Here is a 45,220-nt window from a genome sequence, read left to right as displayed (position 1 = left end):
CTCTTTAACATGGAGCAAAAATAACATATTGCTACCTAAGCGCCTATACCTATAACTTTTATATGAAATAAAAGTTTCGGATTTTCTGAGGCGAACGCGTATAACCATATTAGTATGCCTGAAGAATTCCCGTTTAATTTTTTCCTGAACTGCCATCTCCGTTGCTGGTATACATGTGAATATCGCGCTGCGGGAAAGGTATGGAAATTTTATCCTTATCAAACGCTAATTTCACGTTTTCCTGAAGGTCATAGTTGAGTGGCCAGTATTCACCCCGCTCCACCCACACCTTGATCGTGATATTTACGGCACTGTCGCCCAGCTCAGAAACCACGATCACCGGTTCAGGGGCCGTCAATATGCGTTCATCTGCAGTGATAATTTGACGGATCACTTCCTTCGCTTTAGGAATATCATCGCCATATCCGATCCCGAAGGTGAGGTCCAGCCGCCTGTTTGCTTCTACTGAAAAATTGGTGATAACGTCATTGGAAAGCTTTCCATTGGGAACAATGATGGTCCTGTTATCCGGTGATTTCAATATGGTATAAAAGATCAGGATTTCCTGAACTGTCCCGCTTTTGCCAGCACCATCAATAAAATCTCCTACCCGAAAGGGCTTTAACAATAGAATCAGCACACCTCCAGCAAAATTTGCAAGGCTGCCTTGCAAGGCCAGCCCCACGGCCAGGCCTGCGGCACCGATCACAGCAATAAATGAGGTGGTCTCTATACCAATCATAGCGGCAACGGAAATGAAGAGCAGCACCTTTAAACCAACTGATACCAGCGTCAGCAGAAATGGATGCAATGAGATGTCAACATTTCGCTTGTGAAGGACTTTGCCCGTAACTCTTCTGATGCCTTTAATTATCCAGAGGCCCGCCACCAGAACTAAAAGCGCGATAATGATCCTTAAGCCATACACGCGGAGCAGGTCAGCCACCGCAATTAAATTCTTTTCTAAAAATTCCATTTCATATTAATTTAGATTGTGCTGAAAGGTTTGCAAAGGTAAAAAACCATGTTGCTGAGAGCCTGATGCTCGGTTCTCAGATTTTGTTTTTGTTAAGGCATCGTTTTAATATCAAAATGCCATAAAAGATGTTAATTTTGGGACGGGGAGAAAATGGGATTTTGGCACAAACGGGAGTGTTTGTGTCCTTTTTATAACTTAAGTACAGTGCTATGTCTGGAGTTGGTGGACGTTTCTTTTTTGCAGTTTTAGCCGCACTTTATTTGACCCTTCATGCAGCCGTGGTTTCGGCACAGTGTCCGGGATTGGATTTTACGGCTTCGAAGCAGCGCGCCTGTCTGTTCGATGCCATTTATTTCTACCCGGAAAATTTGCCATCCGGAAGTCAGGTGAATTGGGTGATAGACGGAGACACTTCATTAACCGTAGATACTCTGTTCTGGATCTCTAACAAAACCGGCACCTTCGATGTGGAGCTGCTCGTGATGAATGGCAGCCAGACATGCAGCGTCATCAAAGGTAATTTCATTACCATTGGCGCTCCTGCCAGCAATCCACCCATAAATGTTTCCTCTCTCACGGTATGCGATCTGGATGATACCCTTTCCATCAGTAATAATACGCCCATTGCGATGCAGCATTCATGGAGCATTGGCAGCCAATATTATCCTGATACATCAGCTACCATTAATCATGTATTTGGAAAGGAAGGATATTTTCGGATCAATCTAAAGGTGGTAGACAGCAATGGCTGCGAGGCATTGAATTCCCTAGATTCTATACTTGTTGTGAAGGCTCCTGAATTGAATATCCAAGCTTCTCCAACAGCCTTTTGCGCAGGGGATAGCGTTAACTTTAGCTTTACGGCAGCACCTCCACAATCCGTGTCTTCCATTTTATGGACGTTCGATGGAGCCATTCCGGGAACTTCCGCAAATGCTGCTCCGTCCGGTATCGCATATTCTTCTCCGGGCAGTTATGATGTGAAGTTGGAAATCACCACTGCTGTGGGATGCAGCTATCATCTTAAGGAAGATTCATTGATAAATAGCGGAACGAAGCACAGTTTATCGTTACAACTCAGCTCGCACTATGTCTGTACGGAAACCAAATTTACAGCGCAAACGGCCATCAACAGCCTGGATCCGGACAACTTTTCCTGGATATTAGCAGGAGCGACTGTGGATGGTGCATCTGAGGCCGATTCGCAAATTGTGTCTTATGAAGATGCCGGAAAAAAAACGGTACGGCTCAAATATAATGATAACGGCTGCATCTCGGATGCTGTGGATACCGTGCAGGTAGTTAATCTTGCGCCCAATTTCACGGCCGACAAAACCTGTGGATGCAAAGTGCCGCTGAATGTGAATTTCAACTCTGGAAATACAAGTTATTCCGGGCCGGGCACGCCCTCTTATGCATGGACTTTTTATAATGGCTCCGGCAGTGCAGCAGGTTCCTCAAATCAGCGCAATCCTTCCTTCAATTACACCCAGTCAGGAAAGCATGATGTGGAACTCACTGTAAGTGATGGAAATGGTTGTGTGAAATCAAACAAGAAAAAAGGTTTTATCCGGTTGGAGCCTTTGAAGGCCACTGTTGCAGCCTCTCCAAAAATTGTTTGCCCCGGTCAGCAAGTCGTTTTTTCTACGAAAACAGATTCTACCTGCCAGGATGGCCTCACCGTCTATTCCTGGAGATTTTATGATTTGGATGGCGTTACCCTGCTCAGCACTTCAAGTGCCGCGAGGCCTTCGCTTTCTTATTCTTCTGTGGGTGATTATGATGTCAGCCTGGCTATCACCAATCAGGATGGATGCAGCGATTCAGTAAAAGTACACTCCGTGGTTACGGTTGACCATCTTCAGGTAAACTTTGAAGCAGATGATACCGTGCTCTGCAACGGAAGAAATACCCGCATCAGGATCATCAACACGACTGGGATATCGGCTTCTGTCAATTGGACCATCACCGAAACGGCCACAGGTAATGTGCTGCTGAATACGACAGCAGCTTCTCCCAAAGTCACATTCCCGGATCCGGGAATTTATTCTGTCAAACTTATAGCCCAGGCAGGTGGCGCGTGTGCTGACACGGTGATCCGGAATAGTTATATCCAGGTAAATGGCATCAGCACAAACATCACCGCCAATGACACAGGTGGCTGTCCGCCCTTCAGCACTGCACTACAAGGCAACGTCACCAACCATAATATTTCCGGAGATGCAGGAAATGTAACCGTCAACTGGATCCGGCCTTCCAATAATTCACCGCTTACCTATAGCAGCTCCACCGCAGAAAATACCACCGTGAATATAGCTTCCAAAGGCTGCTATGATGTGGAACTGAAAGTAACCAATGCTGGCGGTTGCAGCTTTACCGACTTCCGGAAAGACTTTTTATGCGCAGGCGTAGTAGCAGATTTTGATGCTCCGGTGCGCGGATGTTTGCATGAAAAAGTGGCGCTCTCAAATACTTCTTCCGTAAATGCCAAATCATATAAATGGTTCAGTTCGCGATCGCAGGGCTACTTCCTGCCTTCTGACACGGCTTCAGATCCGGAATTTTATGCGACCGATGATGGCACTTTTCAGATATCGCTCATTGCCACGGATACCTTTGGTTGCGCAGATACAACAACCAAAGGGATAGATATAGATCACTTTGCCGCAGATTTTTCAACGCCTGATACGGCAGGGCAGTGCTCTCCTGCATTCATTGATTTTGAAATTTCGGCCCTGAATGCTGACAGTTTTTTCTGGGATTTTGGAGATGGACAAAGGCTGGTGTCTATTCAGAAAATAGCAAGCAACCTTTATGACCTGCAAAATGCCGATTCGCTGAATAATTTTTATGATGTTACCCTGATAGCTAAAAGCATCAACGGCTGCTATGATACAATGGTAAAACCGCAGTTCGTCAATATTATCGGACCATTTTTGAAATTCACTTATCTCAACAACACAGGTTGTGAACCTCTGGAAGTGCAGTTTGTGGATGCTAATGAAAGCGTACTAAGTTTTCTCTTTGACTATGGTGACAATTCTCCGCTCAGCAGCAATAGGGTTTCGGGCCATACTTATATGGCACGTCCTAATGACACCCTCACCATTTACCGGCCTACGGTTATTGCCACGGATAATAAAGGATGTATCCGGCAATTCACACCGGATGACAGCATCGTAGTATATAAGGAGCCGGTTGCAGCGTTCCGGATATCTGACACGCAGGGATGTGAGCCTTTCCAAATTCAGTTTACCAGTACATCTTCGTTTGCATCCAAATTTTACTGGGATTTTAACAATGATGGAATTACAGATGATACCACTGAAAACCCTGAATATTCATTTGATGCAGGAGTCTATTCCGTAAAACTGGTGGCAGAGAGTCCTTACGGTTGCTTGGATACGATGCTCATTCCGCAATTGATTACCGTATATGAAAATCCGGAAGCGAAAATGGATTTTGATACCACCGTGGTTTGCTTCCTGGCAGAAGTATACTTTTATGATCTTTCCTCCGGACCGGCTCCCCTGATAAAGCGGTGGTGGGACTTTGGAGATACCAGCCGCACCGCTGATACATCTTCGCAAACGAATCCATTCTATGTGTACCAGTCACCCGGTTTTTATTCCACTTCGTTAATTGTGGAAGATATCAACGGCTGCCGGGATACGCAGATATTTAATTATGTGGAAGTGGTAGACACAGCACCTCTGGCATATAGCGGGTTAAAATTCGTAACGGTAAATGCGGACAATGAGGTAGAACTGGAATGGAACAATGACAATATCCGTGGCTTTAAGCATTACCTGGTCCACCGGCAGGAACCAACGGGATTTGTGATTTTTGATACAATTCAGCAGGAAACAATAACACAGCTAACCGACACAGTACCACAGCCGCAGGACGGAAGTCAATGTTACGATCTTCAGGTGCAGATAAACTGCCTCACAAAATCGTTGCTGGACCAGGAGCATTGCACGATCTGGCTTCAAACCCGGAAAGGTGCAGAACGGGAAATAATCCTGGATTGGACTCCTTACCAGGGCTGGACGCAGGTGCTGGAGTATGACATATTCCGGTCAGACGGAGCTGAGTTCGCCCAGATCGCAACGGTGGATCCCACGCAGTTGAGCTACACAGATACCGGCCTTTGCAATCTCGAATATTGCTATTATGTGGTAGCCCGGAATCCACAGGGTTACGAATCGCGCAGCAACCGCAGTTGCACTATCCCTGATTACCTGATGCACACCACACCGCTGCTGCTTTACAGAACTACTGTGCATAATGATGAAAATACGCTAACGCAGTGGGAGCGGGGAGAAGATGCGAACCTGCAACGTTATGTTATTGATCGCTATGCTCCGCAGGCAGGCTGGGAGCAGGAATATGCCACCACCACCGATACCTTTTTTATGGATGAACAGGCACTGGTACACGAGGAGCCTTATCTCTACAAAGTATTTATGGAGCACGTTTGCCATGAGAAAAGTCCCGAAAGCAATCCCGGAACTTCCATATTTTTAAAGCTGCAGGTGATCAGTGACAGGTTCTTTCTGAACTGGCAGGCCTATCGCGATTTTAAACATGGGGTGAATCGCTATCTCGTCCAAAAACAGCAGGACGATGGAAGTTTCCGGCTTATTGCCAGCCTCCCCGCATCTGATACCTCCTATTCCAGTACAGACGTGGAAATGTTTGCCACCGAAAGCTGTTTTCGCATTATCGCCATAGAAAATGTGACGGATCAACCAAGCATTTCCAATATAGCCTGCAATATGTTGCCGTCCAGATTGCACATTCCAACGGCATTCAGTCCTAATGGAGACGATAAGAATGAAACGTTCCGAGTTGCCGGCATTTTCCTCCAGGAAGCCACAGGAGCTACTGACCCGGATGTATTTCATTTCACCATTTACAACCGCTGGGGAGAAGAACTTTGGTACACCCGCAACATCCGGGAAGGGTGGGATGGAACTGTTGATGGCATCCTCCAGCCGGAAGGAGTGTATGTTTTTGTTGTGCGGGCCACCGGCCTTGATCAGCAACGCTATTATGAGAAAGGCACAGTGACGCTGATCAGGTGAGAGCGTGCGTAAGTCGGACTGCATTCCATTCCCCTCAGCCTACACCGGATCCACATCAATTATCACGTGTAGTTTCGAAAACTTTTTTTCGTTTTTGAAAGCATCCGTTTCATGGATAATGGTTTCCTTGGCTTTGGCCACCGAAGTTGACTTTGGGAATTTGAGCAGAATGTTCATCTGATATTTATTCCGGATGCGCGCAACTGGCGGAAATTCCGGACCCAGCACCTCGTGGGCAAAGTGCTTTCGCAGCCGCCTGGCCAATTCCTCCGATCCTGTCTTTACAATCTCAATGTCGGTTTCTTTCACCACAATCTTAATCAGCCGGAAGTATGGCGGATAGTGATACATATTTCGCTCCGCTGCCTGTTGCTGATAAAACCCTTCAAAATCATTTTTTATTAAATATTGAAAAATAGGGTGCTCCGTTTGAAAAGTTTGGACCACCACCTTTCCGCGTTTTTTGCGCCTGCCGGCCCGGCCGCTTACCTGTGCCATAAGCTGGAAGCTGCGCTCATAAGCCCGGAAGTCGGGGTAGCTCAGCATCTGGTCGGCACTCATTATTCCTACCAGCCGCACGTTCTTAAAGTCCAGCCCCTTCGTTACCATCTGCGTTCCCACAAGAATGTCGGCATCTCCGCTTTCAAACCGTGAAATGATCCTGTGCAGTGCATTTTTCCTGCGCGTGGTGTCCTGATCCATGCGCAGGATGCGGGCATCCGGAAAATAGATTTCCAGTTCATCCTCAAGCTTTTCGGTGCCAAAACCTTTCATCATGATGGATGGATTACCACATGCTTTGCACTTTACCGGCACCGGCTGGTAATGGCCGCAATAGTGGCAGCGCAACTGCTTTATCGCTTTGTGATAGGTGAGGCTGATGTCGCAGTTCCGGCATTGCGGCACCCATCCACAAGTCTGGCATTCGAGATAGGGAGAATATCCGCGCCTGTTCTGAAACAGGATCACCTGCTCTTTCTGCTCCAGCACCGTTCGCATTTCGCGCAGCAGCAGCGAACTGAAATGGCTTTTCATCGTGCCCCGCTGTTTTTCCTGCTTCAGATCGGCCAGCACAATTTCCGGTGCTTCAATGGCCGTGAACCGTGCATTAATTTCAGAGAAGCCATACTTCTTCATCTTAACGTTATGGTAGCTCTCGAAGGAAGGAGTGGCCGTGCCCAGCAGACATTTCGCCTGATGAAGCGAAGCCAGATAAATAGCCGAATCGCGGGCATGATAGCGGGGAGAAGGCTCGTGCTGCTTATAGGTATTTTCATGCTCCTCGTCCACCACCACGATTCCTAAGTTAGAGAAAGGCAGAAAAAGTGCTGAGCGCACTCCCAGCACTACATCATATTCCTTCTTCAGCAATTTCATCCAGATCTCTACGCGCTCATTATCACTGAATTTAGAATGATAAATGCCAATGCGTTTTCCAAAAAAAGATTTTAAACGCGTGATCAACTGCGTGGTGAGCGCAATTTCAGGAACAATATACATGGCCTGCTTTCCCTGTGCTATTGCTTCGCGGATGAGTTTTACGTAAATGTGCGTTTTTCCGCTGCCGGTTACTCCCTTCAGCAGCACCACCTGTTTTTCCCTGTATGCTGCTTTGATCTCCAAAAGTGAAGTTTCCTGGAAAGGAGCCAGTTCCAGATGGTGTTGCTCCACATCCACATCCAGTACCCTTCCTACCTGATGCGGATATACCTCAAGAATACCTTTACCTGATAAAGCATTAAGAGTTGAGGAAGTGGTATTTGAATTTTTCAAAAGCACCTTCTGCTCCACATGTTTTTTCTTCTGTTTCAGCACCAGGAAATTCATGAATACTTCCAGTTGTTTAGGCGCTTTTTCTAGCTCTGCAAATACCTTTTTCTGTTTTTCCGCTGCTTCCAGACCCGGAGCAAGCCTTACGCAGGAAACTGTCTTTGGCTTATACGTCCTGATCAATTGTTCCTTAATCTGAACCACCCCTTCATCCAGCAATCGCTTGATGATGTGCATTACGCTTTTCTGATCCAGGATCTCCGATATTTGGCTGATGGTCAGTTCCTTTTCTTTTTCCAGCGCCTCGGCTACGAAATATTCCTTGTCCGGCAATTCTGCGTAATCACCCTCATAAGTTTCATCCGGAATAATGCGCGTTTCACTGGCCAGCTTCATATTGGCAGGAAGCGCTGCCGACATGATCTCTCCGGCTGTAGTGCAATAATAGGAGGCCATCCATTGCCAGAATGCGATCTGCCGGTCGTTCACTATGGGTGAGTTATCCAATATGGTAATTAGATATTTGGCCGTATAATCCACAGGCGGAATCTGGTGTATCGCCACGATGAGGCCTGTAAACAGCTTTTTCTTTCCGAACTGCACGACCACCCGTCTGCCAGGTGATAGCTGGTTGTTCATTTCGTACGGAACCCGGTAGGTGAAAGTCTTGCGCAGGGCAAAGGGTAACAGTACATTAACGAAGAAAGTGTTTCTGTCATCCTGCTCAGGATCCTGTAGTTGTAACTGCGATTGTCGGCTTGGTGGCATCGGCTCAAAATTAATCATTGCATTTTCATACTTTTGGCTCCGGCATTCAACTGGCCGAATTCATGCGTAGACGGGCAAACAACTGAAGGCAACCATTGGCAAATAGCCATTCTTTTCCAAACTTTGCAGTTCTCTATTACCATGCAAGTGCAAAATCCAAAATAAATGACGACAAGGATTAAATTCAATAATTCAAAACAGAAGGATTTCTACGCCACCCTGAAAACGCGGGTAGATGACTATTTCACCGCTTCAGGCAAATCAAAGAATGCCAATGGCCACATGATCTTTAAGACCATTTTTATTCTCTCGGTTACAGTAGGTTCATATTTACTGTTAATCCTGGCCAATTACAGCCTGCCGGTGATGTTTCTTCTTTGGTCGGTGCTGGGGATTTTTACTGCTTTTATTGGCCTGAACATTTGCCATGATGCAATCCACGGTGCCTACTCAAAAAACGAAAAGGTGAATAAATATCTGGGGCTGCTGTTTAACCTGATCGGTGCTAATGCCTATAACTGGAATATTATGCACAACGTAGTGCATCACTCTTTCACTAATATCGAAGGACATGATGAAGACATTCAGTCAGTTCCGATCTTGCGCATGTCCCCCCATCAGGAACTCTGGAAAATACACAGATATCAGCACATCTATGTTTTTGCCCTTTATGCGCTGGCCTCTCTTTCCTGGGTATTCTCAAAGGATTATGTCAAATTTTTTAAGGCTAAGATCGGCAACTATGATAACCGCCACCGGCCCCGCAAGGAGTACTATAATTTGTTTGGTTTCAAGCTTCTTTATTATGCCCTGTATATCGCAGTGCCCCTGTTGGTGATAGATTTTGCGTGGTGGCAGATTTTGCTCGGTTTTTTGGTAATGCATGTTTTTGAAGGATTAACTCTGGCTATCGTGTTTGCATTGGCCCATGTGGTGGAAGGAACAGACTTCCCCCTTCCGGATGAAAAAGGGCGAATAGAGAATTCCTGGGCGGTGCATCAGATGTATACCACGGCAAATTTTGCCAACAACAGTTTTTTAGCCACCTTCTTCTGTGGTGGATTGAATTTCCAGATAGAGCATCACCTGTTTCCCCGGATTTGTCACGTCCATTACAAAGATCTTTCTCGGATCGTGGAAAACACAGCGAAGGAATTTGGCCTGCCTTACATTCACAATCCTTCCTTTTTAGGCGCTATTGGCTCCCATACCCGCTTTCTGCGTGAGTTGGGCAGGAAAGAGCATCTTGTCGCGCCACAGGTGGAAACACGCCTGAGCGCCTGAAGTAACGTTCTTCCGGAGTCATAATTTTCATTCGCAGGATGTGCGGGGTTTTGTAGCTTTGAAAGATTCAATAACATACCGCTATGAAATATTCACTGCTGCTTTCCCTGTTTTTTGTTTTGATGATTTCCAGGGCCAATTCCCAATCCAATATTTTTACGACCAACCCTGTTGCAGAGCAGGTAATGCTTGGCAACTATGATCCGGCACACTATGCCTCCTCCCATGCCATCACCGATCCTGACCTGATCTCGGAAGCGCTGAACCGGGAAATATCTCCGGATTCTCTGAAAAGATATCTGGAGGTTCTCGTAAGTTTTGACACCCGCCATTCGGCCTCTGATACCCTTTCGGATGTAGAGGGAATAGGCGCTGCCCGCAGATGGGTATTGTCGAAATTTAATGGGTTCCGGAGCCAAAATGAAAATCGGCTGGTGACCTCATTCCTTCAGTTTGATATTGACATCTGCGGAGTAGGCCAGCATAAAAATGTGCTTTCGATATTACCGGGAACGGATCCTGCAGCACCGCTTATCCTGATAGAAGGGCACATAGACAGCCGCTGCGAAGAACGATGCGATACTTCATGCTTTGCGGGTGGTGCAGAAGATAATGGCAGTGGGACTGCCCTGGTAATGGAACTAGCGCGCGTGATGGGAAAATTCACCTTCCGGAATACCATCGTTTTTATGGCTACTACTGGCGAGGAGCAGGGCTTGATCGGTGCGCAGGCCTTTCTGAATTACGTGCTAGAAAAACAGATAGCGCTGAAAGCAGTGCTGAATAATGACGTAATAGGAGGGATTCTCTGTGGAGAAACGGCTTCGCCACCCGGCTGCCCCGGACCTGGAAATGTAGATAGTACGCATGTCCGGATCTTTTCTCATGGCGGGTATAATTCAGATGACAAAGGACTAGCGCGTTTTGTAAAGCTGGAATATCAGGAGCAACTGAAACCGTTGGTGGATGTACCGATGGAAATTCAAATTATGAGTCCGGTGGATCGAACAGGCAGGGGAGGAGATCATATTCCGTTCAGCAACAGCAATATTGCGGCAGTGAGATTTACGGCCGCAAATGAGCATGGCGATGCCAGTGCCGACTCGGCTTACCATGACCGGCAACACAGTACCCGTGACGTTCTGGGCGTGGATACCGACATGGATGGAATACTTGATAGCTTTTACGTGAGTTTCCGGTATCTCGCTAGAAATGCGACAATCAATGGTGTGGCGGCAGCCATGATCGCCATGGGTCCGGAAACACCGGATTTTGACCTGACCAATGCAAGTGAAAATGTTCTGACCATTAAAATAACGAAACAGAAACAATATGCTCAATACCGCGTGGGTGTCAGATCTGAAACGAATGACTGGGACAGCGTTTACACAATGAACGGGCTTGAAGAGACCATCCCTATGGCGTATCCTGCAGATAAATATTTTGTAAGCGTTGCCTCTATAGATGATAAAGGGGTAGAGAGCCTGTTTTCAGGTGAGCGTTTTACCATCGGCAACAATATAGGCGAAAATCCGGAAAAGCCACAACAGGAGATTGAGTTGTTGCAAAACCGGCCAAATCCTTTTGACGAATCCACTTACATTACGGTACTGGTAAACAGACCGGTGCAATATAATGACGCCCATGTACAGATCACCGATCAAAATGGCCGGGTATTAAAACGGATTTCATTGGAACTGCATGAAGGAATGAATGAAGTGCAGTACCGGCATGGAGACGGGATTCAGGGCAGCTACCTGTACTCGCTCGTTGTAGATGGAAAAGTGCGGCAAACCAAGAAAATGGTATTTACCACCTATTAATGTGAATGCGCTTCCCCGCAGTGCTCCTCCCTCATTAGGCAGTCTTCCTCAGGAAATTCCACTTCAAGGGTGAGATGATCAATTTTTAATTGGGTCATCGCCTCGCGCGTTTTTTCTTTGATCCGAAATACATCTTCCTTGCTCGTTCCATCCGCTACCACAATATGGCTTGTGAGAATATGGTGTTCTCCATCCATTGTCCAGATATGCGTGTGGTGCGTGGAAATTACCTTCGGAATACTATTAATTATGTTTTCAATCTGCCGGATATCCAAATGCTCAGGCACACCCTGAAGAAATATTTTTAAAGTATGCCGGAGATTGCGGACCACGTTGTACAGGATAAACAGCGTAATGCCAATAGAGAGTAGGGCGTCCAGTACAAAAGCTTTCCAGAAAAGAAGGACAATACTGACAACCAGGACGGCCATCCAGCCCATCACATCTTCGAGCAGATGAAGGGCTGCTGCTTTCATATTTAAGCTACTGGTTTTCCTGAGTTTCAGAAAAGCAAATCCATTGACAGCAATGCCAATAAGAGCGAGAATTATCATGCCCTCCACCTTAGTAGGCTGTGGATTAAAAATGCGGGGAACGGCATGCCAGAGTACGATGCCCGCACCCACCAATAGCAAGATGCTGTTGAGGAGTGCTCCTAAAAGAGAGAATCTTCTATAACCGAAGGAGTATTTGCTGTCCCCCCCCTTTTTGGATTTACGTTCCAGAAAGTAGGAAATACCCAAGGCTATGCTGTCTCCAAGATCGTGGAGTGCATCGGAGAGAATAGCGATGCTGTTGGTATAAAGGCCGCCCGCAATTTCAAGGATTGTAAAGCCCAGGTTCAGAAAAAAGGCCAGACGAAGGTTTTTCTCCGGCTGCGGGTGGGAATGATGGTGCCCCATAAAGATACGCTTAGAGGCTTCAAATTTAAAGGAAATAGGGCGTAGAAGGACGGAATGGCCTTCAGATGAGGAGAGGAGAATTTATAGAGGGATTAAAATATCAAAAAGCACCCGGCCCAAAGGCCGGGCACTTTTTGAACCAGCAAACCCCTCAATCCCCCTCAAGGGTAACTTTAGTACTAACCTTATAAAAGGTGACTTTATCGTCAGCGGCATTGGCTTGTGAATCTGTGATGTAGACCGAGCGAATGGTGCGGCCTGTTTTGCCGGCTTCCACTATCGCCTTGTTAGTGGCATCATCAAAACTCTTGGTTGATTCAGCCTGAAATTCTACAACTTTTAAGATTGCCATTTGCCCGAATTATTTTATCGTTAGTTAAAATACCTTTTTACTATCTCAAACCTTCATAAAGTATTTCGATTCAAAACTAAACTATCTTTGAAATAGAACCAAATTTCTTGTAAGATTTTTTATAAAATTTATTGTTTCCCTTACTCTCATCTGTGTTGCAAGATGATTTGGTGCAAATCTTACCACTATCTTAAAGATAAGAAACTTCCTGAGTACCTGTTGCTCCCTGCCTTTACATAGATTTTGATCGCATTATGGACAATTATCAGTACATTTATGTTCATTTGTAATACTTTGCGATTTCAGGTATCAATAAAGGTTAATTGGCTACCAATACTGTATTGTAAATATATTTTAATAAATAGTCTTTATGGTATTCTGGTATTTCCACTGATGTGAATCTTATTTTACAGAGATTTGTTTACGGGAAGTGACTTACTTAATATGTTCCTTCCTTTGTACGTAAAGGCGGTCCAATCAAATTTTTAACATGCGGAGAATATACTTCCTCTCACTATTAATTCTCACATTATGTGGCTGGCAGACTCCTGTCCGGGCGGATCATATCATGGGTTCGGATATCACATATAAGTGTGTTGGCAATGATAGCTTTCTGGTTACCATCACCATGTACCGCGATTGCAATGGCTGCGAAGTTCCTCCTTGTCAGATCCCAAATCTTCAGATCACTTCGCCATGCGGTACGAAGTCGGTATCCACCACGCTGACTGTGGGCGCTGACATTACACCGGTTTGCAAAAGCAGTTGTACACGGTGTACCAATTCCAGTTGCAGTTTTCCTTATGGAATTCAGGTATATCTTTTTACTACTATTGTCCACCTGCCGGATACCTGTTGCAACTATACGCTCTCATGGTCCTCCTGCTGCCGGAATCTTACCATTACCACGGGGCTTGCCAACGGCAGCTTTTATGTAAATGCCAATCTGAATAAATGCGCACAACCCTGCAACAGTTCGCCCCGGTTTACCAATCCTCCGCTGGCCGTCCTCTGTGCCGGTCAGTGTTTTATTTACAACCAGGGTGTAGTGGATGATGATGGCGATTCACTGGTATATTCGTTTGCTCCACCTCTCCTCAACAATGGTTCGGCCGGCAATTATACATCCCCATATTCCTACGATAAACCTATATATTTTCTGGGATTTCCCAATGCGAGCCTTCCGTTTAACCCACCCCAATGCAGGGGATTTCACCTCGATTCAGCAACAGGCGACCTGATGTTCAAACCCATGGTGGCACAGCAAACGGTTTTTGCCATGAAGGTGGAAGAATACCGGAATGGTGTGAAAATCGGTGAAACAAGGCGGGATATTCAGATTATTGTTTTGAATTGCCCGGCCAACAATGCTCCGGTAGTTTCAGGCATGGATAATAAACCTGTTTTCAATGTTGAGGTATGTGCAGGCAGCCAGCTTTGCTTTACAGTTCATTCGGATGATCAGGATAATACTGATACCGTTAGCATGTCATGGAACGGTGGTATTCCCGGTGCCACATTTACCACTTCGGGCGGGCGACTCCCGACAGGGACTTTCTGCTGGACGCCCAAAGAGTCGGATGCCAGTTCGGTTCCATACTTCTTTACCGTACAGGTTCAGGATGATGCCTGCCCGGTGAGAGCCACAACTATTCGTTCCTACAGAATTCTAGTGAAACCCCTTCCGAAAGCTACGGATACGATAACCGCAAACGGCTGTGGTAATTATTCGTTTTCTGCCAGCACTACGCCTCTTTCAGCTTTGGTTGAATGGAGAGGCGTGGGGGGAATGTACGCTGATCGAAAATCCTTCAACCATCAGTTCCAACAATATGGAAAGCTGCCTTATTCCCTGACGATAACCGCTATTGGCTGTAACAGGACCTATCATGACACACTGGATGTTCCCGAATTTACCACGCTTGACCTCGGCCCGGACACTGTACTTTGTGAAAAAGAAATTATCCAGATCAATCCTGTGATCCAGCCCGGGGAGGCTGACAGCTTTTTATGGAGCAATGGCGCCACTACCGGCAGCATTGCATTCCAGCTTATAAAAGACACTATGTTTACCCTAAGCATTAAGGACACTATAGGTTGCTATAATCAGGACTCTGTTGTTTTTAAGGCCAAACTCATCCCGGATGTAGATGCAGGACCTGATCAGCGGATATGTGGTGGAGATAGTTTCCTGATTAAGCCGGTACTTAACCTCAGGGACACACTGGACAGTCTGCTGACCTATCGCTGGACCAATTTGAGTGCAAATACTTTGGTGGATACAGTGTTGAACATCAGCCTGACTGACTCAGGGATTTATGAGCTGAAAGTGAGCGATTCAATAGGATGCTCAAATACTGATACGATCAGGTTTATTGTAAATCCGGAAGTGAACGCCATTGCCACACCTACTGAAATTTGTATAGGAGATACGGCTACGCTCTCTGTCAATGAACTTAATTATCAATATTTCTGGTATAAGATCGGTAGCCCGGATGTACTTGTAGGAAAGGATCGTGAGACGCAGGTTAATCCTTTGATTACCACCACCTATCGCGTGTTGGTTCGCCAGAATATTGGGGGCGTCATCTGTGAAAGCATGGATACAGTGACAGTGAAGGTACACAACCTGCCTGCCATTTCGTTCGGAACTCCCCCCTCCAGATGCGTGAATGGTTCAACGATTCCCCTTTCTTCACTTGCCAGTCCTGTTCCCGGAATCTGGAGCGGCACCGGAGTAATGGGAACATCCTATAGTCCCTCGGTTGCAGGACCGGGAACACATTGGCTTGTGTACCAATACACAGCACCTTCCACCGGCTGTACCAATTATGATTCTGTCCAAATCACTGTGCATCCGCTTCCGGAAATTAACTTACCCCTTGATTATACTTTGTGTACACATGATCTGCCGTCAATCCTCGCGGCCCAACCGGCCGGTGGCACCTGGAGCGGAAATGGTGTATTGGTTAATGGAATTCAATATCAGTTCGATCCTGCAGTTGCAGGTCCGGGAACACATCAACTCATCTATACGCTGAATGACCTGAACAACTGTACAAACAAGGATACCTTGTACATCACAGTGTATCAGAGTCCTGACCCAAAAATCAACAAACCGGCTGACGTGTGCATAGGAGCACCTGCCATTCCGCTTTCAGCAACACCCTCGGGGGGAATCTTCAGTGGCCTGCATGTTTCGGGTCAGAATTTTATACCGGCAGTTGCGGGAACCTTTGTCATTAAATATGAATTCCAGGGTGCAGGCGGATGTGTGGTCATTGATTCCACCACAATCACCGTGAATCCTTTGCCGCAGGTAACAGTTTCGGCTGCAATATCGAAGGTCTGTGTAAATGGTGATCCGGTAGTTCTGAACGGGGCGTCTTCTTCTCCCGGAAACGGTACATGGACCGGCCCCGGAGTCAGCGGATCACAATTCGATCCCGGAATAGCCGGAGCCGGGAATTTTTATCTCAATTATATTTTTACCGATAATTATGGATGTATAAATGAGGATTCCGTAAATCTCAATGTGCAGGAACTTCCTGTAGTCAATATATCCGGTACACCTGTGCTTTGCAAGGATGCAGAATTTAAGCTGAATGCCAGTTATACCGGGGCGGCCGGCATTTCCTGGATTACACTTGGAGATGGCGTTTTTAGCGATATGAATGGTTTAGAGACCGGGTATACTCCTGGTACGAATGATCAAAACATGGGTTATTTCGATATTAAGCTGAGTAGTCTGTCGGTTGCGAACAACGTGTGTGAAACGGTTTTTGACTCCGCGCGCGTGGAAATGCATCCTACGCCTAAACCGGATTTTATTGCTGATACCCTCCGTGGCTGCAGTCCGCTTACCGTGAAATTTTCGGATAGAACCACCATAGCCGAAGGATCAATTGCTGCATACGCCTGGGAGTTTGGTGACGGAAATTCTGATTCTTCACAATCTCCGATGCATACGTTTGAAGAAGCCGGACTGTATGACGTAAAGCTTTGGGTACAAAGTGATAAATCCTGTAAGAATGAAGTTACTATGCATCAATATATTGAGGTATTGCTTGTGCCGGATGCGGCCTTCAGTATTACGCCAGAAATAACCACGATTGATTTGCCGGAATTTTCATTTAATGATAAAAGCAGTAAAACCATCAATGCATCATATAAATGGTTTTTTGATGATTTTACGAAGGCTGATGGAGGAACCTCGCAGGAACAGCACCCGGTTTATGCCTATAGTGATACCGGACAGTACCACGTCCGGATGATCGTAACCAATGACAACGGATGTTCGGATACGGCACAACAGACCGCAGTTGTATTACCGGAAGTGCTGGTATTTGTGCCCAATGTTTTTTCACCCAATCTCTCGGGGCCTTCAGCGAATGAAACATTCCGGATCCGGGTTTTTGGCATTGAATCTTTTGTTTTGCAGGTTTACAACCGCTGGGGAGAATTGCTTTATGAAACCAATGATCCCGACAATGGCTGGAACGGCACTTACAGCGGAGAGCCGGTTGGAGAGGACGTTTATCTCTACGTGGTGAAGGTGACGGATGCATTTCATAATAATTACAGTTATACCGGGACTGTGACGCTTTTACGCTAAAACTTTAGCCGGCCTGAGCGGTGCGGGGGCCGAGTTCCACTACTTTCAACTCCGCGACCTTGCCCTGTAAAAGTTCCATCAAAACCAGCGTTCTGACTTTATGGAAACCGCTTCTTCCTGCTGCTCCGGGATTAATATGGAGCAGCCTGCGTTTTTTATCCGGCACAATCTTCAGAATATGCGAGTGCCCGCTAATGAATAAATCAGGCGGATCAGTATTCAATTCATGCAGCAGTTTAGAATTGTAGCGGCCCGGATACCCTCCGATGTGCGTCATCCAAACACTCATTCCTTCGCGCATCATCCGCTCATGCTCAGGGTGCTTTTTGCGTATATCCTGTCCGTCAATATTGCCAAATACGCCCACTACCGGGGCCAGTTTCTCAAGCCGGTCGCTCACTGCCACTGAACCGAAATCTCCGGCATGCCAGATTTCATCACACCCTGAAAGATGGTGCAGGATCCGCTCATCAAGATAGCTGTGCGTGTCGCTTATTATTCCGATTTTCATGATTGATTTAGTCACCTTATATAATTGACGAAGAAAGCAATTTTCCCGCAGCCATATCTTTGCATCCTATGCTCTTGTCTCTTTTCCGGGATCTGGTTGCGGCCATTTCGGAAGTTACCCTTATAGAATGGGTTGCTTTTATTTCCCTCACAGCTTATGTGTTTCTTGCCACCCGGCAGGTAGCGCTTGCCTGGCCGATCAGCATGATTGGCGTATCTGCTTATTTTATACTTGCTTATCGCGCACAGCTTTACGCTGAAATGCCTTTACAGGTATTCTACTTTTCCATCAGCATGTATGGATGGTATTTATGGAAATATGGCGGGGTAAAAAATACCGCATTGCCTGTCACTTTTCTCACGAATAAAATGCGCTGGCTGCTTTTGGGAATTGGTACGGCAGCAACTATTGGCGTGGGATATCTGCTCGATCATCTGCGGATTGTCTTTAACTTTTTTGGATGGGATCCGCAACATTTTATTCCAACGGATGTACCGTACTGGGACGCGGGGACAACCGTTTTCAGCATTATCGGTACCTGGCTGCAGGCACAAAAGAAAATTGAGAACTGGATTGTTTGGCTGGCCGTAGACCTGGTGTATGTGGGGCTGTTTTACTACAAAGGCTATTTGTTGCTATGCCTGCTCAATGTGCTTTATCTTGGGTTCGCTACTTATGGATTCAAAGCCTGGCGGAATTCCATGGAAAAGAATTAGGATAAAAATTAAAATTGAATACAAAAGTCTTAAATGCGCAAGAATACCTTATTCACGCACGCCTAGTTCCCCGGCAATTTTTTCGACTTCCTTCTTCTCCATTTTGCCCTCAGCGGCCAGGCCTGATAGTGCGGCTACCATAATGTGTTTCGCATCCACCCGGAAGAAGTTGCGGAGGGCTGAAATGGTATCACTGCGCCCAAAGCCATCCGTGCCCAATGCAATAAACCGAAGTGGAAAATGATGCGCAACACTTTGCGGCAGCGCCTTCAGATAATCTGTAGCCGCTACGATCACGCCCTCTTCTCCATCAAAGCATTCGTGGATGTAGCTTTTTCCGGCCCCCTTTTTTCCGGAAAATAATGTTGAATCTTCCTGTGCTCGTGCATCGTCATACAACGCTTTCCAACTTGTTACGCTCCAGATGTCGGCCGCTACATCATAATGTTCTTCCAGCTTTTCGGCTGCTGTTATGGTTTCCGGTAAAATGGCTCCGCTGCCAAGCAGGTGGACTTTCCGGCCATTGCTACGGCTGGATTTCCGGAACCGGTACATTCCGCGAAGAATACCATCCCGGCTACCTTCCGGCATTTGTGGCTGGCGGTAAGCTTCGTTCATCACCGTAAGGTAGTACATGATGTCTTCCTGTTCTGAATACATTCTCCGGATCCCATCCTGCACTATAACTGTGAGTTCATAAGCAAATGCAGGATCATAGGCCATCAGTCCGGGAACCGACAGAGCGTACACATGGCTTTGTCCATCCAGGTGTTGCAGGCCCTCGCCAGCCAGGGTGGTGCGGCCGGAAATGCCGCCCACCAGAAATCCTCTTGAACGGGCATCGGCTGCTGCCCAGATCAGGTCGCCAATCCGTTGAAAGCCGAACATGGAATAAAACACGAAAAAAGGGATCATATTAATTCCGTGGTTAGAATAAGCGGTGGCTGCTGCGATAAATGTGCTCATGGCTCCGGCTTCTGTAATGCCTTCTTCAATCAGAACACCCTCCTTTGATTCATTGTAAAACAAGAGGTTATCTTTATCTACCGGATCATATTGCTGTCCTTGCGAAGCGTAAATGCCTGCCGTCCGGAAGAGCGAATCCATCCCGAAAGTGCGCGATTCATCGGGTACAATAGGAACAATGGCATCTTTGGTGGCTTCATCGCTGAGCAGTTTCTGCAGCAACTGCACGATGACTTTGGTGGTAGGAATTTCTGAATCTCCGCTTCCTTTATAAAATTCTTCAAATAATTCAGTTGCCGGGGGCCTGAATTCCGGACCCCTGGGATTTCTTTCCGGAAGAAATCCGCCAAGAGATTTTCGCTGCGACAGAAGGTATCGTCCTTCCTCACTGTTTTTATCAGGACGGATCAGGGGAATTTCGGTAAGATTCTCATCCGCCACGTCTATGTGGAAAAAATCCCTGAAATCTCTTAATTGGGAATCATCCATCATCGTGGTTTTGTGGCTGATGTTGCTGGCCTCGCCTGCTGATGCACCCTGGCCAAATCCTTTTACCGTTTGCGCCAGCACGACCACGGGTTGCCCGGTATGCTCCACCGCCCGTTTAAAGGCGTTGAATACCTTTTCAGGATCATGCCCGCCCCAATGCAGGGCATCGAGTTCCTCATCACTCGTGTCAGCAACCAGGGCTTTCAGCTTTTCATTTTTAGAAAAAAAATGTTCCCGCATGTACTTGCCGCCAGCGAAGGCAAAGTGCTGCAACTGGCCGTCAACCAAGTCTGCCAGCGCTTCCCGGAGTGCTCCATCTGTATCTTTTGCAAAAAGCTTGTCCCAGGCACTGCTCCATAATACTTTGATAACCTGCCATCCTGCCCCGCGAAACAGGCTTTCCAGTTCCTGGATTACCTTTCCATTGCCACGCACCGGTCCATCCAGGCGCTGGAGGTTGCAGTTGATGACAAAAATCAGGTTGTCCAGTTTTTCACGGGCAGCTAAAGTCAGCGCCCCGGTAGATTCAGGTTCATCCATTTCGCCATCACCCAAAAATACCCATACGTTGCACCCGCTCGTATCCTTGATTTTCCGGTGATGAAGATACCGGTTGAACCGTGCCTGGTAAATGGCTTCTATCGCCCCCAGGCCCATGGAAACAGTGGGAAAGCGCCAGTATTCCGGCATCAACATCGGATGCGGATAGGAGGGCAGCCCACCTTCGGGTTTCAGCTCCCGCCTGAAATTGTCCATATCCTTTTCGCTGAGCCTGCCTTCCATAAAGGAACGGGCATATATTCCGGGAGCAGCATGGCCCTGGAAATATACCATGTCAGCTTCTGTTCCGCCTTTAAAGAAATGATGAAAGCCCGTCTCGAAACAGGTGGCAAAAGATGCGTATGTGGAAATGTGGCCACCAATTCCCTCCGCCTGGCGATTGGCCCGCACCACCATCGCCATAGCGTTCCAGCGCACCAGGCCAAGCAGCTTTTGTTCGATTTTGAGATTTCCGGGATAAGCAACCTCTTCGCTGGGCGGAATGGTATTGACGTAGGGCGTGGTAATCAGCGCCTGCGATGCCGGGGCTTTGTCTGCAATATTTTGCAGCAGCGTAAGGAGTTCCTGTGCTCTTTCCCTGCCTTCATGCTCTGTTACCCATTTCAGCGATTGAATCCACTCCTGGTTCTCAATTTCTCTTTTATCCGTCATGATTATTGCGATCCATTCAATTCTCAAAGACCGGAAGAAGCAGAAAGGTTTTTTTAATCTTAAATCTCCTGCACAGGACGGGAGGTGGAATCCTGAAGGATTCCATTATCCTGCAACAGGTGCCGGTATCTGGAACGGGCCAAATAGTTATTATCAGTTGGAAATGAAATGCTATTCTGTAAAATAAGCAATGTAAATCTATTCGTCTGCCTTTTGATGAGTGCATCCCGCCTACCTGAAGGTGGAAGTGGAGTATGGTGGACCACAAGGGCCTTAGTATTCTCCGATAGGGTACGGATAACCGGCAAACACAACTAATTTGAGTGTAAATGACCCTGGAAATAAATATTCCTCAGAAATACAAAATCATCTACGGCTGCTACTTCTGATCAGGCTTTTTGCCTTTATCAGCACCTTTGGCGATGGAGTCACGCATATCTGAATCCGACTCAATGTTTCTCATTCGGTAATAATCCATGATGCCGAGCTGGCCTTTTCTGAAAGCCTCAGCCATTGCCTGCGGTATTTCAGCTTCTGCCTCAATTACCTTCACACGGGCTTGTTGCGACTTGGCGCGTTGTTCCTGCTCTTCGGCTACTGCCATGGCCCTGCGTTCTTCCGCTTTGGCCTGCGCAATATTTTTGTCTGCATTCGCCTGGTCCATTTGCAGTTCGGCTCCAATATTCTTTCCCACATCCACATCGGCAATATCTATGGAAAGGATCTCAAAAGCGGTTCCCGCATCAAGCCCTTTGGAAAGCACCACTTTGGATATGCTGTCAGGATTTTCGAGCACGGCTTTATGGTTGGTAGCCGATCCGATGGAAGTTACAATACCTTCACCCACACGGGCCAGGATGGTTTCTTCGCCAGCACCCCCCACCAACTGTTTGATATTGGCCCGGACCGTAACGCGGGCTTTTGCAATAAGCTGAATCCCGTCTTTCGCTACTGCGGCAACGGGAGGCGTATTGATCACGCGCGGATTTACGGATAGCTGTACCGCCTCGAATACGTCCCGCCCGGCCAGGTCTATCGCTGCCGCGGATTGAAAATCCAGTGGGATATTCGCTTTGTCGGCTGAGATCAATGCACGGATCACATTGTTCACATGACCCCCGGCCAGAAAGTGTGTCTCAAGATCGTTGGCAGTCATGTTCAGTCCGGCTTTATTGGAAGTGATCAGCGCGTTGACAATAATGGAAGGCGGTACCTTCCGGATGCGCATAAAGATCAGGTCCTTGATGCTGATCTGAACTCCGGAGAAAACTGCAGTGATCCACAGATTAATGGGGACGAAGTAAAAAAAGAGGAGAATCCCGACCAATACGGCCACGGCAATGATCAGGACGGTTACTACTTGGCTCATGCAAAAGGTTGTTTAAAACTGAAGGCCAAAATTAGACAATCTAAACCACTGCGCTCAGGTTATACGAAATTGATTTTGGATAGCCGTATTTAAAACCCTGCATTTTGAAGCATATCTTTCATATCCTCCTCAATCGTGGTTTTCGGATGCTCCACAATTCGTCCAGCTTCCCGGCCCTTATAATAGATAATAAAAGTAGGCACATACTCCACGCGGTTTTGGGCAGTGATTTCGCCAATGCCCTGCTTTTTTTTGTCCAGGGCATACATGGTAATTCCCTGCGAAGGAACATCGGCCTTGTCAAGTACCTTGATAAAACGGGGAAGTTGCTGATGGGTATCCTCGCACCAGGTGCCCATAAATATATCCACGCTGATGTTTTTATTGCGAACAAGCAACCATTCGATGGTCAGTGAATCGGGGGAATAGCTTTTATATTCTTCGCGAAACCAACTGTGCCGGTTGCTGTTGGCCAGCTCGGCTACGGTGATCTTACCAACCGGTACATCATTCTGCTGCTTCCCTTTTTTGGAACAGGAAGCGAAGACCAATGAAAAGCCGAGAAAGAGGAGAACCGGAAAAATAATGAGTCGCATAATCAGGGATGGTTAAAAATTTTTAAGTCAAAATGGAAAGCCTTTAAAATTCAGGCAGTAGTTATGGCAAAACTAAAAATCTAACGGGAATGAAAGTTTTACAGGAAAGAAGATTTCTGTTCACACCCATTATAAACCGAAAACCATTTATTGAAACATATTTTAAATCGCCAAGAAAATCCAGCTCTGGAAACCGGCATCAACGAAGGCTTCACCATAACTTGCAACGCCAATGGCACAAGAGAATTTCCTGAGCAAGAAGATCGGTTTTTTAAAAGGCGTAGGCCCCGCAAAAGAAGCCCTCCTTCAAAAAGAACTGAAGATTTTCACTTTCGGAGACCTGTTGCTGCATTTTCCATTCCGCTACATAGACCGGACGCAGGTCTACAAAATATCAGATCTTAATACGGATCTCCCTTTTATCCAGCTATCCGGGATAGTGAAGAACATCCGGATACAGGGACAGAAACGCGGTATGCGCCTTACGGCCAAGCTGGAAGATAGCAGCGGAACCATCGAACTCGTCTGGTTTCAGAAAATCAGGTGGGTACAGGAATACCTGAAAGAGGGGCAGCGATATTTGGTTTTTGGCAGGCCATCACAGTTCAACAACCGGTGGAATATTGTCCACCCGGAGATGGACCTGCTCTCCGAACCAAAACCGCAGCCGGGAAAATCGCTGAACCTGCAGCCGGTATACAATACGACAGAAAAATTACGCGCGAGAGGCCTCGACAGCAAAGGCCTGGAAAAACTTCAGAAGACCCTGGTGGCGGATGCCATTCCTTATATACAGGAAAACCTGCCCTCAGCCATGCTGGAAAAGTACAAGCTTATGCCCCGGCAGGAAGCCTTCCGGCAAATCCATTTCCCTGAAGATGCGGATAAAATGGAGCGGTCGCGCAGCCGCCTCAAGTTTGAAGAACTTTTCTACGTACAGCTACAGTTGCTCAGGAGCAAGCAGTTGCGCCAGCAAAATTTCCCCGGCCAAATACTGAAAAAGGTGGGCAGCTACTTTTCCCGGTTTTACGAGGAGTTGTTGCCGTTTCAGCTCACCGGAGCACAAAAACGGGTGCTCAAAGAAATACGGGCCGATGTAAAAAGCGGGCGCCAAATGAACCGCCTGCTGCAGGGCGATGTGGGAAGCGGAAAAACCATTGTCGCCTTTATGTCTATGTTAATAGCTATTGACAATTGTAAACAGGCCGCATTAATTGCCCCTACTGAAATTCTTGCATCACAGCATTACAACACCCTCACAGCGATGTCCACAGGCCTGAACCTCACCATCAAACTGCTTACCGGCTCCACGCCAGCGGCTGAACGAAAAGAACTGCACAAGGCCCTTCAGGCCGGAGAAGTAAACGTGCTTGCCGGCACGCACGCCCTGCTACAGGAAACGGTGCGGTTTAAAGATCTGGCATTGGTGGTGATTGATGAGCAGCATCGGTTTGGTGTAGCCCAGCGGGCAGCTATGTGGACGAAAAATGAGGTTCCGCCCCACGTTTTGGTAATGACCGCTACGCCCATTCCGCGAACCCTGGCTATGACATTTTATGGTGATCTGGACACCTCGGTGATTGATGAACTGCCACCAGGCAGGAAGGAAATTATTACCCGTCATATTACGGAGGGAAAACGACTCCGGTTATTAAATTTCCTGAAACAAAAAATAAAGGAAGGACGCCAGGTTTACATTGTTTATCCCCTGATTGAGGAATCAGAGAAAATGGACTATGCCAACCTGATGGACGGGTATGAAATGATTATCCGCGAATTTCCCCGACCTGAATATCAGGTGAGCATCGTACACGGACGGCAGAAATCAGCGGAAAAGGAGTTTGAAATGCAGCGGTTTAAAAAGGGGGAAACGCAGATAATGGTAGCCACCACCGTAATTGAAGTAGGCGTGGACGTACCCAACGCTACAGTGATGGTGATAGAAAATGCAGAACGGTTTGGCCTCTCACAGTTGCACCAGCTCAGGGGGCGGGTGGGGCGTGGAGCAGAGCAGTCATACTGTTTTCTGGCTTCGGGCTATAAACTGAGCCGGGAATCCCGCCTGCGCCTTGATACCATGGTTCGCACCAATAACGGTTTCGAGATCGCAGAAACCGATTTACAATTGCGCGGCCCGGGCGATATGGCCGGTACGAAGCAAAGCGGAATGATGGATTTTCGGGTAGCGGACCTGGCGAAAGATCAGAAGATACTCCAGTTGGCCCGGCACACGGCTCTGCAGATTATGGAAACCGATCCGGCACTGGAAGCCCCGGCTCATCAGGTTCTGCACAGGTATCTGAAACGTCAGGAAAAAGACCAGTTTAACTGGAGTCTCATATCGTAAACATAAGTTAATCACCATAATTGATTATTTACATTTAAAAAAACAGATGTATAATTGTAAACTAAGGTAAATCATTATCTGTGCGGCAATATCAGATAGCAGGATCGCTATTTTCGCAGCCTTTTTTTAAATATTCCATAAAGATGTTATGGCGAAGGAGCGCACCCGCAAAGGACTATTGCTCATCATATTTATCACAGTTTTCCTCAACTTGCTGGGTGTAGGGATCGTCATTCCTGTGCTTGCCCCACTCTTTCTCAGCAAAGCCGAACCTTTTCTTCCCCTCCACTACAGCTTTGGAGACCGCACGCTACTTCTGGGTATTTTGGTTGCTTCTTATCCCATTGCCCAGTTTTTTGGAGCCCCTTTGCTCGGAGCTTTATCAGACCATCATGGCAGGAAAAGAATCCTCCTCCTGGCGCTGGTTGGCAGCATGGCCGGATATGCCCTGTTCGCCATCGGCATTCATCAGCAAAATTTGTGGATGCTGTTTGTGGGCCGCATCATAGATGGTATCACAGGAGGGAATATTGCCGTCATCAACAGCGCCATTGCCGATATTAGTGATAACAAAAGTAAATCGCGCAACTTTGGGCTGGTGGGAATGGCTTTTGGGATGGGATTTATTATTGGGCCTTTTCTGGGTGGTGTCCTCTCTGACCCTTTGATCGTGTGGTGGTTCAATTTTGCCACGCCTTTCTGGTTTGCTACCGCTTTGCTGGCTGCCAACTGCCTGCTAGTGGTGTGGCTCTTTCCGGAAACACTAAAAGAACCCGTAAAGAAACGGCTGAGAATTTTTATGGGGATCCGAAACCTGAGAAATGCATTGCAGCTTGTGGGAGTGCAAAAGCTGCTCTGGATCGTATTCCTGGCTACGTTTGGTTTTACCTTTTTCACGCAGTTTTTCCAGGTGTTCCTCTTCGAGAAATTTTCCTACCGGCAATCCGATATCGGGGAGCTTTTCGCCTACATAGGTATTTGGATCGCCCTCACGCAGGGGGGTGTGTTGCGGCTGGTTTCCAAATTCTTCAAACCGGTTCACATCCTCAGGGTCAGCACCCTGGGACTCAGCATTGTGTTTATCTTGCTGCTTTTGCCGTCAAATGATAAGCTGCTGTATTTCATCCTGCCCTTTATGTCGCTGTTTCAGGGAATGAACCAGCCGAACCTGCTGGCAATGATCTCTAATCGCATACCACCCGGGAAACAAGGGGAGATCATGGGGGTGAACCAAAGCCTTCAATCCGTGGCCCTAGCCATCCCTCCAATTATCGGGGGGCTTATTGTTTCCCTGAACATCAACCTGCCGATCATTATGGCGAGTTTTTGCCTGTTCGTAGCATGGCTGGTGCTGCTGAAAGTTGATTCTGCGAATGAGCGATAAAAGGGATCTGTTTCCGGAATTGTTCCTTCAGGCAGCGCCCGGTTTGACAGAAAATGTTAATACTTCCGAATAACACTCGGTGACGAATCTTCAAAAATGAGGTTAGCGGGAAATTCTGACGGATGGGGACATCCGGACTACCAGATAATAGCTGCCAAACAATACAGTGCTGAAGGCCAGATCAGAAATAAGCGTGGTACGGAAAAACGGAAGGGCCGCAGCATAGCAATTGAGGAGGCCGTTCAGATCTTTGGTGTAAATCGGCAGATAGAGCCAGGCACTCAGATTGGTTATCACAAAAAAGATGACAGATGCGAGCACCGCACCCGTGCCTACCTGAAAGGGATTGAATGGCTTGGTAAGAAGCCGGCCGGCAAAAAATATGATGGCATAACTGGTATAAACAACCCCCATTCCTGCATAAAATCCTGAACCGGGATTATCTATTTCCATCAGGGCATCACTGGCAAATACAGCGGCAACAGGGATTAGAAAGGCAAAACGGCTGGAACGGATAAAGGCTCCGGCAAACAAGGCAACAGCTCCCATCAACGCAAAATTGGGCATGTGTGGGAGAAGGCGGCTGATCACCGCTATGAGGGCCGCGATGATGATCAGGATATAGGTAAGGTAGTTTTGAAAACGCATCAGGGTTCTTTTTATATTTTAAGAACGGCAAAGTTAAATGATGAAGCAAAGCAAACAAACCCTCTTGAGAAATGAGATTGAAATTCCCCGACCCCATCCTACGTATACGTATTAAAAAAATATTCTATTATTAATAATTAAAATCTGTTTTTCAGCTATTTGAAATGCCTATAGAATTTAATCTGTTTAATACGTATTTAAACGTACTATAGATGAATATCCGGGATTCAGTTTGAAATGACCGGGCAGAACGGGTAGGGTAAGGGGAGGCCCCAAAACATATAGATAGAAAGCATTTAACATGAAATACTAAGTTTGCATTTCTAAATTAACAATATGGAACAATTGCCTGAAATCAACGAACGGATACGGCAGATCATGGAACAGAAAAAGCTCTCGCCTTCCTCATTTGCCGATGCAGTGGATGTAAGCCGCCCCGTCATTTCCCATATCCTTTCCGGCCGGAATAAGCCGGGACTTGACCTGCTGCAAAAGGTAGTAGAGATATTTACGGATGTAAATCCAAGGTGGTTGCTTACCGGAAAGGGAACAAAGGCCCAGGAACATCCTCCCGCACCTGAAAAGCCTGCACAGCGCCCGGCAAACCATGCTGCCCGAGAAGAAGATGCAGCGCCATATTTTACCGGAGCTCCCTCAGGGGAGGGTGAATCTGCGCCAAAATATGCTCCGCAAGAGCCGGTCAAACCAGTCTCCCCTCAGACCCATGCAGAAAACCGGTCTGCTTCCACCCCGGAACAAATTATCCTTTTGTTTCCGGACGGGTCGTTCCGTATGTTTCACACGTAAATCATTTTTTTTTGTGAAACAGGTTAATTTAATTCATCTTATACCTTACTTGTTACAGGCTACAGAAAGTGTGTATCTTGTGAATAAGAGTCTGATCTGATGTCGATTTATCAACAAAAGATTAAACCTTTTTCGCAATCTTACAGATGTAATGTTTTAGCAGGATAATTGGAAACATTCAGAAATCTCAATCATTCTGGCCCGGAATTGCGAAACGATATAAATTAGGTAGCTATCTTGGCTGCAATACATTTATTGACCGACAGATTGTGACAATTTTATTAATAGAGGATAACGTAGCCGATGCCAGGCTCATAGAGGAATATTTGCGCAAACAGGATTTCGGGGAGCTGCAATTTTTTCATGCTCAGGAAATGAAAACTGGGGCACAGATATATAAAGATATGGAGATAGAGATCGTGCTGCTGGATCTTTCCCTGCCTGATTCTTTCGGAGACCAGACGTACAAGGTGGCATTGCACCAGTTTAGCGATACTCCACTGGTAATACTTTCCGGGCTGGACGACCGGGAAACTGCAGTAAAAGCCATTAAAGAAGGCGCGCAGGATTTTCTAGTGAAGGGAGAATTTAACAGCACCCTGATGATCAAGACTATCCGGTATGCCATAGAACGCCACCGCATGAAGCAGGACATGCTTCGCACGCTTGACGAACTGAAACTGGCCAATCTTAATCTTGAGCAGTTTGCGTATGTAGCCTCTCACGACCTGAAAAGCCCGGCCAACAACCTGATGAGCTTGCTTAAAATGTGGGATGAAGATTTTACAGATCTTGATCATAATAAGAAAATATTCTCAATGATATCGGCATCTGTAAAGCAACTGAAGAAAACACTGGATGCCCTTATAGACGTAATCACCATTCAGAAAAGCATTGGGCAAAGGAAGACGGAGGTGCAGGTAAAGAAGGTATTTGAAGAGGTGCAGGATAGTATCAATGAATTGATCCTGGAGTCAGGGGCCCGGATACAAACCGATTTTTCAAAGGCACCAGCCGTGAATTATTCGTTGCCACACTTTAAGAGCATAATGCAGAACCTGATCAGCAACGCCATAAAATACCGGCATCCTGACCGCCAGGTAAAAATTGATATTTCAACAGCGCCTGAAGGATCGTACATTGTCCTGAAAGTGCAGGACAACGGGCTGGGAATGGATATCGAAGCGAATAAGGGAAGACTCTTTGGACTGTTCACCCGGCTTCATGACCATGTGGAAGGGTCAGGCGTGGGCCTTTATACGGTGAACAGCATAGTGGAATCTTATGGCGGCAAGATTGAGGTAGACAGCAAGGTAGGAGAGGGAACCCGGTTCAAAATTTACATGACGAAATAAAACCTAAATGGTTGATGGCTATGATACCGGCTATCAAGGACGGCTCAACTCGCTACGGTTCTTCTTCCTGTTTTCCAGAATTTCTCCAATAACTTCTATATCAACGCGCTTGGCAATGATCTCTTTCTTTTCATCCACCACCATTATTACGGGCGTGGAGGAAACATCATATTTCTGCCGGAAGCGACTGGCATTGGTCGTATCCTGAACATTAATAAATTCACGCATTCCCTCCTTCTCACGAAGGTATTTTTTGAAGCCGTGGCTTTCCCACTCTGTATTTACGGCATAAACCTCCACGCCATCAGCCTTATATTTGTCATGTAACTCTATGAGTTTGGGAATCTGTTTTTTACAATGCCCGCAGGTGGAATCCCAGAAGAAAAGAATGGTGTATTTGGCATCAAGCCGATGCATACTGTGCCTTTTGCGTAAGGTATCTTCCAGATTCAGTTCAGGCGCCTTTTTCCCTATTAAGGTGGGATTTAACATTTTTCCTTTCTCGCATATTTTTACAATTGTTACTGTATCCATCCAGCTTTTGTCATACGCTTCGTTGCACCAGTAATTAACGGCCAAGTGAGAAAAGACATTTTCTGCGATCATGAGCTTTGAGCGCTCATAATAATTGGTAAACCAAAAGAGGTTGAATTTGAACTGCTCCGGGGAATTCCGGGTGTTTTGTAGAATGAAATCCAGTGCCTGAATAATTGAATCCGGATGTTGCATGACGATCTTCGTCACATATTTTTCCATGCGGGGCTGATATACAGGCGTCCGCACCAATCCGTCATCCGTAAAATCAAAATTATCAAAGTAGTGGGCCTTGAAATAGTAATACTCCCAGGTAGAATCTATCTTTCCTTCTGCATCCTTTGGCGGTTCCGGTATTTCAGGTTCACGCATGGCTTTGAAAACTTTGGTAACGAAGGCCTCAGGATATTCAGAGATGACGTCCTTTTTATAGTCTATAATACTGTTCTCAAGTTCTTTGACCTGCGTGCTGATCCGGGCTTTTTCTTCTTCTGACGCTGTTTCCTTCCGGGCTGTGAGGTCCTGGATTTTTCCTGCTTGCTTGTCCACAAACTGGAGGTACTCGTAAAACAAAGCTGTTTCCGGTGATCCGGTTACCTTCAGGTCGCTAATTAAATTTTCTAAAGTCGTTTCTATTTTAATGTCAGGATTCTCCGGTACGATCTCAAAATACTGCTGGCCAGGCAGGATGATCATATAGATACCTCCCGGCAGGTTCTCTTTTCCCTGAAATACAAACTGGCCTTTACCATCAATGCGGGCCGTATCCTGCGCGTATTTTTTATCTCCGTAGTAATAGGCCAGGTAGGCAATGGAATCCTTCAGCCCCTTTACTTTTACATCTATGGTATAGCCTTCTTTATCCTGCGCCCCGATAGAACAGGCAAATAAAGCGGTGCTTATGAACAGGAGCGTTATAAATTTCATCATTTCTTCTTTGGTTTTAATAATCAGCGGGTGCTTTTGCAAAATTGATACTTTTTTAAGAACAGGTTGTTTCCATGCTTTTTTGGATCTGCATCGCAGCGGCATATTATTTGGCGGATGGGCAATTATTGTTCAATTACCAACATTATACTTCGTCTGTGCTCTTGCAGGGAAGTCCGTTAGCAGATGTAAAGACAAACTAATTTGGCACGAATATTAAACCTTTTTCTGCCGGTTAGGGTCCACACTTCAATACCAAATTAAGCTTTACTTAAATGAAACAACAGATGAAAAACAGGAAAATTTTTATAGGATGTGTTCTGGGTATAATGATGTTCTCGTACAATATTTCTGCCCAGGAAAGAAATGCCCCGGTAGCAGAAGAGCAAAGTAATAAAATGACCGAAAAAATGGTACAGACACTGGAGTTGGATGAAGCCCAGGAACAGAAAGTCAGCATCATCAACGGGAATATGACAGCAGGGATTGCAAAAGTGAAAGAACAGAATTCTGAAGACCGCGAAAAGGCCAGAGCTGAAGTCAGCGCTATATGGGATGATCATGACCGGCAAATGAAAGAAGTACTGAGCGCAGAGCAGTACCGGAAGTATCAGGAACTGAAAGCTGAGCGCAGACAAAATATGAGGAAAAAAAGAGGTAAGATATTGGGTACACCACCCCAGGATTAGTTTTCATGGTTGAGTTTAGTTTTTTAAGTGGTTGATGATTCTTGTGACGAAAAGGCTCCTGCCGATTGCCGGCAGGAGCCTTTTCATTATTAATATTAATCATTATACAGTTGCAATCAATGCAGCGCTGGCCGTACCGGCAGTTTCGCCAGGATCAGTGCTTCCTGCTCCATCAGCCATTCCAGCCGCTGATATACATTTTCTTCAGAAAAATAACGAAGGGCCATTCGCACGAACATATTGCCATGCCGGGCTTCTGATGTCCACAGCATTTTATAGAAACGCGCCAGGGAGGCATCCTGTATCGCCTCGCTGATCAACCTGAATCGCTCTGTACCCCGGCATTCGAGGACGGAAGCCAGGAGTAGCCGGTCCAGGAATCTTTCTTCGCGGCCGCTATGGCACAGATCCACCAGCGTTTTTGCGTATAAGTCCTGCGGAATTTGGTGAGAAAGCCGGATACTCCGCTGCTCCATGACGGAATACACCTGGCGGAAATGATCCAGTTCTTCTAAGGCCGTATCTATCAGCTCCGGGATGATCTCGCTTCGGTCAGGATATTTTGCCACAAAGCTCAGCGCCATGGCCGAAGCTTTTCGCTCGCAGTCGGCATGATCCTGCAGGAAGGAGGGAAAATCAGCCAGCACGGCCTTCAACCACTCTGGTGAAGATGGGCTTCTGAGTTCGATGGAATATTTCATTGCAATACATTAATTTAAAAGAATACAAAGAAAACGGCTGATCAAGGAGAAAGAAGAACAAGCCACCGGCATTCGGACCAGATGGGTGTCGGGTATTTTACGATTTCTGAACATTTGTCAAAGAAAATTCCATCTCTGCAACCGGCAAAATTATTTAAAACAGTGAGCCTGTATTAAATGTCTGTACATCTTTATATTTGTAAACGATGCGTCTCGAAGAAGAAATTAAGCAAAAAGAATTTAAGAACCCGTACCAAAAGCTGATTGTAAATATTCTCTTTACAAGTGGCTGGCTCAGTTCCCGGCACAGTAAAGTGCTGAAGCCTTATGGTATTTCAGCGCAGCAGTATAATGTCCTGCGCATCCTAAGGGGCCAGCATTCCAGGCCCGTTTCCATTAATCTTCTGGTAGAAAGAATGCTGGATAAAATGAGCAATGCTTCCCGGCTGGTGGAGAAACTGCGCCAAAAACAACTGGTAGAAAGGCATGAATGCCCCAATGACCGCAGGCAGGTAGATGTTTTTATCACCCCAAAAGGCTTGGAACTGCTGGATGAACTGGATGGCAAGCTCGAATTTCTGGAAACCAATTTTCAAACTCTGACAGAAGAGGAGGTAAACCTGCTCAACGAATTGCTCGACAAATTGCGGAGCTGAGTTTCTGCCCTCTTGCCGTTGTGTGTTTTTCCCAGCAAGCAATCGGCCTCTGCCTTTTTGTCCTGTAAAAAAATGAGGCACAGATACTGACAAATGGGTAGCGCCATCCAGCGAAAACAATTAAATCGCAAATAAATTTCTTTATAAAAAGAAAAGATTACTTTTGCGGCCAAATTGGGGAAAGGCTATTAAAATAAGAATTTTTTTCCAAAAACAAAATAAAGTAAAAACAAATTTAATCATGTCAAATTCAAACGCTGAGAAGAAGAATTTTTTTGAAACCTGGTTCGAAACACAGAAAAATGTGATGGAGAACTGGTACAACACTACTGAGGAAATGAAGCAAAAAACTGCTGAATCCGCAAAGGAAACACAGGAAACAAGTGCTGACTACCTGAAAAACTGGTATGAATCTCAAATGGCTTTTTTCCGCAATAACGACAGCAAAGAAACAAGCAACGAGAATCCATTCGCACCGGTTAATCCAATCGGTTTCTTCAACAACTGGATGAAGCAGCAAACCAAGATGGCGGAAGAATGGCGTGGTATGATGGGCACTGCCAATCCCATGATGAGCAGCTTCACACCCGGAATGGAGGGCATGAATGATATGCAAAAGAACTGGAAGGAAATGATGCAGAAGTGGAATGATGAAATAAGCAATCGCTTTGGTATAAAGGCAGGAATGAACCCGGTGATGGGCATGAATGACTTTACGAATGGGTTTGCTAAATTCATGGAACTATGGATGCCGGTATTTAATGCTATGCAAAGCAAAACCTTCACTCCGGAAATGTGGAAACAATATTTTGAGCCTGCCCGCCACAAAGATCTGATGGACAAGATGTTCAATTTTGACATGGATGGCATGAAGCCCATGTTGCAGAACTATTTCAATATGCTGAATAATCACCTTCGCCAATCCACAGGGGCGGGAAGCGATAAGTTCCGGGAGATGGCCAGCCAGATGGAGCAATTCTTTCCGCACAATGAAAACTCACCGTTCGTGCAGTATATGGGCTTGTACAACCAAATGATGAATAACTTCACCGGTGCGGAATCTCCGTTCATCAAAATGATGACACCGGGCGCAAAACGTGAACAGATCATTGCATTCAATGAAATGGGCAACGATATTTCGCAATACATTATGAAGCGCTCAGAAATGCAGTACATGATGTACATGACAGGACTGAAAGCTGTGGAAGCATTTTCTGAAGCTATTTATAATAAAATGGAAAAAGGTGTGGAAATAGACAGCTTTATGAAGTTTTATAATGAATGGCTGGGAATGAATGATAAAGTTTTTCTTGAACTTTTTTCGTCTGATGAATATTCCAGGATCCAGAATGAACTGACTGAAGTATCATTGAAACTGAAAACAGGAACTGACAAGATGATGGAAGGCATGTTCAGTAATTTCCCTTTGGTTCCCCGGTCAGAAATGGACCATTTGTACAAAACCATTTATGATCTGAAAAAGAAGGTTCGCAATATGGAAAAGGAATTTGCCACCGCTCAGAAATCGCAGCCTGCTGCTGAGAAAACCGCCACAGGAAATACAAAGGCTGAAGCAAGCAAAGCCTCATCAGCATCAGAGAGCAAAGCCTCATCAGCATCAGAGAGCAAATCGGCCAATAGTGCCTCAGCCGCGAAGAAGGATACGAAATCTGCCAAGTAAATCAGGCACAAAAAATAGCTGAAATATGAAACTGAATGTGCCCGATTTAATGAACGAGTTTACGGAGACCAGCCATCAGATAATGAAAGGCATGGAGACGCTCCGCAACATTGCTGAAGTAAAAGTGGCTACTTCTCCGAAAACCCTGGTTTGGCAAGAAGATCTGGTAAAGGTGTATCGCTACGACAGGGAAACACCTGCCACCTGCGAAATTCCTGTGCTTATTTCTTTCGCCATGCTGAACCGGCATGATGTGCTGGATCTTCAGCCTGACCGCAGCCTGGTGCAGCGACTCCTGGAGCAGGGGCTTGATATTTATATCATGGACTGGGGTTATCCCACCCGTGAGGACATGTACCTTACCATGGACGATTACATTAACGGTTTCTTAAATGATGCTGTTGATTTTGTCAGGGAAAGCCATAAGGTGCAGAAGATTCATAAGATCGGCATTTGCCAGGGTGGAACCTTCAGCACCATTTACGCAGCCCTTCATCCTGAAAAAATCCAGACACTGACAACACTGGTGGCACCTTTCGATTTTTCAACCAACGACAGCATCCTGTTTAAATGGACGAAAAACCTGAACGTGGATGCGATGGTGGATTCTCTGGGTATGATCCCGGCTGACATGCTGAACAATGCTTTCGGAATGCTGAAACCTACCATGGACATCAGCAAATACACCGGCATTTTCAGCAGCATCCATGATGAAGATAAGCTCATGAATTTTCTGCGCATGGAGCATTGGAAATCTGATTGCCCTGACCTAGCAGGGGAGTGGTACCGCCAGTATATCAAGGATCTTTTCCAGGATAATAAGCTTATAAAGGGCGAACTGGAAATTGGAGGCCACAAGGTGGATTTAAAGAATATTGATATGCCCGTGCTTACTATTTATGCTACGGAAGACAATATCATCCCACCCGATGCAACAAAGCCTATTAATGAGGCAATCAGCAGCAAGGATAAGGAATTGTACCAATTTGTGGGCGGCCACATTGGAGTTTTTGTGGGCGGACGTTCACAGAAGGAACTCGGACCAGCCATTGGAAAATGGATTCAGAAACGGTCATAGGTTTCTTTCTTGATATTTATATAAATCCTCACCTGGTTATTAAACGGGTGGGGATTTTTTTTGCCTTTCGGGGTAATAAGAAATTGCCATTTTGGCAGATTGATCCGGCAATGATAGATAATTCAGGATTGCAGGATAAAGAAAATATTTTATTCCTTAACAGGAAAGTAATATTTAATATCAAGACCAAAATAATGACCACTGAATGGGTCGCTGACTTCTGAGGTTTCCAGATCTTTTTCATACCGGAAGAAAAAGCGCGACATCGGTGTGATCATCCGGTGATACAACAGCCCACCATAAAAGTACCCGCTTTTTTCGGTGCGCCACTCAAATCCCAGGTTTGCCAGCAATGATGGCAGCACATAAAATTTACGTGCTGCGTAAAAACGGAAATTCTCCGTTTGCAATGTAATATCGCTGGGAAAGAAATCTGCAGAAAAACCTGCTGAGGTGGAAAGGTAGGTTTCTCGGCCCAATTGGGTGAAAAGCAGAGCTGTCAGCGGAATTTCATAACTGACGATGCGGAAGGATGAATCTAACGAGAAGTTGGTTCTTGATGCATTAAAATTATAATTACGGGTAGAAGAAAGAATACCCGTTTGTAACGCCCAGCGCTCTCCGAAATGCTGTCTTATCAGCATTCCCAGGGAATATCCACCCCTGGGCGATACTTCCACATTCATGTCATCATTTGTAATGAATATATCGGGACTGTAAATTAACTCAGCCGGAACGATCGGGTTAAATTGCAATCCCACGGTTACCGGGTTTTGTGCAAGACCGGGCGTTATGTTCAGCCAAAATGCCAGAAAGGAAAAACTGATTTTAAGAGGGAGCCTGCAGATTTTGTACATATTCCGGAGCGGAGGCAAAAATTATATCCTTTTCTAAAAGCGGGTCTGGAATTATTAATAACCGGACAAAGAAAGCGGTTGTTCCCTAAAAGTATTCAGGACCGCTGCGGCTTTCTTCGCGGCTTGCCTTGCCCCGGGCTTTTTCTACCACCTCCCGGTTTCCGGGAGTGCGGTTTATATTCGGGGCCTACACCCATATCTCCCGGCAATGGCAGTTTCCTTATTTCGTTGCCAATAAGTTCCTCTATTTGTCGGAACCGCGTCTGTTCCTTTGGATTGTCATTAATAAAGGTAAGCGCCACACCTGTAGCTTTGGCTCTTGCCGTGCGCCCCACCCGGTGAATGTAATCCTCGGCATCCATGGGTACGTCAAAATTGATGATCAGCTCAATGTTCTCAATGTCAATGCCCCGTGAAAGCACATCAGTCGCTACTAGTATATTTAATTTACCACCACGAAATTGTTGTAACACCTTTTCCCGCTCGGCCTGCTCCAGGTCACTGGAAATGGAGGCGGCATTCAGCCCGTGGCGTTTCAACTCGCGGCCCATGCGGTTCACCATTACTTTCGTGGCCGAAAAGATGATTACTTTCTCCACTGACTTTCCTTCCAGCAGATTTCTGATCAGCCTTACTTTTTGTTCATCATACGCCAGGTAAGCTGCTTGCAGAATTCCTTCTGCCGGCTTTGACATGGCGATGTTGATCTCTACGGGCTGCTTGAGGATCTTCTGGCTCAGCGTCCTGATCTTGCCAGGCATAGTGGCCGAAAAGAGAAGGGTTTGCCGCTCCTTGGGAAGATGGCTCAGAATGCGCATGATGTCATCATGGAATCCCATATCCAGCATCCGGTCGGCTTCGTCAAGGATAAGGTGTTCAAGTTCGCTGAAGTCTGCATATCCCATATTAAGGTGAGAAATCAGCTTGCCCGGTGTTGCAATAATAATATCAGCTCCTTTGGTAAGGGCTTTTTTCTGCTGGATAAAATCCTTCCCGTCTCCTCCTCCATAGACAGGGTAGGATGATACCGGTACAAAATACGCAAATCCCTCAAGCTGGCGGTCAATCTGCAATGCCAGTTCTCTTGTGGGAGCAATTACCAATGTATTGATCTTCCGGTTTTTGCCGTGTGCAATCTTGTGCAGGATCGGGAGGAGATAAGCGGCAGTTTTTCCTGTACCTGTCTGTGCGCAGGCTATCAGGTCTTTGTTTTCTAATATAGTGGGTATTGCAAGTTCCTGAACGGGTGTAGCCTCAGTAAAACCCATCGAACTCAGACCATCAAGCAGGTCCTCATCCAGGTCAAATTCGTTGAAATTCAAGTATACAGATTTCTATTGTTAAAAATTTGTCGCAAGTTAATTCTTCTGCAAGGATAACGATGAGTATAAAATGGGATTCCGGCAAGTTCCGGAATGCAGTTAATACCAGGGCAATGGTAAAAGCCGCATAGCTCAAATTTTATAGAACAATTTCAGTCTCTGATTTCTTTATGATAAGGATTTCTGAAAGGAAGCAGTTTTTTATTGCATTCCTTTATATCTTTGTACTTAATTAATCAAATCATAAAAAAAATTAAAATTATGAACAAGTTGAACCTGAAAAGCTTAATGTTAATTCTGGTGTTCGGTTTTGGATTTGCCCTGACTGGATGCGAAAACGACCCATGTGAAGATGTAGTTTGCCAGAATGGTGGATTGGCCACTGAAGTAGGAGATGATGATTGCGAATGTGACTGCGCTGCCGGTTATGAAGGCGAAGAATGTGCTACTGTGAGTGCTGACAAATTCGTTGGTATGTTTGAGGGCAGTGATGATTGTACAGGAGCGTCTTATCCTGTGGAAATCACCAAGAGCGGAACAGATGAGACTATCATCCGTATTGAGAACCTGGGAGAGTTTACTTGTCCCAATGATTATAATGTTGAGGCGAGCGTAGATGGCAATACTTTGACGATTGCTGAACAGACTTTCTGCACGAACATTTACACTCTGAGTGGTTCCGGTTCAATTGAAGGAAATACCCTTACCATTGAATACACGGTTTCATATGATGACGGAGGCACAATAGTTACAGAAACCTGTGAGGTAATAATGCTCCGGCAATAGAGAGCGAATGTTTCAGAAGCAGGACGAATTAGCCTGACCAGAACATACCTTTACTTATAAAAATGCCATTGAACCCGTTAAAGGTCTCAATGGCTTTTTTATTTTTGCTCCCATAGTTATTTTGCCCGGCCTGCCTTCAAATAATAATCTGGCCCATTTAAACCTGTTTATTAATGCTTCTTTTCTCTTCCTCATTTTACCTCTCCAAACTTAGTGTGTAAAAAGTGCTCCTCCTTTTACTTCCTTAAAAAATACCGGAATGAAGGAGACTATGAATTCGTCCCACATCCGTGATTTCCGCTTTCCGCGTCCGAACAAAAGTAGGGGAGCCGCAGGTTTGTTTAGTTTTTTGAAATCCAGCCCAATTTTCCGTCCAACAAGTTGAACCTGAAAAGCTTAATGTTGATTCTGGTTTTCGGTTTGGATTACAGTTTCTTATGAGGCTGCAGGTAATGTCATTACCGCAACTTGTCAAGCAGTAATGCTTCGTAAATAGAATGTTAAAAAAGCAAGGATACATCGCCTGATTAGAATATTTCATCAGCTTTTAAAGCTCCCATGGCATTTTTATTTGTACTCTTTAAATACTCACCATTAATCATTAATTTTAGATGCTACCAATAGCTTCGGAATATGCCTATATTCAAAGAATGGAATTACGTTTTGATTTTAAACTTCAGCTATTAAGAAGCCCGCTTCATGGATCAAAAAAAAGGGATGTCGTGTTGAGGACATCCCTTTTTTAATAGGATCTTGTAGTAAGACCCGATAGTTACAATCGGATGGATTAGTTTCCTTCGTTCTTAGGATTTTTTCTTCCTGGTTTTACTGGCTCGTCAGATTTCCTTCCTGGTTTCACGGTTTCCTCGCTTTTTCTGCCTGGTTCAGTAGTCGGTGTTGTCGGCTCTTCGGTTTGATTCCCGGGAGGAGAAGACGGAGTTCCTGTGCTGGCTTCTGGTTCCAGAGCCAGAATAGAATCGGCTCTGTGGTTAGCCACATCCATTACGCGCTGCTGACATTCCCTCTCCATTTCTTCACGAAGTTCTGCGATCTTTTCCTGAACCGCCATGTCAATTTTCTCCTGATCGGTCATCTCGTCTTTTTCCACATCGGCATCCTCATCTGCAGTCATGTCATCACCATCCTGATCCGTTGTCATGCCATCATTATCCAGCATGTCATCGGCAGATTCGTCATCCGCATCCATTTTAGCCTGAACGATGCTATCCACTTTAGGCTGAACCCGCATTTCCATCTCGTCAGAACACTGCCGGATCATATTTTCCCGGATCAGCGTTGCCTCGGCTTCATACGTAGAGTCGATAATGGCATTTCTTTCGGCATCCGTCATTCCCTTGTCGTTATCGCAAGAACTCAGGACAAATGATGTAGCGCAAAAAGCGCAGAAGATTAAAAACAGATTTTTCATGATTTTAGGCTTTGAATCTTTTAGGTGTAAAAATTAAAATTGTTCGCGTCAAAGATATGCTAAATTTTATTTTACAATTTTCAGCTTACTTTTAGTTATACAAAAAATAATGTTTTGAACCATTTAAACTACCTTTAAGATGCCTGGTAACGTGATAGTTAATAAACCCAAACTAGGGGTTAAGTCTTTTATGAACATCAGGATGCTTCTCTAATTTTCATTTAAGACTAAGATGTCCGTATTATATCGGACTACCGGATAATATAGGATACGAAGAAGCCCCTGCGTTTGCTAGGCAAGGCGCTACCGGCCCTGCCAGGGTTTTACCTGGAAATGCTAACGGTGTCCAAAAGGACGGTAAACCGGGAAATCTATAGCGTGATCTTAAAAACCAGGTAGACCCCAGGACTATTAAATTCTTTGGCTTCAACCAAGTAATTTTCGCTTTGTCCAGATTATATGCTGGTTTATTCATTAAGTCCTTAGCCATTTTTTCCGATTCCACTTTTGCTTTTTCTTCAGTCATTATTCTGAATATTAATTTTTCACATTTCCCCCACAATCTCAACTGTTCTCATACTCACCGTGCAATCTTTCTTCAACAGCTATTATATCTCAAAGATATAATCCTGAAAGTGGTCCCATCCGGCCGAACCGTCTTTTTATTGGGAAGCTCAAATTCCAGCTCCGGGATAAGTATCAGCCCTTTGCTGTCTCTTTACCTGTTCAGCAGGTTATTAAAGGCCCACGAGTGGCGGATTCATTTCGTGATCCGCCATATTGGATTATGTTCTGACTCAATGAAACCTTCATTGCTCATGCTACATCAGCACGAACAATCTGCATAGAAATACCCATAATGCGACAGCGGAAATTTGAGGTTCTCTCCTTTTTTTTATACTTCTGCAATCCCTAAAGGAATTTTCACAACCTCAGAATTTTATGCACTGGCTGGACATCACCATTTTTTTCGTATACATCATCACCATGCTTGGGGTGGGGCTCTACTTCATGCACAAGAACAAAAGCGGGGATGATTACTATGTGGGCGGGCGCAATATGGGCAGCCTGCATATCGGCCTTTCGGTGGTGGCCACGGATGTAGGTGGCGGATTTTCTATTGGACTGGGCGGTTTGGGTTTTGTCATGGGCCTGTCCGGAGCGTGGATGCTTTTTACAGGACTGATTGGGGCATGGCTGGCAGCAGTGCTGCTCATTCCCAAAGTAAAAGGCAACGAAGCATTTGGCCGGTTTCTCACGTTTCCGCAAATCTTCAATCATTATTATGGGGCGAATGTGGCGCTCGTAGCCGGCATTATTTCCGCGATCGGCTACATGGGCTTCACGAGTTCACAGATCCTGGCGGGAGCAAAGTTGGCCAATGGCGCTTTTGCGGCTGTAGACCTGGACACGGCCCTCATTGCCATGGGGCTGATCGTAGTTATATATACCGTATTGGGCGGCCTGAAGGCTGTGATCTATACCGATACAGTGCAATGGATCATCCTGATGGCCGGTTTGATTTTCATCGCTTTGCCTGTAGCCTACACTACCGTAGGCGGCTGGGAAGCTGTGCAGCAAACCGTACAACCGGAAATGCTGACGCTCACCAATATTTCCTGGCAGGAATTGGTGAATTGGGCGGTGACGATCATTCCCATCTGGTTCGTTGGCATGACGCTCTACCAACGCATTTATGCCTGCCGTGATGAAAAAACTGCCAGGCGCGCCTGGTATCTTGCCGGGTTGTTTGAGTGGCCGGTTATGGCTTTTATGGGCGTGGCGCTAGGACTGCTGGCGCGCGTGGCCGCAGACCAGGGAATGTTCGACTACCTGGGCAGCGCCAATGTTTCTGCCACCGATCCTGAAACGGGCCTGCCTATGCTGTTGCGAACGGTACTTCCCGTTGGCCTTATGGGTTTGGTGATGTCAGCCTATTTCTCGGCCATTCTCAGCACGGCCGATAGCTGCCTGATGGCGGCTTCAGGAAATTTCGTTTCGGATATTGTGGGGCGCTTCCGTAAATTCTCTACCGATCACAAAGATTTCGTGGGAATATCGCAAATCGCCACCTTGGTGATTGGTGCAATTTCGCTTCTCCTCGCCTCAGTAATGACACAGGTGCTGGACCTGATGCTGCTTTCTTACGCCTTTATGGTTTCCGGGCTGCTGGTGCCGCTGCTCGGAGCACTCTTCTGGCGACAAACTAGTCCGGTAGCTGCAATGGCCGCCATGATTCTTGGTGGTTTCACAACCATTTCCCTGCAATGGTTTGATCAGCTTTGGCTGAGTCTGGATGCCAATATTTTTGGGATCGCTGTTTCTGCAATCGTGTTTATAGTTGCTAATTCGTTCTTTCCCGGACCGGAGGCGAGAGGAGAGAAGAATGTATCAGAGAAAATATTCTGGATGCAGAATTGAAGAGGAAGTAAAGCTTGTAATACCAGCCGCATTCCACCCCTTAAAATGTCGCTTTGCTACCTTCTGCTTCGGTATTTGATATTCTACATTTGTTCAGGAAAATTAAAATCGAGACTTATGAAAGATCAGCAAATAACGCCTTGTCTTTGGTTCGACAGCAATGGCAAAGAGGCCGCAGAATTCTACTGTGCCATTTTCAGCAATGCCAGGATTACCACCGATACACCCATGGTAGTGATGTTTGAAGTGGCCGGAGAGCAGGTGATGTGTCTGAATGGCGGATCTAAGTTCCGTCCAAACCCTTCAATTTCGTTGTTCTATATCTCGGAAAGCAAAGAGGAAATCCAGAAAATATGGGAGGCTCTATCCAAAGGTGGCAATGTGCTGATGCCGCTGGATGCATATCCGTGGAGCGATCAATACGGCTGGTTACAGGATAAGTACGGTGTTTCGTGGCAACTTTCTTCAGGTAAGCTGGAAGATGTGGGGCAGCACATTACGCCCTGCCTGCTCTTTACGGGAGAGCAACTTGGCCGTGCAGAAGAGGCGCTCAATCATTATACGTACATCTTTAATAATTCCAAAGTTGATGGCATCATGCGGTACGATGCCAACAGCGCCCCTGATAAGGAAGGCACTGTGATGCACGCGCAATTCGGACTGAACGGCTATAAACTAATGGTGATGGACAGCGCTCAGGATCACAGGTACGAATTCGATGAAGGCGTTTCCCTGATGATTGAATGCAAAAACCAGGAGGAAATTGACCACTACTGGAATCGGCTCACAGAGGGCGGAGCCGAAAGCATGTGCGGCTGGCTGGAGGATAAGTTTGGCGTTTCCTGGCAGGTTGTACCTGAAAATTTAGGCGAGCTTATGGGTTCTGGTGATCCTGAAAAGTCAGAAAGAGTGATGAATGAAATCCTGAAGATGAAGAAAATTGATGTTGCCACGCTGGAGCGGGCTTAATGAAGTTTGGTTTGAAATAAGCGTAATGAAACTTGAACAACAATTTATAGCAACACTGCAGAAAAGCCCGGCAAAAGGGGGACACACATACGTGATGTGGCCGGAAGCTGCTGCATTTTTCGGCACTAAAGGCCTGGTGAAAGTGAAAGGAACAATAGACGGCCACCCGTTCCAGAGTGCTTTCATGGCGCTCGGGAATGGCAATCATAAATTACCGGTGAAGCAGGAAATCCGACAAGCTATTGGCAAAGAAGCCGGTGATGAGATCACAGTAAATCTTGAAGAACGGTTGAATTGAAATTAGCACAATGGGGTTGGGGAAAAAACCAGGACAACTCATAACTAATCAAAAAAAGGGAAACCCAAACCGGATTTCCCTTTTTTTAATACATTAAAATCTAAAATATGAACGCTTAATAGCGATAATGCTCGCTCTTATAAGGTCCATTCTTATCCACGCCAATGTATGCGGCCTGGTCAGCCGAAAGTTCTTCCAGTTCCACACCGATCTTTTGCAGGTGCAGGCGGGCAACTTTTTCATCAAGATGTTTTGGAAGTACGTAAACCTTGTTTTCGTATTTGTCCGTATTGTTCCAAAGTTCTATTTGCGCCAGCGTTTGGTTCGTAAAGCTGTTGCTCATTACGAATGAAGGGTGGCCCATAGCGCAGCCCAGGTTCACGAGGCGGCCTTCAGCCAGCACAATAATGTCTTTGCCGTCAATAGTATATTTATCTACCTGCGGCTTGATGGTGTCTTTTGTAGCACCATGCTTTTTGTTCAGCCATGCCATATCAATTTCATTGTCGAAGTGGCCGATGTTGCACACAATGGCTTTGTCCTTCATGGCCTCGAAATGGGGGCCTGCTATGATGTCCTTGTTGCCAGTGGCCGTAACGATAATGTCGGCTTCCTTCACGGCATCAATCATCTTCTTCACTTCGAAACCTTCCATCGCTGCCTGGAGCGCACAGATCGGGTCAATCTCGGTGATGATGACGCGAGCGCCAGCGCCACGCAGCGATTCTGCTGAACCTTTGCCCACATCTCCAAATCCGGCTACTACGGCCACTTTACCGGCCATCATAATATCCGTGGCCCTGCGAATGGCGTCTACACAGCTTTCACGGCAACCGTACTTGTTGTCGAATTTGCTTTTGGTAACGGAGTCGTTCACATTGATGGCAGG

At 46.1% G+C, this 45,220-nt stretch carries 33 protein-coding genes (1 of these 33 running past the window's edge); 17 read left to right on the top strand and 16 right to left on the bottom strand.

The features are described from left to right. Positions 1–133: 133 nt before the first annotated feature. Entirely contained in the window at positions 134–976 is an 843-nt protein-coding gene (locus tag WD077_11980; GenBank protein MEX0967951.1) for a mechanosensitive ion channel domain-containing protein, read from the bottom strand. Between the two features lie 212 nt (positions 977–1,188). Between WD077_11980 and WD077_11975 the strand changes: the two genes are divergently transcribed. Continuing rightward, positions 1,189–6,069 carry a PKD domain-containing protein gene (locus WD077_11975; protein MEX0967950.1) on the top strand — a complete coding sequence of 1,627 codons (4,881 nt, stop codon included), beginning with the start codon at positions 1,189–1,191 and terminating at the stop codon, positions 6,067–6,069. 39 nt (positions 6,070–6,108) lie between these two features. Here the strand turns inward: WD077_11975 and priA are convergent, their stop codons facing one another. Next, on the bottom strand, positions 6,109–8,607 hold the full coding sequence (priA, locus tag WD077_11970) for a primosomal protein N' (protein ID MEX0967949.1): 2,499 nt from the start codon (positions 8,605–8,607) through the stop codon (positions 6,109–6,111). Between the two features lie 165 nt (positions 8,608–8,772). Between priA and WD077_11965 the strand changes: the two genes are divergently transcribed. Together WD077_11965 and WD077_11960 are read left to right on the top strand one after the other, a co-directional pair. Further along, a complete protein-coding gene (locus tag WD077_11965) occupies positions 8,773–9,891 on the top strand; it encodes an acyl-CoA desaturase (GenBank protein MEX0967948.1) in 1,119 nt (372 codons plus the stop codon). 83 nt (positions 9,892–9,974) lie between these two features. Then, a complete protein-coding gene (locus WD077_11960; protein ID MEX0967947.1) occupies positions 9,975–11,714 on the top strand; it encodes a M28 family peptidase in 1,740 nt (579 codons plus the stop codon). Here the strand turns inward: WD077_11960 and WD077_11955 are convergent. Together WD077_11955 and WD077_11950 are read right to left on the bottom strand one after the other, a co-directional pair. Continuing rightward, positions 11,711–12,616: a cation diffusion facilitator family transporter gene (locus tag WD077_11955; protein MEX0967946.1), complete on the bottom strand. Its 906-nt coding sequence runs from the start codon at positions 12,614–12,616 to the stop codon at positions 11,711–11,713. The genes WD077_11960 and WD077_11955 overlap by 4 nt on opposite strands. A gap of 151 nt (positions 12,617–12,767) precedes the next feature. Then, on the bottom strand, positions 12,768–12,968 hold the full coding sequence (locus tag WD077_11950; protein ID MEX0967945.1) for a dodecin family protein: 201 nt from the start codon (positions 12,966–12,968) through the stop codon (positions 12,768–12,770). A 490-nt stretch (positions 12,969–13,458) separates the two neighbouring features. On the opposite strand from WD077_11950, the gene WD077_11945 reads away from it, so the two are divergent. Continuing rightward, positions 13,459–17,583 carry a PKD domain-containing protein gene (locus tag WD077_11945; protein ID MEX0967944.1) on the top strand — a complete coding sequence of 1,375 codons (4,125 nt, stop codon included), beginning with the start codon at positions 13,459–13,461 and terminating at the stop codon, positions 17,581–17,583. Between the two features lie 4 nt (positions 17,584–17,587). On the opposite strand, the gene WD077_11940 is transcribed toward WD077_11945, so the two are convergent. Beyond that, positions 17,588–18,094 (bottom strand): metallophosphoesterase family protein, encoded by a 507-nt coding sequence (locus WD077_11940; protein ID MEX0967943.1) that lies wholly within the window; start codon positions 18,092–18,094, stop codon positions 17,588–17,590. A gap of 68 nt (positions 18,095–18,162) precedes the next feature. Between WD077_11940 and pnuC the strand changes: the two genes are divergently transcribed. Continuing rightward, positions 18,163–18,810, top strand: coding sequence for a nicotinamide riboside transporter PnuC (gene pnuC / locus WD077_11935; protein ID MEX0967942.1), 648 nt, complete (start codon positions 18,163–18,165; stop codon positions 18,808–18,810). Between the two features lie 48 nt (positions 18,811–18,858). Here the strand turns inward: pnuC and aceE are convergent, their stop codons facing one another. From aceE to WD077_11920, 3 genes are all read right to left on the bottom strand, one after another. Continuing rightward, on the bottom strand, positions 18,859–21,477 hold the full coding sequence (aceE, locus tag WD077_11930; protein ID MEX0967941.1) for a pyruvate dehydrogenase (acetyl-transferring), homodimeric type: 2,619 nt from the start codon (positions 21,475–21,477) through the stop codon (positions 18,859–18,861). Between the two features lie 379 nt (positions 21,478–21,856). Next, positions 21,857–22,846: a flotillin-like protein FloA gene (gene floA, locus WD077_11925; protein ID MEX0967940.1), complete on the bottom strand. Its 990-nt coding sequence runs from the start codon at positions 22,844–22,846 to the stop codon at positions 21,857–21,859. 89 nt (positions 22,847–22,935) lie between these two features. After that, a complete protein-coding gene (locus WD077_11920) occupies positions 22,936–23,442 on the bottom strand; it encodes a thioredoxin family protein (GenBank protein ID MEX0967939.1) in 507 nt (168 codons plus the stop codon). A 232-nt stretch (positions 23,443–23,674) separates the two neighbouring features. Between WD077_11920 and recG the strand changes: the two genes are divergently transcribed. After that, entirely contained in the window at positions 23,675–25,789 is a 2,115-nt protein-coding gene (gene recG, locus WD077_11915; protein MEX0967938.1) for an ATP-dependent DNA helicase RecG, read from the top strand. A 148-nt stretch (positions 25,790–25,937) separates the two neighbouring features. Beyond that, positions 25,938–27,173, top strand: a complete 1,236-nt coding sequence (locus WD077_11910; protein ID MEX0967937.1) for an MFS transporter — start codon at positions 25,938–25,940, stop codon at positions 27,171–27,173. A 102-nt stretch (positions 27,174–27,275) separates the two neighbouring features. Here WD077_11910 and WD077_11905 read toward each other — a convergent pair whose 3' ends face one another. After that, on the bottom strand, positions 27,276–27,821 hold the full coding sequence (locus WD077_11905) for a DUF6580 family putative transport protein (GenBank protein ID MEX0967936.1): 546 nt from the start codon (positions 27,819–27,821) through the stop codon (positions 27,276–27,278). 336 nt (positions 27,822–28,157) lie between these two features. Here WD077_11905 and WD077_11900 point away from each other — a divergent pair, with 336 nt between their 5' ends. Beyond that, positions 28,158–28,628, top strand: a complete 471-nt coding sequence (locus WD077_11900; protein ID MEX0967935.1) for a helix-turn-helix transcriptional regulator — start codon at positions 28,158–28,160, stop codon at positions 28,626–28,628. 269 nt (positions 28,629–28,897) lie between these two features. Then, positions 28,898–29,983 (top strand): hybrid sensor histidine kinase/response regulator, encoded by a 1,086-nt coding sequence (locus tag WD077_11895; protein ID MEX0967934.1) that lies wholly within the window; start codon positions 28,898–28,900, stop codon positions 29,981–29,983. A 33-nt stretch (positions 29,984–30,016) separates the two neighbouring features. On the opposite strand, the gene WD077_11890 is transcribed toward WD077_11895, so the two are convergent. Beyond that, positions 30,017–31,447, bottom strand: coding sequence for a redoxin domain-containing protein (locus WD077_11890; GenBank protein MEX0967933.1), 1,431 nt, complete (start codon positions 31,445–31,447; stop codon positions 30,017–30,019). Between the two features lie 284 nt (positions 31,448–31,731). Here WD077_11890 and WD077_11885 point away from each other — a divergent pair, with 284 nt between their 5' ends. After that, positions 31,732–32,133 (top strand): hypothetical protein, encoded by a 402-nt coding sequence (locus WD077_11885; GenBank protein MEX0967932.1) that lies wholly within the window; start codon positions 31,732–31,734, stop codon positions 32,131–32,133. 116 nt (positions 32,134–32,249) lie between these two features. Here the strand turns inward: WD077_11885 and WD077_11880 are convergent, their stop codons facing one another. Continuing rightward, positions 32,250–32,834, bottom strand: coding sequence for a tRNA-(ms[2]io[6]A)-hydroxylase (locus tag WD077_11880; GenBank protein ID MEX0967931.1), 585 nt, complete (start codon positions 32,832–32,834; stop codon positions 32,250–32,252). 206 nt (positions 32,835–33,040) lie between these two features. Between WD077_11880 and WD077_11875 the strand changes: the two genes are divergently transcribed. The 3 genes from WD077_11875 to phaC all read left to right on the top strand — a co-directional run bounded on the left by WD077_11875 (position 33,041) and on the right by phaC (position 36,249). Beyond that, positions 33,041–33,490 (top strand): MarR family transcriptional regulator, encoded by a 450-nt coding sequence (locus WD077_11875; GenBank protein ID MEX0967930.1) that lies wholly within the window; start codon positions 33,041–33,043, stop codon positions 33,488–33,490. Between the two features lie 241 nt (positions 33,491–33,731). Further along, the gene (locus WD077_11870; protein MEX0967929.1) at positions 33,732–35,171 is read left to right on the top strand and encodes a poly(R)-hydroxyalkanoic acid synthase subunit PhaE; all 1,440 of its coding nucleotides are present in this window, start codon (positions 33,732–33,734) and stop codon (positions 35,169–35,171) included. Positions 35,172–35,196: 25 nt separating this feature from the next. Further along, positions 35,197–36,249: a class III poly(R)-hydroxyalkanoic acid synthase subunit PhaC gene (gene phaC / locus WD077_11865; protein MEX0967928.1), complete on the top strand. Its 1,053-nt coding sequence runs from the start codon at positions 35,197–35,199 to the stop codon at positions 36,247–36,249. Between the two features lie 149 nt (positions 36,250–36,398). Here the strand turns inward: phaC and WD077_11860 are convergent, their stop codons facing one another. Then, on the bottom strand, positions 36,399–37,106 hold the full coding sequence (locus WD077_11860; GenBank protein ID MEX0967927.1) for an outer membrane beta-barrel protein: 708 nt from the start codon (positions 37,104–37,106) through the stop codon (positions 36,399–36,401). A gap of 95 nt (positions 37,107–37,201) precedes the next feature. Next, entirely contained in the window at positions 37,202–38,428 is a 1,227-nt protein-coding gene (locus WD077_11855; GenBank protein ID MEX0967926.1) for a DEAD/DEAH box helicase, read from the bottom strand. A 261-nt stretch (positions 38,429–38,689) separates the two neighbouring features. Here WD077_11855 and WD077_11850 point away from each other — a divergent pair, with 261 nt between their 5' ends. Continuing rightward, positions 38,690–39,214 (top strand): hypothetical protein, encoded by a 525-nt coding sequence (locus WD077_11850; GenBank protein ID MEX0967925.1) that lies wholly within the window; start codon positions 38,690–38,692, stop codon positions 39,212–39,214. Positions 39,215–40,001: 787 nt separating this feature from the next. Here WD077_11850 and WD077_11845 read toward each other — a convergent pair. Both WD077_11845 and WD077_11840 read right to left on the bottom strand, forming a co-directional pair. Then, complete coding sequence (locus WD077_11845; GenBank protein ID MEX0967924.1) at positions 40,002–40,643, bottom strand: hypothetical protein; 642 nt, start codon at positions 40,641–40,643, stop codon at positions 40,002–40,004. A 241-nt stretch (positions 40,644–40,884) separates the two neighbouring features. Beyond that, positions 40,885–41,169, bottom strand: a complete 285-nt coding sequence (locus WD077_11840) for a hypothetical protein (GenBank protein MEX0967923.1) — start codon at positions 41,167–41,169, stop codon at positions 40,885–40,887. A 416-nt stretch (positions 41,170–41,585) separates the two neighbouring features. Between WD077_11840 and WD077_11835 the strand changes: the two genes are divergently transcribed. From WD077_11835 to WD077_11825, 3 genes are all read left to right on the top strand, one after another. Then, on the top strand, positions 41,586–43,064 hold the full coding sequence (locus tag WD077_11835; protein MEX0967922.1) for a sodium:solute symporter family protein: 1,479 nt from the start codon (positions 41,586–41,588) through the stop codon (positions 43,062–43,064). 117 nt (positions 43,065–43,181) lie between these two features. Then, on the top strand, positions 43,182–44,033 hold the full coding sequence (locus WD077_11830; GenBank protein MEX0967921.1) for a VOC family protein: 852 nt from the start codon (positions 43,182–43,184) through the stop codon (positions 44,031–44,033). A 25-nt stretch (positions 44,034–44,058) separates the two neighbouring features. Next, the gene (locus tag WD077_11825) at positions 44,059–44,331 is read left to right on the top strand and encodes a DUF1905 domain-containing protein (GenBank protein ID MEX0967920.1); all 273 of its coding nucleotides are present in this window, start codon (positions 44,059–44,061) and stop codon (positions 44,329–44,331) included. Positions 44,332–44,446: 115 nt separating this feature from the next. On the opposite strand, the gene ahcY is transcribed toward WD077_11825, so the two are convergent. After that, positions 44,447–45,220, bottom strand: the 3' portion of a protein-coding gene (gene ahcY / locus WD077_11820) for an adenosylhomocysteinase (protein ID MEX0967919.1). The gene runs 543 nt beyond the window's last position; only the last 774 of its 1,317 coding nucleotides appear in the window; the start codon falls outside the window, past its right edge; it ends in the stop codon at positions 44,447–44,449.

This window comes from Bacteroidia bacterium (assembly GCA_040880525.1).
In the GTDB taxonomy this organism is placed as follows: Bacteria; Bacteroidota; Bacteroidia; order CAILMK01; family JBBDIG01; genus JBBDIG01.
The sequence above is the reverse complement of the archived record's forward strand: the minus strand, read 5'-3'. Positions and strand labels throughout refer to the sequence as shown.

Excerpts from the sequence above, each read along its gene's own strand:
- WD077_11980 (MEX0967951.1), bottom strand. The coding sequence starts at position 976 with ATGGAATTTTTAGAAAAGAATTTAATTGCGGTGGCTGACCTGCTCCGC.
- WD077_11975 (MEX0967950.1), top strand. The coding sequence starts at position 1,189 with ATGTCTGGAGTTGGTGGACGTTTCTTTTTTGCAGTTTTAGCCGCACTT.
- priA (MEX0967949.1), bottom strand. The coding sequence starts at position 8,607 with ATGCCACCAAGCCGACAATCGCAGTTACAACTACAGGATCCTGAGCAG.
- WD077_11965 (MEX0967948.1), top strand. The coding sequence starts at position 8,773 with ATGACGACAAGGATTAAATTCAATAATTCAAAACAGAAGGATTTCTAC.
- WD077_11960 (MEX0967947.1), top strand. The coding sequence starts at position 9,975 with ATGAAATATTCACTGCTGCTTTCCCTGTTTTTTGTTTTGATGATTTCC.
- WD077_11955 (MEX0967946.1), bottom strand. The coding sequence starts at position 12,616 with ATGGGGCACCATCATTCCCACCCGCAGCCGGAGAAAAACCTTCGTCTG.
- WD077_11950 (MEX0967945.1), bottom strand. The coding sequence starts at position 12,968 with ATGGCAATCTTAAAAGTTGTAGAATTTCAGGCTGAATCAACCAAGAGT.
- WD077_11945 (MEX0967944.1), top strand. The coding sequence starts at position 13,459 with ATGCGGAGAATATACTTCCTCTCACTATTAATTCTCACATTATGTGGC.
- WD077_11940 (MEX0967943.1), bottom strand. The coding sequence starts at position 18,094 with ATGAAAATCGGAATAATAAGCGACACGCACAGCTATCTTGATGAGCGG.
- pnuC (MEX0967942.1), top strand. The coding sequence starts at position 18,163 with ATGCTCTTGTCTCTTTTCCGGGATCTGGTTGCGGCCATTTCGGAAGTT.
- aceE (MEX0967941.1), bottom strand. The coding sequence starts at position 21,477 with ATGACGGATAAAAGAGAAATTGAGAACCAGGAGTGGATTCAATCGCTG.
- floA (MEX0967940.1), bottom strand. The coding sequence starts at position 22,846 with ATGAGCCAAGTAGTAACCGTCCTGATCATTGCCGTGGCCGTATTGGTC.
- WD077_11920 (MEX0967939.1), bottom strand. The coding sequence starts at position 23,442 with ATGCGACTCATTATTTTTCCGGTTCTCCTCTTTCTCGGCTTTTCATTG.
- recG (MEX0967938.1), top strand. The coding sequence starts at position 23,675 with ATGGCACAAGAGAATTTCCTGAGCAAGAAGATCGGTTTTTTAAAAGGC.
- WD077_11910 (MEX0967937.1), top strand. The coding sequence starts at position 25,938 with ATGGCGAAGGAGCGCACCCGCAAAGGACTATTGCTCATCATATTTATC.
- WD077_11905 (MEX0967936.1), bottom strand. The coding sequence starts at position 27,821 with ATGCGTTTTCAAAACTACCTTACCTATATCCTGATCATCATCGCGGCC.
- WD077_11900 (MEX0967935.1), top strand. The coding sequence starts at position 28,158 with ATGGAACAATTGCCTGAAATCAACGAACGGATACGGCAGATCATGGAA.
- WD077_11890 (MEX0967933.1), bottom strand. The coding sequence starts at position 31,447 with ATGATGAAATTTATAACGCTCCTGTTCATAAGCACCGCTTTATTTGCC.
- WD077_11885 (MEX0967932.1), top strand. The coding sequence starts at position 31,732 with ATGAAAAACAGGAAAATTTTTATAGGATGTGTTCTGGGTATAATGATG.
- WD077_11880 (MEX0967931.1), bottom strand. The coding sequence starts at position 32,834 with ATGAAATATTCCATCGAACTCAGAAGCCCATCTTCACCAGAGTGGTTG.
- WD077_11875 (MEX0967930.1), top strand. The coding sequence starts at position 33,041 with ATGCGTCTCGAAGAAGAAATTAAGCAAAAAGAATTTAAGAACCCGTAC.
- WD077_11870 (MEX0967929.1), top strand. The coding sequence starts at position 33,732 with ATGTCAAATTCAAACGCTGAGAAGAAGAATTTTTTTGAAACCTGGTTC.
- phaC (MEX0967928.1), top strand. The coding sequence starts at position 35,197 with ATGAAACTGAATGTGCCCGATTTAATGAACGAGTTTACGGAGACCAGC.
- WD077_11860 (MEX0967927.1), bottom strand. The coding sequence starts at position 37,106 with ATGTACAAAATCTGCAGGCTCCCTCTTAAAATCAGTTTTTCCTTTCTG.
- WD077_11850 (MEX0967925.1), top strand. The coding sequence starts at position 38,690 with ATGAACAAGTTGAACCTGAAAAGCTTAATGTTAATTCTGGTGTTCGGT.
- WD077_11845 (MEX0967924.1), bottom strand. The coding sequence starts at position 40,643 with ATGAAAAATCTGTTTTTAATCTTCTGCGCTTTTTGCGCTACATCATTT.
- WD077_11840 (MEX0967923.1), bottom strand. The coding sequence starts at position 41,169 with ATGACTGAAGAAAAAGCAAAAGTGGAATCGGAAAAAATGGCTAAGGAC.
- WD077_11835 (MEX0967922.1), top strand. The coding sequence starts at position 41,586 with ATGCACTGGCTGGACATCACCATTTTTTTCGTATACATCATCACCATG.
- WD077_11830 (MEX0967921.1), top strand. The coding sequence starts at position 43,182 with ATGAAAGATCAGCAAATAACGCCTTGTCTTTGGTTCGACAGCAATGGC.
- WD077_11825 (MEX0967920.1), top strand. The coding sequence starts at position 44,059 with ATGAAACTTGAACAACAATTTATAGCAACACTGCAGAAAAGCCCGGCA.